Origin of the sequence: Sphingobacterium griseoflavum, assembly GCF_014653155.1 — a bacterium.
GTDB classification, from domain to species: domain Bacteria; phylum Bacteroidota; class Bacteroidia; order Sphingobacteriales; family Sphingobacteriaceae; genus Sphingobacterium; species Sphingobacterium griseoflavum.
Genome location: NZ_BNAF01000001.1, coordinates 57,672 through 115,342 on the forward strand (window position 1 = coordinate 57,672; position 57,671 = coordinate 115,342).

Consider the following 57,671-nt stretch of genomic DNA (forward strand, 5'->3'; position numbering starts at 1 on the left):
GTAACTTCCGATTTTCGACCGGTTAAGACGCATGGAAAGATTCTTAAATTCCATTTTGCTGGACGAGATGTAGGCTTCTGTAGATAATTCACGCAAGTGCAAGCCACTTTTCTCTTGAAATGTCAGCTTGGAGATCGTGGCTTCGACCTCCTTGTTGGAAAGCGCTGTCAACACAAACTCCCCTGATATCGCGTAGATATCGAGATCCGCAAAATTGACGCCTTTTGGATGTGACGTGTATCGATGATCGACCAATTTGAATTGATTGTTTTTTAACACAACCTGCTTGAGTCTGAATTGCAATCCGTTTTGCCCAAAAGAGGTTGAATCTTTTGGAGACGTAAAATAATCGATTAGAAAGCTGATGTTTGAGCTGTCGCCATAATATTCGTAGTTCGTATAGGCGTCCTCCAACGTTAATTTACGGATTTCTATCTCTTTTTGAAACAGCTTAGTTAAGGAAAAGGTAGCGGTAATGCTTTTGGCATCGAGCATTTTTTTTCCGCGAAGGTCATTGATACTGATGTCTTCGATCAGTAAGGATCTGAACGGCTTAAGGTGTACTTTACCGATACGGATTTCCGTATGCAGTTGTCTGCTTAGGTAGTTTGCCGCTTTTTTGGATACATAGGTCTGTACGGCGGGATACCGTAAAGCGAAGATAGCGCATATCGTTAGCACGGTAATGCTAACCAGCGTAATGAGCGTTATTTTTAGTATTTTTTTGATATTTTTGTGTTCTGTTTTTAATACTTTGTGCCATGGCTATCATACTCGGTATCGAATCTTCCTGCGACGAAACTTCAGCTTCTATTTGTATAGACGGTGAAATTAAGTCAAATATTATTGCTGGTCAAGCAATTCATGCAAATTACGGAGGCGTCGTTCCCGAGTTGGCCTCTCGTGCACACCAACAGCATATCATTCCGACGGTGGATCATGCCATACAGCAGGCAAAAATACATAAAAATGACATCGATGCGGTTGCTTTTACACGCGGTCCCGGGCTTTTAGGCTCGTTGCTGGTCGGAACATCTTTCGCAAAGGCGTTCGCCCTGGCGCGCCATATTCCGCTGATCGAGGTGAACCATATGCAGGCACATATCTTAGCACACTTTATTGATGAACCGAAACCAGCGTTCCCCTTTCTATGTCTTACCGTATCGGGTGGACATACACAGATCGTTTTAGTCAAAGATTTTTTTGATATGGAATTATTGGGGCAGACATTGGATGATGCGGCGGGGGAAGCTTTTGACAAAACCGCCAAAATTTTGAACCTTCCTTATCCTGGCGGTCCACTCATCGATAAATATGCTAAAGATGGAAATCCTGATGCCTTCAAATTGCCTGAACCGCAAATCGCCGATCTAGATTTCAGTTTCTCTGGATTGAAAACCGCGATTCTATATATGGTCCAAGCGCAGGAAAAGTTGAACCCTGATTTTCTTCAAGAAAATCTGCCTGATGTCTGTGCTTCGGTACAGAGCCGTATCGTCTCCATCTTACTTAATAAACTTAAAAAGGCTGCCAAGCAGACTGGTGTAACCAATGTGGCCATCGCAGGAGGGGTGTCCGCTAACTCCGGATTGCGCGAAAGCTTATTGGCCATGGGGTCACGTTATCAATGGAATGTGTTTATCCCAAAATTTGAATATTGTACGGATAATGCCGCGATGATTGCCATCGCGGGGTATCAAAAGTATCTAAAAAATGATTTCGTAGGACAAGATATCGCACCCTTGGCTCGGATGCATGTCTAGCACGCTCTGAGGGAACCCGTGCACATAACTGCTTCCGTAGGAACGTTGCTGCATGCATAGTATTTAAGATTCTTCACCAATACGGATAGATATTTATGGAATATGATGTGTGCTTACATCGTATAGTAAACGTATGTAAACCTTCAAATATCTCCGTTATGTGGAACAGCAAATTAGATATCTACGAAAAAGAATGGCTGGATGTTGTTTTTTCTTCGCGCAACCGCTCATATGGCGCCTACGATCTACGTAAACATGCCGCATTAGCGACCAATAGAGCACTGATCATTGTAACAGGAGCCGTCGCCCTTTTAATTGGGACGAAGATTGCTCATGATCAGATGCCGAAATCCATTCATTTAACCACACCCTATGAACAAACGCCTGTGATGTTGACTGGGGATATCAAGCTTCCTGATCCTCCAAGGGAAGAAGAAATCCTGATTCCCGCGGAAAAACCTGTTCAACAAATAGCCCAAGACCCGCCGAACATCGACCTTATCCGAGCGGTCGAGCCGATTGTGACTGCGGCAAATGCGGTTACCGAGGACATGGTTTCTCAAGACGAGCTTAAGGATAAGATGACCGCCCGTATCACGTTAAAAAAAGTAGAGGGAGGTGCTTACCTTGCCAAGGGCGAATTTGGGCCCACCAAACAGGAGGGAGGCATGACCGGTGTGGCTTCTAATGACATAGAGGGTGGGGTAGGCGGGAACGACATTTTCAAAGCCGTGGAGGTAATGCCAGAGCCACCAGGCGGGATGAAGGCTTTCGTGCAGTGGGTAGGAAAAAATTATAATTATCCGGAGGCTGCATTACAGCAGGGCGTTAAAGGCAGCATCGTCGTTTCTTTTGTGGTGGAACGCGATGGCAGTTTAACGGATATCAACGTGATCCGTGATCTTAGCTTTGGTACAGGTCAAGAAGCTGTAAGGGTACTGCAAAAAGCGAAAAAATGGGCGCCAGGTGTGCAAAATGGCCGTACCGTCCGCGTAAGTTATACCTTGCCCATAACGTTGAGTACGATCCAGTAGCTAACTCCTCGTCTTTCCGCATGGATGGGAGCCCGCTTCCATCCATGTATTATAGACTTTTTATCAGTTTTTGCAGCCATGGCTTGATGATGGCCGATACTTCGTAACGTTCCTCGCGCGCAAATCTTAGCATGATGTTTTCCAAATTTGCCAACATGTCAATGTATTCAGGAAAATAGCCTTCCATATTCCGGTAATCTGTCAAGATATCAAGTATGTAGCAATGTGCGTCATATTCCAAAAATTTTTGCTGGTGTTGTTGCGTCGCCTCCAACCAAGCTACCTCTGTGGAAAATCCAGAAAAAATGTGTTCGTCGCAAACCTGTTTGTACAGCTGTCTAGACCGTGCTAGCTGACAGCGAATATGTTCTTTTTGGTCGACAAGTTCGTCGAAAATCGTTGATAGCTTCTCCTGAATTTCGATTTCTCTAGGTATTATTGTCATGACGAATAATGTTAAAGATTCTACTTTGCACGAATAGGCGCGAGTTTGTATAACAACATCAACCAATAAATTGTTTTGCTTTTTTTAAAATAACATACTGATTTATTGATTGTTATCATATTTCAATAAATTGTACATGCCGAATTGTACCATACGCGAGTGAAAATTGGCAATTTTGTGTTATGATTGGAAAGGAAAAGGAAATCGTCGGGGTAAAGTTGGAGATTTGTGCCAACTCACCTTATTCCGCCGTACAGGCTCAATTGGGTGGAGCAAGTCGTGTCGAATTTTGTCAAAATTTAGAGAATGGAGGCATTACACCGTCGTATGGCCAGATAAAGCGGGCGCGCCAGCTCTTGCAAATTGGCATGCACGTTCTTATACGGCCGCGAGGGGGTGATTTTGTGTACACGGACGACGAGTTTGAAGAAATGAAGATGGATATTAGCTTTTGTAAAGAAGCGGGCTGTGATGGTGTTGTCATAGGCATACTCTGCAAGGATGGGCGTGTGGACCTTAAGCGGAACGCCAGCCTCGTAGAACTGGCGAAGCCGATGACGGTGGTATTTCATCGGGCATTTGACCGTACGAATAATCCAGCAGAGGCATTGGAAGATATTATTGGTTTAGGATTCAATCGTATCCTTACGTCTGGTTTAAGAAACACCGCAGTCGAGGGAGTACAATTGTTGAAAGAGTTGATCATGCAGGCCGATGGTCGGATAGAAATTATGCCTGGGGCAGGTGTTAATGCGGGTAATATTTTGGATATTCTCGCTCATACAAATGCAACGGCTATACATAGTTCGGCAAAAATATCGATCGATTCGCAAATGACATTCGAGTCAGACGCCTTGGCAGGCATGAATGAGCCTACGTTGCAGACATCGCGCGCGTTAGTAGCTGAACTTAAAGATCTTTTGGAAAGCCGCAAATAAAAAAAAGGAGAACGGTTAAGTTCTCCTTCCAATTTCTTTGTTTGCGTGGTATTATTTAGCTTCAGTAGCTAGTGCATTCAAGATTTCGTCATTTTTGGTGATCTGACTTTTTTTAGGCATTTGGCTTCTTGAACCTAATTCAATATTGCGACCTAATTTCAAAAACTGAACTTCCACACGTGAAACAGTTTTATTTCTTCTATCTTTTCTTTTTAAACGTGTAACTCCCATTGTTATATCTTTATATAGTCAATAAAACGAGGTCGGAAGCGGATTCGAACCGCTGTAGGAGGTTTTGCAGACCTCAGCCTAGCCACTCGGCCATCCGACCCTTTATCCCTGAAGGGAATGCAAAAATATAATTTACTTTTGATATTTACAACGCTTGCATCAAAAAGATTGGAGAATTATTTTTTAGGTCACCCCATCGTGAGATCAAACTGTTATCCGAATAAAAAAATATGCTTATTGATGTTAAAATAAATTGCTGTATGTTAGCTATTTAAATCGTGAATCGATCTTTTTTTTTATTTTGGTCTGAATGTTGTAATACTTGCGATAGTAAAACAAAAATATAAGAGTATGAAAAAGATTTTACTTTCTTTCGGAGCAGCGCTTTTATTAGCTGCAGGCGCACAAGCGCAAAGTGGTCTTGGTTACGGATTGAAAGCTGGCGTGAATTTTCCGTCTTACAGTTTTGGAAATTCGAATGACCTTTCGGATACGAAGTCGACGACCAACTTCCACGTTACAGGTTATTTGGATGCACCGGTGACACAGAATTTCTACATTCAACCCGGCGTGTCGCTACAAGGTAAAGGTGCTAAATTGGTTGAATCGTCGGCACTAGGCGGTTCTGAGGTTACACAAAATACGATGTGGTTAGAAGTGCCTGTAAACTTCGTCGGCAAATTTCAAGCTGGAAACGGCAACTTTTTCGTTGGTGCAGGTCCTTACATCGGTTTCGGTTTGAGCGGAAAAAACAAATACTCTACTGGAAGTGGATCCAATGTTGTAGAACGCGAGTTTAAATTTGGTAAAGAAAATACCTTAAAGGGTACTGATTTCGGTGTTAACTTCTTAGCAGGTTACAAATTAGCTGGCGGATTCTTGATCAACGCTGGTTACGGTCTAGGTCTTACCAATATCGCTGGTGACAACAATTGGACGAACGATATCAAAAATAGAGTTTGGACGGTTGGTATCGGTTTTGAAATGTAAAAACCAATAGCGTTCACAATCGTATAAAAAGAAAGGCTATCCATAATGGGTAGCCTTTCCTTTTTCAAAAATTAAAATCCTATCACACTTTGATTTCAACTTCAACGCCAGAAGGCAATTCAAGTTTCATCAACGCATCAACAGTCTTAGAGTTTGAAGAATAGATATCCAACAATCTCTTGTATGCGCACAATTGGAATTGCTCACGTGCCTTCTTGTTAACGTGTGGTGAACGTAAAACGGTATAGATTTTCTTTTCAGTAGGCAATGGAATAGGACCACTAACAACTGCACCTGTAGGTTTTACCGTTTTTACGATTTTTTCGGCTGATTTGTCAACCAAATTGTAATCGTAAGATTTCAATTTAATTCTGATTCTTTGGCTCATTTTATTTGTTTTTAAGATGACCTCCCGTTAGAGCTATTCACAACAGGAGGTCGGTTTATTTTAAAAAGGATTATTCTACAGATCCTTTAACTCTGCCTTTTGATTTTGCGATGACATCATCCGCAACGTTGCGTGGCGCTTCTTCATAGTGATCAAACTCCATGGTAGATGTTGCGCGTCCCGAAGTGATCGTACGTAACTGTGTTACGTAACCAAACATTTCAGAAAGTGGTACTAAGGCTTTGATTACCTGTGCTCCGTTACGGGAGTCAAGACCTTGCATCTGACCACGACGGCGGTTCAAGTCACCCATCACATCACCCATGTTCTCTTCTGGAGTCAGTACTTCCACTTTCATGATAGGCTCCATTAATACTGGCGTACACTTAGGCAAAGCCTCACGGTAAGCCATTTTGGCTGCCAATTCGAAAGACAGCGAGTCTGAATCGACTGCGTGGAATGATCCATCGATCAAACGAACTTTCATGCCAGAAAGTGGGTAGCCGGCCAATACACCGTTTTTCAAAGAGCTCTCGAAACCTTTTTGCACCGATGGGATGTATTCCTTAGGAATAGCACCACCCACGATTTCGTTTACAAATTGAAGGGCCGATTTTGACGTGTCGTAGTCTTCGTCGATAGGGGATACAACCACTTTGATATCGGCAAATTTACCACGACCACCCGATTGTTTTTTGTAAACCTCGCGGTGTTCGGAAGTGCCTTTGATAGACTCTTTATAAGCTACCTGAGGAGCACCTTGGTTTACCTCCACTTTGAACTCGCGTTTCAAACGATCAATCAAGATCTCTAAGTGAAGCTCACCCATACCAGAGATTACTGTTTGACCAGTCTCTTCGTCAGATTTAACAACGAATGTAGGATCTTCTTCCGCTAATTTACCAAGACCAATACCTAGTTTATCAACGTCAGCTTGTGTCTTAGGCTCGATCGCTAAGCCAATTACCGGCTCAGGGAAGACCATAGACTCCAACACGATAGGTGCTTTTTCGTCACATAGCGTATCACCGGTTTTGATATCTTTAAAACCTACTACCGCGCCAATATCACCAGCTTCGATAAAAGGAATAGGGTTTTGCTTGTTAGCATGCATCTGGAAGATACGAGAGATACGCTCTTTGTTTCCTGAACGGGTGTTCAAAACATAAGAACCAGCGTCCAATTTACCCGAGTAAGCACGGATGAAACACAAACGACCTACGAAAGGGTCAGTGGCAATCTTGAAACCTAGAGCTGCGAAAGGCTCGCTCACGCTAGGCTTGCGAAGCAATTCTTCGCCAGAATCAGGATGCGTACCTCTAACACCTTCAGAATCTAAAGGAGAAGGTAATAATTCCATCACAAGATCCAACATGGTTTGCACACCTTTGTTCTTGAAAGATGAACCACAAACCATAGGAACGATAGAGTTATCCAATACCGCCGCACGTAAAGCGTTTAAGATTTCGCGCTCTGTCAAGGAGTTAGGATCGTCGAAGAATTTTTCCATCAACGACTCGTCGTATCCAGCAACAGCTTCCAATAATTTTTCGCGGTATTCCGCTACTTCGTCAACCATATCGTCAGGGATAGGCACTTCGGTAAAGGTCATTCCTTTATCATGCTCGTTCCAAACGATACCACGGTTGTTGATCAAGTCTACAACACCGGTGAAAGAATCTTCGGCACCGATAGGCAGTTGCAATGCTACCGCTTCCGAACCCAACATATCTTTAACCTGTTTCACGACTTTTAGGAAGTCGGCACCTGAGCGGTCCATTTTGTTAACGAAACCAATACGAGGAACTTTGTAGTTATCTGCTAAACGCCAGTTGGTTTCTGATTGGGGCTCTACGCCGTCCACAGCGGAAAACAAGAACACCAATCCATCAAGCACACGCAAAGAGCGGTTTACCTCTACGGTAAAGTCAACGTGACCTGGGGTATCAATTACGTTTACTTGATATTTGTTTCCACGGTAGTTCCAGAATACGGTTGTTGCAGCAGAAGTGATCGTGATACCACGCTCTGCCTCTTGCTCCATCCAGTCCATCGTCGAAGCACCTTCGTGAACCTCGCCGATTTTATGGTTTACACCTGAGTAGTAAAGAATACGCTCAGTTGTCGTTGTTTTACCAGCATCAATGTGGGCAGCGATACCGATATTTCTAGTGAATTTTAAATCTCTTGCCATAATATATTTATGCAGTTTGCTTTGAAAGCTTGTTTTTGTGCAATTTTTCGAAAGAAATAAGTACACCGACTGTAATAAGGCTTATAGCGCTTATCGACAGTCGGTGTCATCCTATTTTATTCGTGTCTTCAAAATTAGAATCTGAAGTGTGAGAACGCTTTGTTAGCTTCCGCCATTTTGTGCGTATCTTCTTTCTTCTTCACAGCAGCACCTTCACCTTTAGAAGCTGAAATGATCTCTCCCGCTAATTTTTCATACATCGTTTTTTCACCACGTTTGCGTGCATAAGAAATTAACCATTTCATACCTAAAGCAATTTTACGCTCCGGACGAACCTCCATAGGAACTTGGAAGTTGGCACCACCAACACGACGCGATTTAACCTCTACAGCTGGCATAACGTTGTTCAACGCTTTTTTCCAAGCCTCAAGACCGCTCTCTTGTGTTTTCTGTTCTACTAATTCTACTGCATCGTAAAAAATAGAGTACGCTGTAGATTTTTTACCATCTAACATCATATTGTTTACGAAACGTGTTACCTGAGTATCGTTAAACTTCGGGTCAGGTAAAATGATTCTCTTTTTTGGTTTTGACTTTCTCATTTTCTTTTCCTCCGTTTAATTATTTCTTTTTACCTTTTGCAGGAGCGGCTGCTGCTTGTCCTGGTTTAGGGCGTTTTGTTCCGTATTTAGAACGACGTTGGTTACGGCCTGCAACACCTGATGTATCCAATGCACCACGGATAATGTGGTAACGTACACCTGGTAAGTCTTTCACACGACCACCACGGATTAACACGATAGAGTGCTCTTGCAAGTTGTGTCCTTCACCAGGGATGTAAGCATTAACCTCTTTTCCGTTTGTTAAACGTACACGAGCTACTTTACGCATTGCTGAGTTTGGTTTTTTAGGGGTAGTAGTGTATACACGCGTACACACGCCTCTTCGCTGTGGACAGCTGTCCAACGCTGGTGACTTACTCTTGTCAACCAGAGCTACTCTACCTTTTCTAACTAATTGTTGAATAGTAGGCATTTACCTGTTTTTGTTTTTATTTAATTTGTAAAAATTAATTTTAAAGTCCGCAAAGATAATGATAAAATACTAAAACGTAAAGTCTTGTGTGTTAATTTTTTTTGAGTAATCTTTTTGGCTTTTTTTTCATCGCCCGAAACAAAACTGCGGAAAGCATTTTCTCGATGCTTTCCGCAGGCAGTGGCCGGCGGTGTTATGAAAGTAGTGTGAAGTCAATCTGTCGTTTTTCGAGATCGACTTTTTTTACTTTAATCTGTACTTCGTCCCCCAGCTGGTATTTCTTCTTTTTGCGCTGGCCAATGATTGCATAATTCTTTTCATCCAGGGTGTAGAAGTCGTCGGTGATGTCGCGCAGGCGCACCATGCCCTCGCATTTGTTCTCTTCAATTTCCACGTACATGCCCCATTCGGTAACGCCAGACACGATGCCCTTGTATTCTACGCCGATTTGCTCCTGCAGAAATTCAGCCTGTTTGTATTTAATGGATGCGCGTTCTGCTTCCGCTGCTTTTTTCTCCATTTGAGAGGAATGTTCAGACATTTTCTCGTAATGCTCAGCATTGATCTTTTGCCCGCCATCGAGATAAAACTGCAAAAGCCGGTGCACCATCACATCGGGATAGCGCCGGATAGGGGAGGTGAAGTGTGTGTAATAATCGAACGCCAATCCGTAATGGCTGGTGCTTTTGGTGGTGTATATGGCCTTTGCCATGGAACGGACAGCCAAGGATGTAAGGAGGTTCTGCTCTTTGCTGCCTTCAATTTTGGTCATCAAGGCATTCAGCGATTTCGCGGTCTCCTTATCGCTTTTGATCGATAGCTTGTGTCCGAACCTCGAAGCGAACTGCGAGAAAGTAGTCAGTGTTTCCGGATTTGGCGTGTCATGAAAACGGTAGACAAATGTTAGCTTGTTTTTTCCACGCCCCTGTTTGCCGATGTATTCAGCTACTTTTCGATTTGCCAACAACATGAAATCCTCAATGAGTTTATGGGCATCCTTGCGAACTTTCGTATACACGCCGATTGGTTTGCCGCTTTCGTCCAAGTGGAATTTTACCTCTTCACTTTCGAAGCTGATTGCACCGTTTTTGAACTTCCGTTCACGCAGGATATAGGCGAGTTCGTTGAGCTTTAGAATTTCTGCAGCGAAGTCGCCATTTTTCGTTTCGATGACTTCCTGTGCCTCTTCATAGGTAAAGCGACGGTCTGAGTTGATCACTGTTCTGCCAAACCACTGCTCGATAACGGTGGCTTTTTCATCCATTTCGAAAACAGCAGAAAAGCACAGCTTTTCTTCATTTGGACGTAGGGAGCATACGCCATTGGAGAGCCGTTCGGGAAGCATCGGTATAACGCGGTCGACTAAATATACGGAGGTGCCGCGTTCGTAAGCTTCTTTGTCAAGCGGCGTGTCGGGAACAACATAGTGGGAAACATCCGCTATATGCACACCGATCTCGTAGTTTCCGTTTTCCAGCGTACGGAAGGAGATGGCATCATCAAAATCCTTGGCATCAAACGGGTCTATGGTGAAGGTCGGGATGTCACGGAAGTCCCTTCTTTTCTTGATCTCCTCCGGACTGATTTTTTCTGGTATATGATCCGCTTCCTCTTCCACTTCGGGAGGAAAGGTAAGGGGGAATCCGAAGTCTGCCAAGATGGCGTTCATTTCCGTGTTGTTTTCGCCTTTTTTTCCGAGGATGCTTTTAACCTTTCCGATAGGGTTCTTGGCATTTTTTTTCCATTCGACAATGGAGACGACGACCTTTTGCCCATTTACGGCTCCGTTTAGGTTGTCCAAAGGAATGAAGATGTCATGCAGCATCTTCCGGTCATCTGGCAAGAAGAAGGCATAAGAGCCCGAGATATCGATTGTTCCCGTGAAATCTGTCTTCGCACGCTGGATGATTTCCACAACTTCACCTTCCCGTTTTCTGCCTTTGCTCCGCTCAAAAACGTGTACCTTAACTATGTCGTTGTGCAACGCTTGGCGAAGCTTTCGTGGAGCAACATATATATCGCTTTCGCCCTCCTCTTGCGGTACGATGTAAGCAGAGCCATCGGCCGTCATGTCCACCTTTCCTGTGATGTAAACATTTAGCTGCCGCAACTTGAACTTGCCCCGCTCTACCTGCAGGAACTTGCCGGATTTAGATTCATCAGATAAGATGTCTGCGATGGCAACTTTTGAATCGGCGTCGTGAATGTTTAGCTTAGCGGCGACCTGTTTGTAGTTCAGTGGGCTGTTGTTGGATTTTTCAAATATGTCGAGTATCAACCGGGTTAAAACTTCTTTGTAGGGATTCTCTTTTCTTTGTTTCATACGTTTAAAATTTATTGCACTTCGATGCGCGCGCAATTGATTTGATGCAGGCGGGAAGAAGTGGGAGGGGGGTGGCCAGTTTGATCAACCACCTCTTGAAATGTATAACTAAGATACAAAAAAAATGTTCTATTAAAGGGGGAGATTGTTTGGGTCGCACAATTAAACCTATGTAATCATTTTTTTGTTTATTTTAGCTTATTTAAGGTTTTGATTCACATAGTAATATGTAAATATTTGCTAATTTTTAATATTTATTGTGGTTCTTCTGGCGGTGTTTGCGCACGTTGCTCGGGCAAAAGGATATATGATAAGGTGATGCTAAAATTTATAACCTATATATATTACTTATTTTATTTTTTTTAACAATTTGTTTGTTAAATAGTTATTTATTTTTTGCTAAAAGTATATCGTGCTTTATTTTGTAAAAATTAGCATCGAATCTTGTACAGAAAGGGCGCCACTGCTTGTGACCACATGTTACATGAATACGGTTGGAGAATGTCTCTTATTTTTGGTTTTGACAACGATCGCAAAGTCCGACGGCATTCAATGCAAGCGAATGTAACGTAAAATTTGCGGGCACAGGAATCTTCGGTAATGATATTTCTTCTAAGCAAAAAACGCTATTGCATATCGAGCAGATGAAATGAACATGCTGATCGTGGTGGTGGTTTGCCGTGCAGTCTGGACTGCATATCGCGTAAGTGGCGGTACCGTTCAAGTCGAAAACTTTATGCACAATACCTTTCTCTTCGAAACTGGAAAGTATTCGGTAAAGGGTCACCCGATCGATCTCCTTGCCAACAATTTTTTCCAAATCAGGCTGCGATATTGCTGCATCTTTTTGCGTTATTTCGTTCAAAACGCGCATTCGGTGCGGGGTTACCTTTAGCGAATTTTGCTTTAAGAGTTTTATAAAATCCCGTTCTTTTTCGTTTGTTACACTCGTCATGATACCTGTAAAAATACATAATTTTTGGATCAATTTTAAATCTGTCTGGATGTGTTCGGTGTAAAGTTTATGTGTTCACTGACATCGCATTGACCTGAGCCGTTTGGGGGAATGTGGAGCCGAGGTTTTGAGCTTCGTCAGCTTGAAAAATCATGGGGTGCTGTTGGTGGATTATCGTCAGAAAAATCGTAGAAGGCTGCGCGGTTTTTTGTGTGGTGCCAACTTTTACCAGCAGATAATGATTACCGTTGGGACAACATCGATGGGCATTCTGCCACAATCGTTGGGGAAGCAATTGTATGTTTTAGCCACTATCCAACGTTGAGGCTATTCGCAGAGAAAGGGTAGTACAGCACAAAAAAAACTCTTCAGAATTGCTTTCGTGAAGAGTTTCAGCATTTTTAAAAAAACGATTGCTAGCCTTGTTTTTCTGCCGCTTTGGCATGATCCGCCAAGAATTGTGCAAGACCACTGTCCGTTAATGGATGCTTCAGTAAAGAAACAATAGCTGATAAAGGACCCGTCATAACATCTGCGCCGATCTTAGCACAACCTAGGACATGGGCACTATGGCGAACGGATGCCGCCAATATTTGTGTGGTAAAACCGTAGTTATCGTAAATTAGACGAATCTCTTCGATCAACGATAAGCCGTCTACAGAGATATCGTCTAGTCGTCCAATAAATGGAGATACGTAAGTGGCACCTGCTTTCGCGGCCAACAAAGCCTGACCGGCGGAGAATACCAATGTACAGTTGGTTTTGATGCCTTTTTGGCTAAAATACTTGATTGCTTTTACCCCGTCTTTGATCATGGGCACTTTAACAACGATCTTGGGGTTAAGCGCAGCGAGTATTTCGCCTTCCTTGATCATGTTTTCATAGTCGGTGGAAATCACCTCGGCACTAACGTCACCATCAACAATCTCGCAGATTGCTTTATAGTGGTTAATCACATTCTCTTCGCCGCTGATGCCTTCTTTGGCCATCAGGCTTGGATTGGTGGTTACACCGTCAAGAACGCCTAAATCTTGCGCTTCCTTGATTTGTGCTAAATTCGCCGTATCAATAAAAAATTTCATGTTTAAGAGTTGATTTATAGTGATTTAAAAAGATTCAAAACATAACGTAGCCGTACGCGTTACAAAAATAGCTATATTATTTTTCAATCTATTACGTTTGATCAAAACATTTTTATCCCAAATGGATATATTTAGATCCCTGTCTTATCCCAACTTCCGACTGCATGTCATTGGTCAAGCTATATCATTATTAGGCACTTGGATGCAACGTGTTGCTATCAGCTGGTTGGTATATGAAATGACCAATTCTGTCTTTTGGCTTGGATTCGTACAGTTCATATCGCTGCTTCCTTCGCTTGTCCTTTCTCCGTTTATTGGGTCGTTTGTCGATAGACATAAGAAGTACAAATTGGTTTTCCTAACGCAAATTGGTTTGATGGTTCAGGCTGGTGTATTGGCTTTGGTCGTCGGTTTGCACTGGGAGACTGTGTTTATCCTCTCGATACTGGGGTTCTTGCAAGGCATTATCAATGCTTTTGATGTAATGGGAAGACAATCCTTAATGATATCACTCGTGGACAACCGAAGGGATTTGCCCAATGCCATAGCGCTGAATTCGTCCATATTCAATGCTGCACGGATGGTTGGCCCGGCAATAGGCGGTATTCTATTGACCAAATATGGTGAATTTGTATGCTTTGGTGTAAATTTCGTGAGCTTTGTCCCCGTCATCATCTGCCTTATGCTTATGCGCGTCACAGAGGATCGCTCGAAGCTGACGAAGGAAAGCAATTGGAACGGGCTTGTTGATGGTTTTTCGTATTTGAAGCGTTCACCCCACATCGCATCATTAATTATCGTTTTGACATGCTCTAGCTTATTGGTGATCCCATATACTTCCCTGCTTCCGGCAGTCGCAAAAGACTTGTTTAAGGGAGATGAATCGACATTTTCCTGGTTTGAGAGTGCGGCTGGCTTCGGCGCTATGTTGGGCGCTATCAGTATGGCTCGGCTTAAATCTGGACAGAATCTACGTTACCGCGTATTATTTGCCGCGTTTATGATGGGGATTTCTTTGTGTTTATTGGCATTTGCTCATTTTTTACCAACAGCACTGCTGTTTACCATGCTTGTTTCGTTGGCCATGATGATGCAGAATTCATCTATCAACACCTATATTCAGACACATGCAGTACCGCGTTACCGAGCAAGGACGATTAGTTACTATGTGATGGCCTTTCAGGGAATTGCTCCCATAGGTGCTCTATTTGTTGGCGCAACGGCAGAGTATTTCGGTCTCAAGCATACACTTTATATCATGGGAGGAGCGGGCATGCTTATTTCGCTGGGATACTATACCTATATTCGTCTGCACATCCATCGGCGGCTATTTAAGTTTCCGGCTTCTTAACGTTAATTGCTCTTTTTGATAATCGATTTTTGCACCATAGGGACGGAGGATGTCACCGCCAACAACGCCAACCACAGGTTCGAGATTCATTTGCTCGTAGGCGTAATTGATTGAGCTCAGATCCAAGACGGCTGTTTGAAAGCGCTCGCGTTGCCAACCGTTGATTTTAAAAAGCGGTATCTCAAGCGTAAAGCTTTGCATGGAATTCGTACCGAGGCCAGTCGATAGGATGTCCGTAATTTGGAAACGTTCTTCGGTAATGCCGGCGTTTAATAAGGTGTTTTTGTCCAGTACGGTTTTTGAAGCTCCCGTATCCAAAACCATTTTAAAAGGTTGGTCAAACAATACGACATCGACCAATAAATGGTATCCGTCGCCATGTAAGTCTATTATCGATAAGGGGATTTTTTGCATGGACTAAACATAAACAATTTTTTTGTTCTTTTAGTTTAGAAAGATAAATAGGGAGTAGGCTACATGCGCCTGTTCCCTATTTACGGCTATTGAACAATCCCTATATGATGTTGTTATCGCGCAATACTTGATTCATATTGCGCACGGCGTCCGCGCTTTTTGCAAAAGCCTGCTTTTCTCTTTCGGAAAGCTCTAAAGGCACGATGCGATCCCAGCCATGCCGGTTAATGACAACGGGGACCCCAATATTGATGTCTTCTTGATCAAATTCCCCTTCGAGATAGACCGAGGCGGTGAATACACGATTTTGATTGCGGACAATGCTTTCCACCATAGCGGCTGCCGCTGCGCCTGGGGCATACCATGCAGAAGTCCCGATTAATGCGGTCAACGTTGCACCCCCAACCATCGTCTTATGAACGATAGCTTCCTGTTCTTCTTCCGATAGAAAATGGGTGACAGGGATACTGTTCCAAGTAGCATGCTTAATCAGCGGGATCATCGTGGTATCACCATGGCCGCCCACAACGATGGCATTAAGGTCGTTTGCAGAGGCATTCAACTGGCTCGCCAGTTGGAACTTGAAGCGCGCCGAATCGAGGGCGCCTCCCATGCCGATAATACGGTTTTTAGCAATACCACTAGATTTTAAGGCTAGATAGGTCATGGTGTCCATTGGATTAGATACAACCAGGATAATTATATCTGGCGAATACTCCAGTAAATTCTGCACGACCGTTTTTACGATGCCCGCATTTGTTCCGATCAACTCTTCTCGCGTCATGCCAGGTTTTCGCGGAATGCCCGATGTAATGACCGCAACGGCAGATCCTGCGGTTTGGAGGTAATCGTTGGTTACGCCTTTAACTTTACTGTCAAAGCCCAATAGCGCCGCGGTTTGCATCATATCTTGCGCTTTACCTTCGGCAACGCCTTCTTTGATATCCAAAAGAATAATCTCTTCGGCTATGTTTCTCCTTACTAGATTGTCTGCCGTGGTTGCGCCCACGGCACCCGCTCCTATGACTGTAATTTTCATGTTTTCTGGATTTTATGGTAAGAACTGATATGTAGTTAAATATACTAAAATTTGCCATAAAACTAAGCCCGGTAGGAAGATGTTTCATATATTTACGACGGGCTTTTGCCGAGCATAAGATTTTGCTGTAAACGTAATAAAAAAACCTTCCTGCTGTCTGGCAAGGAAGGCGTATTGAGGTCTGATATTGCTCGTTTTCCTAGAACGGATAACCAATAGCTAAATTGAAAACAAGGTTACGGTTTCTCCATTCGCGATCACCGAAATCGATAGCATTAAATACCCAACCGTTGTTCGTCCGCACGTGCGGAACTCGGAAAGGTATAGCTAAGTCGGTCCGAATGACTAAAAAATCAATGTCTACACGTAAGCCTAAACCACCGCCTACTGCAAGTTGTTCATAGAAACGCTTGGTTATTTCTGCACCAGGTCTATTTTCATCTCGGCGTTGCAACCATACATTGCCCGCGTCGACAAATGCAGCCCATTTAAAAATACCGGATATAGGGGCACGATACTCCGCATTCAGTTCTAGTTTAAAATCACCCGTTTGATCCGCAAAAAACTCATCAATCCCTAAATCGGCTACGTTCGTAAGGCCAGGCCCTACCGAGCGAGCGCGGAATGCCCGCATGCCGTTTGGTCCGCCAGAAAAGAATTGTTTTAAATAGGGAAGTTGTATGGAGTTGCCATACGAGTGGCTGACACCAATCATGGCCCGCGATACGAACATGGTATTCCGCGAGAGTTTCCAGTAATGGCGAAAGTCTGCTTCACCCCGAATGAATTGGGCGTAACGGGTGCCAAACAGGTAATCTGGGTTATTTGCAGAAGCGTCGGCTCCCTGTATCAGTCCTAACACATTCCCCGAAGTATTCAGCGCACTGCGCACGAAATAGGTATGTGTGCGGTCTTCCATATTGTTCTGGAATGTATACACATAGTTGGGTCCAAAGGAGAATTGCGGCTCGATGATGTGGCCGAGCGTCGGAAAATTACGGATTTGCTCTTGATACGCTTCGGTCACATTTCTTGGCTGTGCATAAATAATCTCGGCCACGGTCAGGTCGTGTATTTTACGTTCATTCTCCTTCCAAGAATACCCGAAATTGAAGGTCATGGAATTCAAGGTATAAGCTGTGCGACGATCCAAAAACTCGTAACGTAAACTTGTAAATGTACGTGGAATGAACTTGCGAGACGGCGCCCATTTATACGGAGAAAGGAGTCGTGGCCAACTAATGGATGCTTCTGCGCCATAGCGTATAAAGTTGGAGTTTAGTGCTACTCCGCCCCCAGATTGCGTTTCAAATCCCGCAAAAGCGGTTAACGTCAGTGTCTCAAATCCTTTGAAAGCATTTTTAAGGCTCCAATTGACGTTGCCTTCGATCCCGTCATATACCGTAGCCGTTTTAGCGATCAATTCCGTTCGCAGGGTTCTTGGTTTCATCGGCGTCAGGTAATAATATACATCCATGGTATTTGCCGAGTCGGGACTATCAACGAAGTCATTCTTCACAAATTGAAACGTATTCATATTAACCAAATGGTTAATTGTCATGTTATGATCTTCACGGTTGTACATTTCACCTTTGTGAAAAAACAGGTGGTTGGCCAGCACCTTATTCCGAAACTTGTTGTTCGGGTCATAAATGTAGTACTCTCCCTGATAGGCTTCTGTGCCTGCAGGTATTTCGCGGGAGTAGCCTCGGGCAGACTGCGTGTAATCTGGGAAAACAACGATTTTTCCGATACGTTGTGGCTGTTTGGAACGTTCTGGCGTTTCGGGCTTGAGGGTTAGGTACATATCCACCTGATGTGTGCCAACCGTACTATCAACATCTAATAGCATGTGGTCTGCATTGAAATAATAATAACCCTTGTTTTTCATGAGGACATCAATACGTTCCCTTTCGTTAATGATGACGTCAAGGTTGTAATTATTACCTGGACGCAAAAGCGATTCACGTTTTGTATCAGCCATATCTCTCCCCCATTGTTTGGTCGAGTCAACCTCGTACGCGACATTTCTGATCTTATAGAGAGGGCCGGGGAGTGCATCAAATTGTACGGTAGCTTTTTTGCCATCGATAATCGTGTCAGACGTAACTTGGGCCTGAAAGAAACCGAAGTTTTCCAGTCGATTTCGCAGGAGGTTTTGATTGTATTCCTGATTGACCTCGCTTAGCAGTACAGGGGCTTTCCCTTGACGCTTAATCCACCGCTTGATAAACCCGACGGTAGTGTCGGGGCCGCCCCCCATATTCCACAACGCTACTTTAAGTTTTGATGTGGGTTCTGGGCGCACGAAGCTTTGTAGACGACTTTCAAATAGCTCCTTGCGGTCTTTGTCAAGCGTGTCATTTTCAATATTTACGGTGGCTTCTTCAAAAAGGTGCTCCCCATCAGCTATATGCTTGGTCGTATTGCAACTCGCTAACAACAGGAGTAGTGCGTTTGCCAATAGCAGGTGATTACTTTTCATTGGATTCCCTTTCTTCTTCCTCATTTCTTATTGCAGTATTGTCTTTTCTCTTTACGGTATCTTGCTTGCTGCGTGGGCGTTGATTAAAACTGGTTACGCCGTTTCCTTTAACGCTGTTTTGTCTTACTGGTTTGCTTCGGTCAGTCGTGTCCCGACGCCCACCTCTATTTTGGCGACGTTCTAGGCTATCTTGAATAACGTTTCGTACGCTATCTCGATAAACCGAATCAACTTCTAATCTGTCGACATCAAAACGTCTCCTAAAATTTGGACTATCACTATTGTAATATTTATCAATAGCGCGCGAGCTCATGAAAATTTCCCGGAATCTATCGTACGTCAAGTTGGCAACCAAGCCTATACCTGTCTCGATAAACTGGCCTTGTAAGGTAGGTTGATACTGATTGTTTCGGTACACACGACCGATGTATCTACCATCTGGTGACAAGCGGTATTCTAGGGATACGTCACCTGCGATATTGGAAGTTTTCTCGCCAGGTCGTGCGTTCCCCTCGACCTCAAAGTTCGATCCTACTGTTATCTTCAACCGATCATCGAACAATGCCCTCGATACACCGACGTTTAAGTCGGTACGATTCTGCGCACTTCCGGTCAGGTAGTCTTGTTCAGATTGTAAGTTAAAGTCAATGTCTACCCCACGAATTAAATCAGAGGTCAGGTTGTTCAATTGTCCGGTTAGGAAGTTACTGAGGGTGCTCCGTGCGGCTCCTTCTACACCACCGCCTCCAGATAAACTTTCAAAAGGATTGGCCGACATAAATCTGCCTAAAGCAATCAAAGAGAAGACTTGTTTATTTAGTTCGGCAGGATCATTACGCATATTTGCCAACGCGATATTTACGTTGTTGGTCACGTCTTGTGGTACCATAGAACTATTTTCATCCAACTGGATGTCGAAGCTAAGATTTGGTTTGAAGAGGGCTCCTGATAGTTTCAATAATACATTGAATGGGATACGCTGACGATATAGATTTTGTGCTTGTGGATTGACCTGAGATTGCACCAATTCCAACGTAGGGAATCGATTGGTGTACACGGCGGTAATACTCATATTGGCATCCAAGGGGTCGCCAGCCCAGGTAATTACGCTACCTTTTTGGAAGGTAAATCGTCTGGATAGCGGGCCTAAAGGTACGGTATACTCACCTTTTTCGATGGTGTAGGTACCAGACATGGTAATCTTCTCACTGGCGTCAATCGCCGCTGTCAATTCGGCTACACCTTGAATATGCAACTCATCTTTTGTGCCTGGATCCAAGACTACCGTAAAACGGGCTTCGGGATCTGTTTGCAGTTTTAAGCTAATATCCATGCCGGTAAGCGCCGACGGTGCAGTAGTTAACGAGTCTAATCGAGCAAAAATATTTCTGCTCGCCGTATCACTGCGATCTACAAATTTCACCACGCCATCCCGCTCCGCAACACCTGGGTTTTCATTTGGCACCACAAAGTAAAAGTCTGTCCGATCATTTGTGCGAATACTTCCGTCCACCCGCGGGCTATTCATGTCACCTGTCACGCGTAGATTTGTGGTGAGGTACATTTTTCCATAAAACATATCGTTATCTTCCATGGTAGAGTTCATCGCTTCAAAGTCATCCATAACCAAATTAAGGTTGAATGCAAAGTCGCGGTAATCGGTCGTCCGTACGGAACCATTTATGCGGGCCGTATTGTTTCTTGCATCACGAATTTCGAACTGCCTAAACTGTACACCTTGTTCGTTAAAGCGGATAGATTGATTATCCATCCTGAGATCTGCGTTCAGCATGGCAATGTTCATTTGCGCTTGCTGGAAGGTTATTGCTCCATTTATTTTTGGCGCATCCAGCGTGCCGCTGATGTTGATGTCGCCTACTAAATCGCCAGCAGCGTCCTCGATATAGCCTAAGCTAAAAGCTTGGATGGTGGTCATCTTCATCGGCTTTAAGGATAGCTTAGCGTCGATAGAAGAGGGACCTTCCGGCGGGCTGATAAAGTTACCCGTCAACTGCACGTCGTTGCCATTTTCGCTAATCTTTACATCTGCAGCGAAGGTGTTTTCCTGCACATTGTTGACATGGATCGCTATGTTACCTACGGTGTCTTTTCCAAAATGGAACTTCTCAATAGTCAAATCTGAAACAAATACTGGGCTGCTTTCCAAACGGGAAACAGTGGCTGCACCGTTAATCTTCCCACCTAGATTCAAGGATTCTGATTCGACAATTTCTGTCAATGTCTCTATCCTGAAATTGTTAAATGTAAGATCGATAGGGGCATTTGCTGTACTGTCCTTGGACTGTATGAGGAATTCCTGACCTTCGTGGGACAAGCGGAAGTTTTCGGCGCGAAGACCTCCTGTTCCGAAACTGATTTGATTGGCTGGATCGATCTGCCAATCCTCATAGTGTAGTTTGAGACCATCTTCTTTCAAACGCAGCATGAAGTTGTTGTCGGCGACTTGTACGCCAGCGCCAAGGTGATATTGCTCTCTGCCCGCCTTATCTTTTATCCAAAGGCCGAAGTCAATGTTGTTTTCGATCACACTTCCGCTCATTACTGTGTTGGTCAATTCTATTGTGCCCACTTTGATTCTATTGATGAGAGCGGCGTAATAGAGTGTGCTGTCAGCCGTGATGAGGTCTACACCTACGTTCTCAATCAGCGTCCCGCCATATAGAATTTTTGGCGCTATAAGCTTCGCCATAAGGCTTTTGGAGGCGCTGTTGAAGGTTCCGTCAAGGGTTACGTCACGCATCTCTTCCAACTCAGGCAAGAATTCTCGTATGAAGCGTGAGTTATTTAATGTAGCACTAAACTCGAAATTTTGTGGCTCGTAGGCCAGCGTTGTTTGTTGTTGCCCCGTAGGGTTATAATACATGCGTACAATGTCTTGAATTGAAGCCCCAAGTTCTGTCAACCTATATTTTCCGACCAAATGGGCTTTCAAAAACTCCGAACGCAGTAAAATGGTATTCCTGTTTGTATCTGCCATCGCCCTTAGGGCAATGGTGTCGAGGCTGTAACGTGCGTTTTCGTAGGCAATAGAAGAGTTCGATACGATGAGTGACCCGTTTAAAAAGTCGGGATCTGCCGTTTCAAAGTCGGCCACAACCTTTCCGTGGTACCTGAAATTTTGGTCCATCAATTTTAGGTTTTGCAGATTAATGCTATCGATCATCAGCGTCGCTTGAACTTTGGGGTAAGCGCCACGCATATCTGCTGCGAAATCCATATTCAACTGGATGTTGGGATCAGGGCTAACCAAATTACCAGCAATGTCACCGCCATTTGCCTGTGCATCCAACTTGATATTACGATAGGTATAGCCCATCGCGTCCAGCTGGTTAAGATTGCCGGTAACGGTCGCATTCATGTTTTTCGGATTCAGACCTGTTCCTGCAACTTTAGCCTCCGCAGAGATAATACCTAACACGGAATCTTGGTTCAAAACGCTTCCCAAGTCGAAGTTATCGATGGATACGTAGGCATCGTAAGTCGTGTCGCGTCCCATCGACATTTTGCCATTTACCGTGGCGTTACCTTTTTCCGTCACCAAACTTAAGTTGGTGTCGAATCCTTTCATACCTCCTTTAAATGTTCCCGACAAGCTGATGGCATTGGGCAACTGTATGCTATCAGGAAGCATTGATTTATCTACAAGACGTTCGATGTCGCGTCTTCCTGTGGTAAACTTTTTCAATCTTAGGTCGACGTTCAGATTCTCGACATCAGGAAGGCCCTTGATCACAGCGCTGGCTAAGAGTTGGGTGCGATCAAGCGTTTTGAACTCGATATTTGGAATAGTTAAGTTATCCATCTTACCACGAACCGTTCCATCGATATAGAACGAGCGGGCTAGCAAGGGCTTCATGACCTGCATCGTGTCTAAATCAGGAACAAAATACCGGATGTCGCGCATATCAATCGTCGTTTTCCGAATTTTGGCATCTACGTTGACTAAATTTGGATTGGTGGATATAGCATCCAGCGAAGGATAGGTTATCTTTACGTAGTCTCTGATCGTTGTGTAGGGCGTCTGCGCCAGCAAATTCTTTATTTCTGCACCCTTATCGCCGTAGATAAAGTCTGCCTGCAGTTTCTTTAACGTAAATCCTGAATGATCTTTCATGCTTAGATTCTGAAGGGAACCCGAGATGGAGTCGGCTGAATAATAAAGATCTTTTAGGTCACCCACGAAGTTTGTGATTTTGATGTTGCCATAATCAAATCCTTTCATGCGGGCTTGGTTGTCATCTTTGAACCATACGTTGGTTTTGTTGATAACTAACCGATCGGCCGATACCACCCAATTCATGCTGCTCGGTTCTGCTACTGTATCCGTTGCAGCCGCCTTGACCGGCTGTGTGCTGGTTTTACCAAGTAGGATGTGCGAATCAGACTCGTCAAGTGCAACATCCGCTAAGCGAACGATCTCTTTATTCAAGTCTAGCTCTTTGATACCTGCCTGCAACCTCTTGATATCGAATTTTGTATCCATTTTGGAGGAAGCATCTTCGTAGCGAACAAAGATATCGGAAAGATCTATATTTTTGATTTCTAGATCGGGCAACAGGGAACTCATCTGTGCGGAAGTGTCCGTAATTCCCAGATCGGCTAAATCCGGCGTTTCATTTTCTGACACGGGTTGCCACTGCTTAACCAGCGCTGTTAGCCCGTCGATTTTTATATCGGGCATGGAGAACGCCATATTATCGGTCAGCTCAAATCGCTTAACACGGGTATCAAAATGATTTAAGCGGATGTCGGCACGTGTGCCGATTACTTCATCATTGTAGACAAAATGAATTCTTTTAAATAATACATCCTCGATATTGAAAACCAGCGCCGAAGTAGTATCTGCGGTAGGTGCACTTTCTTTCTCTGAAGTAAACGCTTGCATAATGTAATCGAAATTGAAACTACTGTCGGGAAGCGTGCGACTGATTTTTGCAGTAATTCCTTCCAGTTCAAATTCTTCGATCTCAACGGTGTTCTTCAGCAACTTGAACATGTTGATGTCTACCAGCAGTTTTTCTCCTGCTATTAAGGTGTCTTTTGATTGATCTTCGAAATACACATTTTCCAGCACTAGTTTTTTCGGGAATGTTATGTTGACGTAGCCGATACGGACCGGAGTGCCAATTTTGGTTTCCAAATAGTTCGTCACTTTCCCCACGACATAGTTTTGAACCGCGGGCATACGGATGAGAAAAATGATCAGCAAAATAAGGGCGATGACACTGCCAATGATCCACAGTATGGTTTTTAGGGCTATCCTTCCGAATCGATTCAAAGCAATTTAATTATAAAATGATGATATGCGATTAATAAAATTCTACTTTACAAACGCTGTAAAAACATAAATGTTTACTTTCGCGTGAATTATTTCATACGAATGCACGCTGAGCAAGGATACTATTTGTTCGGTATGAGCAGGATTCGTGCCGTAAATTACGATTTCAGTCTTTTTCAACTTTCCATTTTGCCAAATCCTTCCTAAATCCAGTTTTAATATTGTAGTTTAGAAACATCATGAAGATACTTATAGTAGAAGATGAACCGGAACTCCTCAAGGTCATGTCCGTTTTTTTAGAGCGGGAGCAGTATGTCGTGGAAAGGGCGACGGATTATGCGTCCGGCCTATCCAAGATAGCGAATTACACCTACGATTGCATCTTGTTGGATGTGATGTTACCTGGCGGGAGTGGTATTTCGCTGCTGCGGGCGCTCCGTGATATGGGGAAACTCGACTCCGTCATTGTCGTTTCGGCGAAAGATGCGGTAGAAGATAAGGTACAGGGATTGGAATTGGGCGCGGATGACTATTTGGCGAAACCTTTCCATCTGTCGGAGCTGCTGGCACGGATCAAGACTGTTATCCGACGGAACAATCAGCATCGTGAACAGGCTTTGGAATTTAAGAATGTGAAGCTGTTTCCTGAAGATCGAAAGTTGCTTGTTAATGAGTTGGAAGTATGCTTAAATCGAAAGGAGTATGATCTTTTCTATTACTTTATGATCCGGCCCGGAAAATTGGTCCCCAAAACAGCGTTGGCCGAAGCTGTTTGGGGAGATAGTGCCGATCAGGCAGATAGCTTGGATTTTATCTATTCGCAGATCAAAAATCTGCGCAAGAAATTGAAAGACAGCCATGCGGAAATCGATTTTCAAGCTGTCTATGGTATTGGCTATAAATTGATGTGAGGATGCAGGTCTCTGTAAAAAATTATACCCTTAGGTTTCTCAGCCTGGCTTTTTTCGTGATCATATCGGCTTGGGCAGCTTTGTTTTATGCTTATATTTTAGATGAGGTCTATGATAATGTTGATGATGGATTGAAGAATCAAAAAATTTTAATTTTGCGGGAACTATATAAGTTTCCGGAGCTGTTGGAAACATCGGAATTTGGAATTAGCCAGTTCCGCGTGCTGCCGGTAAAGGATATGGAAGGGTTTTCTGAAGAGAATCACTTGTCCAGCGTTTTTTTCTATATGCCATATGATGATGAACAAGAACCTTACCGGGTGCTGCGCACTGGATTTTATGCGGCCAATAAGAAGCCGTATCGTTTGGAAATCCGGACGTCGACTGTTGAAGAAGATGATTTGATCTATGACTTGACGACAGCCTTAATTGTGCTGTATCTCGTACTGGTACTTGGCATGTATTTGATCAACGAAGTTGTGCTGCGGAAGGTTTGGCAGCCTTTCGCAACGATCCTGGCCAATCTAAACCACTACAGATTTGGACACAAAGGCAGTTTAAAGCCGATACACACCAATGTGGTGGAATTCAACAAGCTCGATGAGGAAATTCGACGTATGTGGAATAGAAATGAAGAAGTATTTGAAGAACAAAAGCGCTTCATTGAAAATGCAGCACACGAGCTCCAGACACCTTTAGCCATTACCATTAACAGACTGGAATTGTTGATGGAGGACGAGACGCTATCGGAAGAACAGTTAACGCAAATTGAAGCGTCCAAATCTTCCCTACGGCGATTGGTCAACTTGAACAAAGCACTCCTGATGCTGTCGCGCATCGAAAACAAACAGTATGCCCACGTGGAACTTGTCAATTTTAATCAACTCACCCATCAGCTGATCGACGATCTAGCGGATTTATCAGCCTTCAAGCAGATTGAGTTGCGGCGGCTGGAGCAGGGCGTGTTTGAAGCAGAGGTCAATCCTGACCTCGCGCTTGTATTGGTGTCTAATCTTCTACGAAATGCTGTTCGCCATAATAAAAAAGGGGGGAAGATATCAGTTTCTTTCCAACCGCAACAACTTGTGATCTCCAACACGGGACAGCAACAACCTTTGGATGCCGAACGGCTATTTCAACGATTCTTTAAAGGCGCACAAGACGGGCTGTCCAATGGCTTGGGCCTAGCGATTGTCAAGTCCATTATTGAATCCTATCCAAGTCTTCAACTGGAGTATATCTATTCTGCAGGACAGCATATTTTTATGATCAAATACAGCGAAGGTTACCCGTTATCAAGTAGATCTGTATAACAGCGACAACATGACCTTCCATGGAGTGGTTTCCCGCTTTTTGCTTGCGGTCAATATTCTTTTGATCAACAGCGGCAGTCTATAGACGACCCGTTTCCTGTAAATTTGTATTTCTTTGTGTAGAGATATTTTGTATATTTGAATACCAGTTATTATATAGATGAAATATATCATTGTTAGCCTTTTAGTCCTAAGTGCATGCGCACTACGTGCACAGGATTTCTCTTTTGGGAAGGTCAAAGAATCGGACTTCCAAATACAGAGTTCTCTCTTAGATAGCAGCGCGAATGGTATCGTACTCAATGAGTATGGGTATGCCAATATCGAACTTAGTCCGATAGGAGATAAGGGGTTCGAGATTGAATATTATTATCACATCCTGATTAAGATCCTGAAAAAAGAGGGCTATGATGAAGCCAATTTTACCGTTCCGCTATACCTCAACAATTCGACCAAAGAAACGTTGGTTGAAGCGAAGGGATTTACCTATAATATGGAGGCAGGTGAGCTGCAGAAAGTGGCGCTGGAGAAGGAAAATGTGCTGACGGAAAAAACCAGTAAAACACAGCAATTGGTGAAGATCGCTTTTCCGCAGGTCAAAGAGGGATCGATCGTGGAGCTGCGCTATAAGACAAAATCACCGTTTCTATTTAGTCTGAATGCGTGGACGTTTCAAACTACTATTCCGAAAATACGAAGTGAATTTGTGACACGTATCCCGGAGATATGTACCTATCGTATCAACCTGAAAGGGGGGATACCATTGACCAATAGGAAGGCGGAAAATTACAATACACAGCTTTCGACCAGCGTAGGGGAACTGAGGGGCGAGAAAATCTCGTATTTGATGACCGATATCCCTGCTTTCGTAGCCGAAGATTATATGACCGCCTCGAAGAATTTTCGATCAATATTGACTTTTGAGCTGGCCCGTTACGCCATCCCTTTTGGTCCAAACGAAACATTTTCTTTGACTTGGAACGATGTCCAACGCTCATTGATAGCCGACGAAAACTTCGGAGGACAGTTGAAGCGGAAGGGAGCGCTAAAAGAGTATATTGACCCGCTTCTTGTCCAACAGGCAAGCAATTTAGATAAGGCAAAACTTATTTATGATTACATCCGCAAGCAGGTAAAATGGAATGAGCGTCATGGCCTCTTTGCGTCCGTAGGAATCAAAAAGGCACTGGAAACGAGAAGTGGAAATAGCGCAGATATCAATTTAGCTTTGGTAAGTGCCCTAAATTATGCTGGTATTCCAACAGAACCTATCATCTTGTCTACCCGCGACAACGGTTACCCTGGGATATACAGTGCAGGGATGGCAGAATTCAATCACGTGATTGCTCGAGCAGATATCGACGGACAATCTTTTTATTTGGATGCCAGTTCACGTTACGAGCCCTTCGGCAATCTACCTTTTCAATGTATCAATCATCAGGGACGAAATATCCCATTGGACGGCCCATCGGATTGGGTACCATTGCAGGCTAGTTTGGTTTCCAGCTTTACGGTCTATTTTGATGGTAAATTGGACACCGAAGGAACGCTAAAAGGTAAGCTAATTATGAATAGGGGAGGATACGCCGCAAGTTCAAAGCGTTCGGCAATGGATGCGACGAGTTCTTTGGAAGAGTATTTTGAAGATTATCAGGAAAGGTTTACCCACATCAACATCACCGAACCCGAAGTGGAAAATAGGGAAAACTGCGAGATGCTGTTGAAAGAATCAATGGATGTTGAAATTGCGAATTTTGCAACGCTCGATAACAGCGAGCTGCATTTTAATCCCATCGTCTACGGAAGGATCGAGAAAAATCCTTTCAACCTGGCTACGAGATCTTATCCAGTAGATATCGGTGCCAAGACGCAGGAGAATATGACCTTTATCATTGAAGTGCCAGATGGATTTACCCTTACCGAGGAGTCGCTCGCTGCAAAAATGAATATGGCGCTCCCTAATCGGGATGCCCGCTTTGTCTATTCACTGTCGCAGAAAGGTCAAATAATTACGGTACAATTGCTTACGCAAATCAATAAACCCCTGTTCCTACCCGAGGAATATTTCGATTTGAAAGAATTCTTCAGTCGTATTATACAAGGACAGAAAAGCAGGTGCGTATTAAAACAAAAGGGGTAGGTGTCGAGTGTACCCATCAAATGTTGTATTATTGCAGGATCTCGAGGGTAAACCGTCCTTTATCTGTTTGACTAACCATGCGCAGAAATTCGTGGAACTCGTTGTATAGCTTTGGCTCATAGGTTCCCTGTTTGATAGTTAGAATCCGATTGGTTATCAGCTTATCATCCTCGATGTGTGCCGAGAACGAATAGTTTCCCATTTCACAACTGAATTCTTTTTTCAAGGGCGTCATCAATTTGTTGACATTTTCGGGAAGAGTTATCTCCACACGATCTTCATCCGTGAAGCCCCTGTTTATGTAAATTGGTTGTTGTCGATTTTCATTGCGCTGGATACTTCCGAAGCTGTTGAAAAGCGAGGATGGTATCTGTATCCGGTTGTTGGTCTTAGTGGCGATGTTGCCAATTGAAATCGATAAGTTTTCCGTGATGCTAGGATCAGAATCTTGATCGATCTTCACATAATCAATGTTGTCGAAACTGATATTGTTGATATCATAGTGGCGTGCCAATAGCTTGGGCTTCTCTGCATTATTAGCTCGGAATACATCCATATGGTTGTCGTATTGGGTGCCGAAGAACTGTGTTTGCATGGTTCCTTGCAAATTGGATAGATCCAGTAGCTGCAGTTTTGCGGTGCGTAGCTGTCTATTATCTTTTTCGCTGTAGGTTGGTGTGCGCAGTACCTTTCCGCCGTCAGGCGTGCAGGCCAACACAAGACGGTCGTCGGTAAAGTTGCCCAAAAATCCAAAAGGCATCTCTTGGCTGGTGCATTCGAGCCAAGTGGTATCATTCTCAAAGGGGATGCATAGAATAATATGGTTTCCATCCTGTACGTTAGCGAAATTAGGCTTTAAGCTCTCTTTTTTGTTTCCAGCCTCTACGATACAATAATAGGAGGGTATGTCTGCAAAGGTGAGCAAATTTTGCATATAGTTAACCAACGCTTTGCAATCTCCGTAGCCATATTTTTGCACATCACGGGCAGAAAAAGGTTCTAGGCCACCTATGCCGATCTGAATACTGACATAGCGTGTTTTCTCTTGCAGATACTGATAAAGTCGCTTGGCTTTCTCCCGATCATGTTTACAGTCTTTGATCAGGTCTAAGACCTTACTCTTTGCCGTTTCATCCAAGTTTTGTTTACCCGTCAATAGGTTGTCATAATACCAATTACCGAAGTCCTCCCAGCTATCAAATGCCCCGGTTTTTCCGTAGTACGATATTTTCTTCGGAACAATGTTGACATGAACAGCCTGCTCGCGAAAGCTTCGGGTATAGTTCTCTTCCTTGATAGCGGGTATATTGCTTACTTCCCAGGTGTAGGTAGTCAGCTTTTCGTTCTTTTCGACCTTCGGATCGGTGCTGATATGCTGGGCATGCGACCGAATTTCGACTGTAGGAGCAGCGGCAAAAGTGTACTCGCTATGCTCTATGGCAAGCTGTGGGCTATAATTTGGGTTCCAGCTCGGTATGACTAGGTTTTGCTTATATTGGATTTCGTAAGCGATCTCTATCGTGTAAGGATATTGGATAGCGTCGTATTGATAAAGTTTCAATCGGCTGTCGGAGAACATGGAAAAGCCGTCTGCAGCGCTGATATCGATAAAGTTTTTTGCGGTGATTTTATGAATGGGCATGCCATACTCGTCGTAGACGGTGCCTTTTATCGATTTTATTGCCACGCTTTTATTGTAGTGTATGGGCACGGCAGCGTAGTAATCGCCACTCTTATTGTGTACGGTAATTGCTTTTTTAACCCGCAGCAATACATCGTTTTCTGCACGCATTTCTACGTGCATGGATTCGTTGCGTATGGTCGCTGCTGCACGCACCTTTAGCTCTTTTGGTATGGATTCAACAGCATATCGCAGCTGCGCCTTACTTTGTAGCGCGATTATCGCGAAGAAGCTTAAAATAATGTATTTCATAACAATTGGTTTGTTGTGCCTAAAGATAATGATTTCTCCGGCTATTTTTGTTTTGCTCTAGAATTATTTGCTCGCTAATTACTACATCTTCGCTTGGTCACTATTCGCTGCTGCTCTTTTGTGATGTCTCCATTTATCCCTATATTTAAGAAAATCAATGACAAAAATGGAACGACGAAACTTTTTAAAATCTGTGGCTGTAGCAGGAACGTCTGCAACGGTACTTAGCGCTTGTGCAACGGGAGCCAATGACGCTGCTGGACAGGAGCTGACGGCAGGATGCATCGTGCATTCGGTATATTTTTGGCTTAAAGAGGGGCTGGCTAAAGAGGAAGAGCAGGATTTCCTGAACTTTTTTGAAGCGCTAAAGAAAGTCCCCGGCATCCATAGCTTTCATGTCGGCAAACCGGCCGCCACGACGGCGCGCGAAGTTGTGGACAACTCTTTTCAGTACAGTCTTATCGTCACGTTCAAAAACCTACAGGATATCAACACCTACGAGAAACACCCTGATCACCTTGCTGCCTCCGAAAAGTACAGCAAATATTGGACGAAAGTTGCTGTTCGCGACATGGAATTGATCTAAAAGATGGAAAGCTGTAGGATTATCGGTACATGCCGCGTTCCAGTCGGCGGATACGAGCTCGATTTTTTCCATCGACACGATCGGCTACGGCCCAAATGGCTGCTGGAAGCCAGCCAATAAGCGTGATTTGTAGGAACAGGCAAAGAAATCCGACGAGAATCTTTCCGCGAAGGAAGAACGAGAGCCAAGGGAATAGAACGGCAATAAGAGTCATGTTTTTATGTTTAGTTATTTAGATAATGCGTTATTTAACTTGGATGATTTTACCGGGCGTGCTATTTGGTTCCTCTTTGACATTTTTCTGAAATGAGAAGCTGATTCCGAAGGCTAATGCCAATATGACGGCCACGACCGCTGCAAACGGAACGACCACAGCGATAACAATAGCAATCAAAAGTGGTAGGCTCATACGCTCTTTTCCGCTCTTTGTTTGGATGCTTAGTTTCGTTTCTTGAATGGAGTCAAATGCTTTTTGGAACGCGTTGCTGATGTTTTCGCTGTTCAAATTGAAGGTTGTTTTCGTTTTCATGATATTAATATTTTACGTTTTTAATTTGTTTATCTCGTTTTGTATACACCAAAGGTAGCGCTAATGTGTAGTTTGGGCTATGGCAACTAGGCGAGCTTAACCGACTTCTCGGTAAATGCCGGTTGATTTTCGGTGAATACGTTTCGGTTTGTGCCGCGGTTCGAAGGAATGTTAGGGAGATGCACCTTCAAGGCGTACACGATAGGTCTACCTGTGTCTATCCTACATACTAAAACCGTCAGGAAATGCCAATGGCGCTCATTTATGGAGCGCCATTGGTATAGCTAGCTTGTGAGGAGTGGTTATCCCAAACTCGTTAAGCTTTCCTGCAAAATCACAAGTTTAGTCTCCGCATCTGCTTTCTTATTCCGTTCATTTTGTATAACCTCTGGTTTTGCATTTTGTACAAAACGCTCGTTCGAAAGTTTTTTCTCTACAGATATCAAAAATCCTTCGAGATAGGTGATTTCTTTCGTAATACGTTCCTTTTCCGCATCGACATCGATGTTGTTTTCGAGTGCCACATAGCATTCGTCTTTGCCGGCCAAAAAACTTACCGCACCTTGAACCTTTTCCTTCACAAACGTAATCTCCGCGATATTTGCCAGTTTAACAATGCTATCTTGGTACTTGCGAAAATCGATAGCCGTGGCGTTAATCGCCAGAGGCAAGGCTACCTTTGGTGAAATACCTTTTGCATTTCGGATACTACGCACTTCAGATATAATCTGTTTCACGACGTCAAATTCTTTGATAAGGCCTTCGTCAACAACTTCGATGGTAGGGTATGCAGCAACAATAACACAGTCGTTGGCTGCACGAGATCCGAAAAGTTCGTCGTGCCATAACTCCTCCGTTAGGAACGGCATAAACGGATGCGCTAGGGCAAGTACTTTCTCAAAAAAACTGATAACGACAGCCAAGGTTTCTTTTTCTATAGGTGCTTGATAGGCTGGTTTCACCAATTCCAAATACCAAGCACAGAAATCATCCCAAATTAACTTATAGGTAGACATTAAGGCGTCAGACAAGCGATAGTCTGCAAAATGTGCTTCAATCTCAATCAGAGATTGGTTAAAGCGACTTTCGAACCATTTTGCGGCCATTTGCTGCGCATTGCTGGCCGGCGCATCGATGGTTTCCCATCCTTTTACCAAGCGGAAAGCATTCCAGATCTTGTTAGCAAAGTTGCGACCCTGCTCGCAGTAGGAAACATCAAACATCAAATCGTTCCCGGCCGGTGACGATAATAACATCCCTACCCGTACACCATCTGTTCCGTATTGTTCCATCAGTGCAATGGGATCAGGCGAGTTGCCCAAACTTTTAGACATCTTACGGCCTAGTTTATCACGAACTATGCCCGTCAGGTAGACATTTCTGAAAGGAGGTTTTTGGGTATAGTCATGCCCCATAATAATCATACGGGCTACCCAAAAGAATAAGATCTCTGGTGCAGTAACCAAATCGTTTGTTGGATAATAATATTGAAACTCCGGATTTTCAGGATGGCGCACCCCGTCGAACACGGACATAGGCCACAAGCCTGATGAAAACCAAGTGTCCAATACGTCATCTTCCTGGCGGATATTGCTGCTCGACTTTCCTTGCTCTTCAAACAAAGAAATAGCCTCTCTTTCAGTTTTGGCTACCACCCATTCGTTCCGTTCATTGTACCAAGCAGGAATGCGCTGCCCCCACCATAATTGCCGTGAAATGCACCAGTCTTTCACATTTTCCATCCAGTGCTTGTAAGAAGCAAAGAACTTTTCCGGAATGAGCTTGATGGTTCCGTCTTCCACATATTGAAGTGCAGGCTTTGCTAGTTTATCCATTTTGCAAAACCATTGCATGGATAGCTTCGGCTCGATGGCGGCATCTGTCCGCTCCGAGAAGCCTACCTGTGATTTATAGTCTTCGATTTTTTCGATTTGCTCGACCTCTTCCAACATTTTGGCGATCTTTTTCCGTGCGATAAAACGGTCTTCTCCAATCAGGATGACCGCTTTATCATTTAGCGTGCCATCGTCGTTCAAGATATCAATCACTTCCAGGTTATGCTTCTGTCCCAGTTCGTAATCGTTCAGATCATGCGCAGGCGTTACCTTCAAGCAGCCCGTACCAAATTCCATTTCGACATAATCGTCTTCAATAACGGGAATCTCGCGATTGATGATAGGGACCAGCACGGTTTTACCTTTTAGATGATGGTATCGCTCGTCGTTCGGGTTGATGCATATTGCGCTGTCAGCCATGATCGTTTCTGGCCGGGTTGTCGCAATAACGATATACGCATCGCTGTCTTTAACTTTATAACGAATGTAGTAAAGCTTCTGGTTCACTTCCTTCCGAATGACCTCCTCATCCGACAGTGCGGTTTTTCCCTGCGGATCCCAATTCACCATGCGGACACCGCGATAGATATATCCTTCATTATAAAATTTAATGAATGTATCAACTACGGACTCCGAAAGGTGTGGATCCATGGTGAACTTCGTGCGGTCCCAGTCGCACGATGCGCCCAATTTTTCGAGCTGCTTTAGGATAATGCCCCCATACTTCTCTTTCCACTCCCATGCATGCTTCAGGAAATCTTCACGGCTGAGGGATTTCTTGTTGATACCTTGCTCTTTAAGCATCGCAACCACTTTAGCTTCCGTAGCGATCGACGCATGGTCAGTACCGGGAACCCAACAGGCATTTTTACCCTGCATGCGCGCCCTACGGATCAATACATCCTGTATGGTATTGTTAAGCATGTGGCCCATGTGCAATACACCGGTGACATTTGGAGGTGGCATAACTACGGTGTACGGCTCTCGATCATCTGGCGTAGACCGGAAAAAACCTTTCTCCATCCAGTAAGAATACCATTTGTCTTCCGCTTCTTTTGGATTATATGTTTTGGATATGCTCATCGTATTTTTTTAGAATCAGAAAGCAAAAATAGGCAATTACAAAGATTTTAAGGAAAATTGCACGGAATAAAATGTTGCACGGATGACAAGAAATACAAAATTTTAAGCGTTAATAAATGTATCTTTGCGGTTAATTTAAAGTAAACATCATATTAATTTATTTTGGTATGAATCAGCAACCCGCGTGGCGTGTTATTGTACGGTTCTTTTGCGCAATGTTCTTTTATTGGATCCTGCTATCCGTTATTGATCGATTGGTTTTTGCATGGAGTGTTTGGAGCCGGATCGAAGAAAAGGAAGACGTATGCTTGGCTTTTCTGTATGGATTACCGTTAGACTTATCGTTGGCTTGCTACCTGATGGTGCTTCCCACAGTAGCCTTCTTCATGCAACAACTTTTTATAAAAAGAGCGGTTTCCACTTGGTGGCTCCGGCTATATGTATCTGTCCCTAGCATTTTTTTTGCGCTCATCAGCGCCAGCAATATTCCGCTTTATGAAGCTTGGGGCGAGAAAATAAGTAAAAGGGCAATTGTCTTGGGGATGGATACGATGGGTGGGGTAACGAGTTCTATAGATTGGGACACGGTTTGGGAGGGCATACTGGTGCTCTCATTATTTTTTTTATGTGCCTATTTTTACGGTCGCTTTATTTTGGCAAGGTATGCAAAATATGCACATCTACCTACACGGACACGGAGGTTTTATTTTATAGGAATCACGGTGTTGCTATTTACGTTAATTCGTGGCGGCTATGGAAAGGCAACGTTGAATCAAAGCTCGGTCTATTTTTCCGACGATAACACAGCCAATCACGTTGCGGTGAATACATATTGGTCTTTTCTTAAGGACTTAACAAAAAGCACGAAGCGGTCACCGTACCATTTTATGCCGGAAGACGAGGCGGACGAGCTTGTCAAAGACGCGTTGCGCGCTAATGGGGAAGTCCTTACCCCGGTTTTGACAACGAAACGCCCCAATGTGATCTTGGTGATTTTGGAGGGCATGGTTGCGCAGGTTTTTGAAGATCTGGGTGGTGAGCGAGGTGTTACCCCGCAGATGAAGTTGTTGATGGATGAGGGCGTGTCTTTCCGCAGAGCCTATGCCGCCGCCGATCGATCCGATAAGGGTATGGTGGCGGTGATGAGTGGCTTCCCCGCACAGGGACCGGAGAGTATCATAAAATATATTCCCAAGCATGAGAAGCTACCGGCTGTCGGCCAAATTTTTGACTCCCTCGGCTATGCGACGTCTTTCTACCATGGCGGACAAAGCGAATTTTATAATTTTAAGTCCTATATGTTTACCCATGGAATCGATCGCGTGGTGGATAATGACGATTTTCCGGTAGGAACGCAGCGTAACTCTTGGGGCGTGTACGACCATGTCATCGGCCGGCAAATGTTGCTTGACCTGAAGGAGGATCGTAAGCCTTTTTTTTCCGTTTTCTATACGTTGGTCAACCACGAGCCTTTTCATTTGGAACCGCGTTATCAATTTGGGAACGATAGCAAGGCAAATGCGTATCGAAGCACGTGTTTCTATACGGATTCCATGCTTTTTAATTTTATTGAGCAGGCAAAAAAGCAAGATTGGTATAGCAATACTATTGTTTTGGTCACGTCGGATCACGGACACATCTATCCTTCAGGAAAGTATGGTTTGGAAAAGCCGGAACGTTACCATGTGCCACTATTTATGTTCGGCGGAGCCTTGAAAACGCAGTACCGGGGTATGAAGGTCGATGCCGTGGTGAGCCAGCTGGATGTGGCAGCAACTTTAGCAGGGTTTGTCGATGCTAGCCCTCAACGATTTCCCTATTCACAAAGCCTGTTTGACACGAGTAGACGGCATGTCGCATTTTATAATTCTAATAGCACTTTTGGTCTAGTGAACGATGAATTTTCGGTGTGCTATGATATGCAGAAACGAAGCATCGGTTTTAGTGATGTGCCGCCGGATAAGTACGCCAAGCGTGATAGTTTGCTGCACGTAGCTAAGGGGTATTATCAAAAAGTCTTTCGAGATTTTCTGGCCTATTAGGGTTTTCCGGTGGCATAGGGACGTTTGCACGGTCGTTTTGACAAAGGCATATTAAATCAAGGTTCACCTAAGCCATCTTACACTATTCATGTGTTCATATCCCCTTTTTCCACAGCGTTGATCCAAATAGATACCGGAGGGTGAATGCCTGTTGGTTACTGGTTTGATCGGGTGCGAAGTGGAAGGATGCGGTGAATTTGCCCTCCAAATTTCCTTTCCGAAACGGAACCCAGCCTAAATCCAGACGGTTGTAGCGATCCCGACGATAGAAGGGATCTCCGTTCGGCAGATTTTGCGGATCTCCGATGTAACATGTGTTCTCTAAAAAAAATCTTTTGTAGCCGATGAAAATAGCAGAAATAAATCCGCGAGCCACCCGAAGATCGTATTCCGTTCGAACCCGATCAAAACCAATTACTCCACCTGCTTCAATCGTCAGCGAATCCAGCAATGTTTTATGGCTCCAATCAAGGCCTACACGCAACATGGCTAGGCCATTATCCTGTATATGCTGATCGATACTGTCATTGCTTGTGAGCGCATTGTGGTACAACATGGCGTCGTCCTTCATATAGAAATTCCCCAACATATATTTCCCAGATAAGCCGACCAAGAAGCGCTCTCGTTGGTTTAAACTTTGTTTACTCAGCCAATCGAGGTAGAGTGCCTGCCGAAATGTTTTCTTTTGGAAGGCGAAATACATCCCCTCGATATTAGGACGATCATACAAAAACGTATCGGCTAGTGCGATACGCGGCACCTCTTTCAATCGCTCGTACCTAGGCATATGGCCTAAAGCGAAATCAATATGCCTGTTTTTGAAGTTGTAATAGACAATAGGAAGTAGCCGGTCTTTGTTTTCCGGATGTTTTCCGAAGTCTTGGTTATAATGCACACCGCCTAGGATACGATTGTTGCTGTCGATAGCAAATGAAAATTTTGGTGATAGGATAGTACCGAAAATGGTTTTGTCTTCCGTATATATCGATTTGTATTCCCTGTTATCTGCATAGCCGAAAAAATCGATGTCAAATGCTACACGTTGCTGGCCTTGCGCGGTCAACGCAAGAAAACAGAAATAACAAAGAAAAAGATAATGTACCGGTACGATTTGTAGTTTCATGTGAGATGATGACGCTGACTTGAAAATAAAAAGGTCGTCTTAGAAAGTTTAGACGACCTTTTGGGGTTATTTTTTGCTTGCTTATACTTCTAGCAATAATCTTGCGGGATCTTCCAATAGTTGTTTCACACGAACGAGGAAACTTACGGACTCGCGGCCATCGATGACGCGGTGGTCATACGATAAAGCGATGTACATCATTGGACGGATAACTACTTGACCATTTTCTGCAACCGGACGTTGCACAATGTTATGCATGCCCAGGATCGCAGATTGAGGCGCATTGATGATAGGGGTGGACATCATCGAACCGAATACACCACCGTTTGTAATCGTGAATGTTCCGCCAGTCATCTCCTCAATGGTTAACTTATTATCGCGTGCTTTTGTGGCCAGCGTGATAATCTCTTTTTCAATTTGGTACAAGCTCATGGATTCAGCATTGCGAATCACCGGAACGACCAATCCTTTCGGTGCCGATACAGCGATGGATATATCTGCAAAGTCAGAGAATACAATCTCATTTTCTTCGATACGCGCGTTGACAGCAGGCCATTCTTTCAAAGCAGTAGTGACAGCTTTCGTGAAGAACGACATAAAGCCCAAGCCCACACCATGCTTTTCCTTGAAAGTATCCTTATATTTCGCACGCAGATCCATGATGGGTTGCATGTTCACCTCATTAAATGTAGTCAACATTGCGGTATCATTTTTCACGCTCACCAAGCGTTTTGCAATCGTTTTGCGCAAGGAGGTCATCTTTTCCCGACGCTCGTTTCGCGAGCCCGCTACCGGTGCCTCCGTTTTGGCTGCAGGCTGCGCTGGCTTGTTTTCTGTTTTCGGCGTGGCAGGCTTCGCTTGCGCTTTTTCAGCATCTTCCTTCGTGATGCGTCCTTCTTTGCCAGTTCCTTTTATCGTCGCGGCATCGATACCTTTTTCTCTTAGTATTTTTGCTGCTGCGGGTGAAGCTGTACCTGCAGCGTAAGAATCGGGATTTTCTGCATCTTCGGCTGTAGATTTTGTCGCTGCGGGCGTATCCGTGTTTTCAGCAGGAGCTTCTTCCTTTTTGTCGGCACTGTCTGCAGGGGCGTCGCCATCTTCGATCGCGCATACTACTGCGCCAATCTCTAAAGTATCACCTTCTTGGGCAATGATCCGCAAGATACCTGCTTTTTCTGCGGGTAGCTCGAATGTTGCCTTGTCGGATTCCAATTCGGCAATGTTTTCGTCCATCTCGACGTAATCGCCATCTTGTTTTAGCCATTGTGCTAAGGTAACCTCTGTAATCGATTCCCCTACGGCAGGTACTTTAATTTCTAAGCTCATATTTTTATTTTCTGTTATATGGACAACATCGAAAGCTGTCGATATGTTTTATAGTTCAAATGCTTTGTTAATAATCTCTGCTTGCTGCGATACGTGTTGCTTCATGTATCCCGTAGCTGGTGAACCGCTTTCGGGACGTGCAATATATTGAAGATTTAAGCTGCTGCCACGGAACTTGCGGCAGTAGTATGGCCAAGCGCCCATATTCTCGTTTTCCTCCTGCACCCACACGAACTCCGCTTTGTTATATTTCTTTTGCAAAGCCTCAATTTGTGCATGAGCAATCGGATATAGTTGTTCCAAGCGTACAATAGCTACGTCCTTGCGTTTATCTCCCTGCTGCTTCTCCAGTAGATCATAATAAATCTTTCCGGAGCATAGCAACACACGTTTCACCGATTTTGCCGTTACCGATTCGTCATCGATAATCTCTTGAAAACCTTTTTCGGTGAATTCCGTAAGTGGCGATACAACTTTTGGATGCCGTAAAAGACTTTTTGGTGCTGCAACGATCAACGGTTTGCGAAACTCGCGGTGCAGCTGTCGCCGCAACAAATGGAAGTAATTGGCCGGTGTGGTGCAGTTCGCTACAATCATATTGTTATTGGCGCAAAGCTCCAAATAGCGCTCTATACGACAAGAAGAGTGTTCTGGCCCCTGTCCCTCCATACCATGCGGAAGCAGCATGACCAATCCATTGGAACGCTTCCATTTTGTTTCCCCGGAAGAGATGTATTGGTCGAAAACAATCTGTGCCCCGTTTGCGAAATCTCCGAACTGCGCTTCCCAAATCGTTAATGAATTTGGATTTACAGATGCATAGCCATATTCAAAGGCTAATACAGCATATTCAGAAAGCAGGGAGTTGTAGATGTTGAATTTTTCACCACCCTTTAATCGCGCCAATGGTGCATAAGTTTCGTCCGAATCTTCTAGAGTGACGACCGCATGACGATGGGAAAAGGTTCCGCGTTGTACGTCTTGGCCGGAAATACGCACACGATATTCCTCGTTAAGCAATGTTGCATAAGCCATTAATTCGCCCATTGCCCAGTCATACTTGTCGGTATCGATCATTTTTAGGCGATCCTCAAACACTTTGGTGATTTTCCGGAAAAACTTCTTGTCTTTCGGCAAGCTGTTCATTTCTTTAGCCAATTGCAGGAAGAGCTCTTTGGAGACTTTCGTTTCCGCCGTCTCGGTAATATCTGCAGCTCGTGCCGGACGCAATCCTTTCCAAGCTCCCGCAAACATAGGACGCTCTTCACTGATTTGCTCTACCTTTTTCGCCTCATCTAAACGTTCTTGCAAAACGCTACGAAAGTCTTTTTCCAATAGCTTTGCAAAATCAATATCAATGCTGCCTTGATCGACCAGTTTTTTTACATAGATAGCCAACGTGTTGGGATGTTTCTCGATGAGCTTATACAACGAGGGCTGTGTAAACTTAGGCTCATCGGCCTCGTTATGCCCATAGCGTCTATAACCTAACAGATCAATAAAAACATCTGTTTTATATTTTTGCCTATATTCAAGGGCAAGGTTGACGGCGTATACCAATGCTTCCACATCGTCCCCATTCACGTGAAAAACAGGGGAAAGGGTTACCTTGGCAATATCGGTACAGTAGGTGGATGAACGAGCATCTTTGTAATTGGTCGTAAAACCCACTTGGTTGTTGATTACAATATGGATAGTGCCACCCGTTTTATAACCGTCCAACTTGGACATTTGTATCGTTTCGTAAACAATGCCTTGCGCGGCTACGGCCGCGTCGCCGTGTATCAGTATCGGTGCAATTTTTGAAGAATCGCCGCTATATTTTAAATCAATTTTAGAACGAACCATACCTTCCGCAACACCATCTACCGTTTCCAAATGCGACGGATTTGGTGCAAGGCTTAAATGGATGTTTTTGCCGTCTTGGCTGGTGATATCTGAAGAAAAACCCAAGTGATATTTTACGTCACCACCAAATTGGATCTCTGGATCGGCCTCGTACATTTTTCCTTCAAACTCCGAAAAAATAGTTTTGTAAGATTTGCCCATCACATTGGTCAATACATTCAGACGCCCGCGGTGTGCCATGCCGATAACAAATTCTTCAATTCCTAATGAAGAACCTTTTTGGATGACGGAGTCAAGTGCCGGAATAAGTGATTCGGCACCCTCCAATGAAAATCTTTTCTGTCCTAGGAATTTGGTGCCCAAGAAACTTTCGAAGATAACAGCCTCATTTAACTTTTTAAGGATCCGCTTTTTACCATCTAATGAGAATTGTGGCATATTGCGGTCAGCCTCCATTTTATCTTGGAGGAACTTAATTTTCTCCGGGTGCCGGATGTACCGGAACTCGGCGCCGATCGACCGGCAATATGTATCTTCGATCAGTTGACGGATATCTTTCAATTTCGCTGGACCTAACCCGACTTCAACGCCTGCATTGAATGTCGTTTCGAGATCAGCCTCGGAAAGACCGAATGTCTCCAACTCTTTCCCCGGGAAATATTTACGGCGTTCCCGAACAGGATTTGTTTCTGTAAAAAGATGTCCACGATCACGGTAGCCGTTGATCATGTTCAGGACATTGATCTCTTTGATTGCTTGTTCTGGTGTTTCCGAAGAGGCAGTACCACCTTCTGCTGTCTGCCCAAACTCAAATCCTTCGAAAAATTTTTGCCAACTGACATCTACAGCGTTAGGGTCTTCCTTGTATGCTTGATATAACGAGTCAATATAACCTGAATCCGCGTTACTCAAATATGTTAATCTATCCATGAGGAAATCTTACGTATAAAAATTTTGGTCAAAGTTAGCAATTATTAAATACTTGACACGCCTAAAATGAACAAAAAAAGCCTGAGAAGGTAGAAATTTCGATATTTTGGTATTTTATGACATTTTTTGGAATGTGCTCTTATTCAGTGTCGTCAATATGCGCAGACGCGTCTATTTCGCCACGGCAAGAGAGCGATATTGCTTTTTCGCCAGCTCCTGCCAACTGATCTGCAAATTGTCCTTACTGCTAGTTCCCAAGCCAGCCAACTGAAGCCAATGCCCGTAGGTCGTTGCAGGTGCATAATCCAAGAGGTATTCTTCAAAAAAACATGCACCTACGAGGTGGTTTATTCTTAGCTCCTGCAACAGGTAAGCCGCCAATACTTCGCGGTGTTCATAGGGCAAATTTCCTGCATGGACGACTTGATGCAACAGACCGTCTATCATCGAATCGTCTGACCCACGCTGTAACAGTAGCTGTAATTTCTTGGCTGACTCGTCCGCTCGGAGGTGAGATTGATGGTTTTTAAAAAAAATGTTGGGGTATTTTTTTAACATGAAACGAAAATAATCCCGCCATAAAAGACGTAGAATCAATTTTTCGTATTTCTTTTTATTCGCACCTGTACGGGCAGCCTGTATCCTGTGGTAGTAAAATGCCGGCGACACTGCTCCGTGTGCAATGTAGGGAGCTATCAAATTGTAGTCATTGGGCTCGTCATACGCCGGCGCCAACGTCATCTCCATCGCCAGTAAAGCATCATCTTCGCCTCCCCGAAAAGAAGGGCTTGTCGCGGAGGCCTGAGCGACTTCGGTCGCCGAAAATCCTAGTGCCACCAAATCAGGCATAGGGGTGTCTTCCAGATGCGGGTGCGTAGTTACTCTGGTGATGGCGGGTAGTACTGGTCGCACAAAACTTTCCTTTTCAACTTTTTTCTTAAACGCGCTGAACGAGTCTGGGATATCTTTGATGGGGATAGGGAGATCCTCCTTGTGGTAGAGAGTGTGGCCAATAAAGTGCTTGAGATTGATCTTCGCCTTCCAAAGCGTCGCTTCAACCTGTTCGGAGATCACGGTCTCCCGATGCGCCACCTCGCGATGATGGTACACTTCTGTCACATCATATTTCGCGCAGAGCGTACCAATAATATCTTCAGGTTTTCCTATAAAAACGAGTAAATCTGCGCCGAGCTTCTGCAAGTTTTCTTTCAGTTTCGTTACGCATTCGAGTAGGAAATTAGCACGTAATATCCCTGTGTTTTTAAAACCATTGTCATTGATTTCAAAATACCGAGGGTCAAAAAAATAAACAGGAATGACAATATCGCCCTTTTCCACAGCCTCAAACAAGATCTCATTGTCATGAATGCGCAGGTCATTTCGGAACCATATTAAAATTACCTTTTTCGTCATACGATAGAATACTTCGCTCAAGATGTTGGCCTGTTGCAAATATAAGGTAAACAATCTGCTTTGCTTAGCCTGGATAGGCATATCTATGCTCTTTTGACAAAGCGTAGACAAAAAACAGCTGCCTATGTTGTTTGCCGATTGGGGTTTGTAACAATTGTTATTTTTGGCGAACATAAACCGTATTATGCTGTTTGTTATTGAAATTGATAACTGATTTTTTGTGAAGAGAGCTTATGGATATATTAGTTAGTGGGTTAAATAACTATGTGGGACGAAGAAGTATAAGCTTAATGGCCGATGATACGTTCAATGTATTTGCCATCACACGGAACCTTAAGCTATTTGAAAAGCGAGTTTTCGAACCGGTGCGCGCGCAGCTGTTTGAGGTCGACCTTATTAAAGGAGATATCGAGGTGGCGCTGCCCATCCCCGATGTCAATGCCGCCTTTTATTTTACTCAAGTACCCACCCTAAACGATATCGTCAATTTGAATCTGGAAATGCTCTGTCTGCGTAATTTTATCCATATCTTGAAAAGGAAGAACTGTAGCCGCTTGATATATGTCGCTCGTTTGATGGATAAGATATGCATACAGGCAATCTTAGATCTCTTGGAAGAGTTACGGATGGATTATACCATCGTCTTGAAAAATAGCGTGATCGGCCGCGATTCTCTTATTGACCGTGTTTTCAAAAATATAGCCAATCGAAAATTTATACTTTATTCCAAGCGATATGCAAACCGCTGTTTTCAGCCTATTGGTGCGCACGATTTTATTCGTTGGCTGAAAGGTATATTGGATGTGCCAGCTTTCCGGCATAGAATATTGGAAGTGGGCGGGGATGAAGTCTTGTCCTTTATGCAGGTGTTCAACATATACAAGGAACTGAAGCTGATTGCTGGGGGGCAGCAAATTGTCAATCTGCCGCGTTGCTTAGTGAAATTTGTCTACCAAAGGAGGTTGGACATCAGTTCCAATGATTACGCGGAGCTCAGCCGTATCATTCAAGCAGATAATTATGCGGATAACAGCTGGAGAGCATCTATGCCCTTTCAGTTTTCGAAGGTTAGTGATATCTTGCAGCTGGATAAATAGCGCGATATGCGCTAGATAAGGACGTTCAGGTCTGTCGGCTTTCCAGATACGCTGACGGAAAGATTACGTGCCGGCGGTTGGGCTGTGCTCTCCAGCCCAAAACAAAAGGAAATGGCTGCTATGAAAGTGTGATCGAGGATCCAGAAGGAAATCGGATAGAACTGACGGTTTAACGATTTTGTATAGCTATGATTTCTAGCGACGGTTTGTTGCTGTGAGTTTTTGTAAAGTCGAATTTTACGAATATTGTTGTAAAAATTTCATGAGTTGATGTTGTAATTAATTTTTACGCAAACGTTTGTGTTGTTGTTTGGCTTGCTATTGTTTGTGAAATCTTCAATATTTGTTCGACGGGATGCAAGCACTATCTTGCTAGACTAGCCATGAAGATGATTTCCAATATCGATGAACTTGATCTGCTTTCGGATCTGAAAAACGGCGATGAGTCAGCGTTCGCTAAGCTTTATTGGTATTACAGTCCATTGCTTTATGCCAATACAGTTCGTCTTGTCAAATTGCCTGAAATAGCGGAGGAGGTAGTGCAGGATTTGTTTCAAAAGGTATGGGAACGCCGTCAACTCATAGACCGTAACAAGTCTTTTCATGCCTATCTACATACTATTGCAAAAAACCTTGTGTACGATGCATTTCGAAAACAGAAAAATCAACAAAAAATACTTTGTTATTTGGCTGATCAGCAAGGTGCTCACCACTATAATCATGTGGACGAGTTGCTTGATTCAAAGGAACTTCAAAAACAAATAGATGCGGTAATAGAGAGATTGTCACCTCGACGCAAAATGATTTATAAGCTCTGTAAAGTGGAAGGGAAAAGCTATGAGGAAGTAGGCGATATGCTCGGCGTATCGGTGTCGACCGTAAGTGATCACATTGTTAAGGCGACAAAGTTTATTAAGCAAGTCTATGCTAGGGATAATTTCATGATTATTGTTCTGATGGATATGTTTTTTTAATCGAAGGATATTGATGTCGCAAAGGTAATCCACAATTTTTTTATAAAAATAATTTCCGGAGCAGAGGAACTCCCATTCCCATGCGTATATAAGATGTATTTCCAGTTTAAACGCTAACGTCAATAGCATGAGGTTCAAATCAGTTACAGAGATTTTATTTCTGAAGTATCTGCATCAGCAAACGGATGCTGAGGAAAATAAGCGGATATTTAAATTGCTTGCGAATAAACGGTTTCGCAGTAGGTTCAGAAAGCTAATTGCGCAGCAATTGCAACAAAATCACAGCCAAGAAGGCAGGGATTTGGAGGTTTTGCAGCGTATTTACAAATCTTTAGACCTGACAGAACATGCACGCCTTTCTCGTATGCAGTATCTATGGCTACGCTCCTCGAAAAAATGGTCGCTTGCTGCTGTTGCATTACTCGCATTGGCCTTGTCGTTTTCCTTCTTTATTTGGAAAGCAAAAGACAATGCAGATAGCTTTCAGGCAGTTGATATTGGTCCCGCCAGCAAAAAAGCGAGATTGGAAATTGCAGATGGGCAGATTGTTATGCTGGATAAGAATCAAGAGGGTGTGATAAATGTCCAGGAAGGGGTGCGTCTATGCCATGATACGGCAGGGCAACTTTACTACCTGCACGATCAAAAGGATAGGGCACCTGCGGTACCGCAACGGATAACAATTCCGAAAGGAGGCAATTATCAGTTGACGCTTGCGGACGGTACGAAGGTTTGGTTGAATGCAGGGTCTTCCATGGAGTTTCCCAGCTATTTTGATGGCAATGAACGCGTGGTCAAATTGTCTGGCGAAGCATATTTTGAAGTCACGAAGTTTGCTGGTGGCCGTCGGCCCTTTATCGTCGAAACGACAGGTCAGCGAGTAATTGTCTTGGGAACGCGTTTCAATGTCAAGGCGTATGCTGATGAGAAAGAATCTGTAACGACGCTGCTGTCCGGATCTGTACAGATTGCTACAGCGGGGGAAACCGTTGCCTTGAAGCCGGGACAGCAAGCGCAGGTTAGTCAAGAGGGTGTGCGTGTAAGCGAAGTTGATCCTTTGATCGCAACAGATTGGGCTAATGGTGATTTTGTTTTTATGGAGGAAAGTCTACCATCTATTCTACGTAAATTGGAGCGATGGTACGATATCAAGGTCGTTTATCGATCGGCACCCAGTGCACAGACATATATCGCGCAGATCGGTCGCGAGCAACATCTTGAAGATGTGTTGAATGCCCTGCAGCGGGCGCACCATTTCAAATATCAGCTGGCGGGCAATGTGTTATATATCCATTGATATTGCTCCCCAGGACAGTGAATAATTAGCTAACTACTAAAAATAAACGATGTGATGAAACAATTTCCACCAATTTAGATGTACAGCTGCAGTAGATCCGTAAAATAAAAATCGGAAATGCCGGCCAGCATTTCCGAATACATGTTTGGCTTACGGTCTATCTAAACAATTGTCGCGTTTATCAAGTCCATTTTTTTAACCAAAACTCAACAAAGATATGTATAATAATCGGTTTCGGAAGAGCTGTGTTTTCTGGATAGCAAATATCTTCACCCTTGGTTGCCACGTTGGCAGCAAATTCCACATCATTTTCAGGGCCAACATTTTTCGCCAAGTGCACACGACGGTCGTTTTTCTGTTATTGGCCGTTTCGGCTTTTGCCCAGCGTGTAAGCCTATCCCATCAAAATGCCTCGTTGCCCACGATTTTTCAGGATATTCGGCGACAGACGAATATGGACTTCGTATTTGAAACGAGCCAAGTAAGCAAATGGCCTGCCACAACAATCCAAGTAAAAGACAGGCCGTTAAGCGAAGTTTTAGCCATGCTTTTAACCGACAAAAATCTACAGTACCAAATAGACAACCGCATCATCACCATCAGGTCGCGATCGAAAGCTACCCCTGTCGCGCAACGGCGCATCGCTAGCCAGCAGGATGTGGAAGTAGTGGGGTCCGTAAGCGCTGGAGAACAAAATCTTTATGGTGTCACCGTGTCCGTAAAGGGGCGCACGTCAGGATCAACGACCACCGATGCAAATGGTCGATACATTATTGTAGTACCACTTCACGCTACGCTGCTGTTTTCGCATGTGGGTTATAAAACAGTAGAAAAGACGCTTGGTGACGATCATCGTATGGATGTCATTATGGAAAAAGAGAACAATATTGAAGAAGTGGTTGTGGTAGGCTTCGGTACGCAAAAAAAAGTAAGTGTCGTTGGAGCACTGGAATCGGTGAAGCCCGAAGAACTTAGAATTCCATCTGCAAACCTATCCAATGCTCTTGCGGGGCGTCTTGCGGGGGTGATTGCCGTGCAAAGAAGTGGAGAGCCCGGCGCCGATGGAGCCAGCTTTTATGTTCGTGGTATATCCACATTTAGCGGCGCAACAAACCCGTTGATCCTTCTAGATGGTGTGTCCATCACGCAAGACGACTTCAATGCTATTGCGCCCGAAACAATAGAAAGTGTCTCGCTACTGCAGGATGCTACGGCTACGGCAATTTTCGGTACACGAGGCGCCAATGGTGTACTCATTGTAACCACGAAATCTGGAAAAAACCTAGATAAACCTCGTGTTTACGTGCGGTCGCAATCGCAGCTGTCAAGGCCTACAACTATCCCCAATTTTGTGGATGGAGCCACGTATATGGAGCTTTTTAACGAAACGGTGGCTGGGCGAGGGACGGGCGAGCCATTATATACGCAAGAACGCATTGATGGTACCAGAAATCGATTGGATCCCTATGTTTTTCCGGATGTCAACTGGCTAGAGGAGATGTTTAAGCCCCATACCATAAACAACGAGTTAAATTTTAATATTCAGGGAGGTGGATCAAAAGTCGGATATTTTTTAAGTGCCACAGGCAATAATAGCAATGGTATCTTGCGGAATTTCAATGTCAATTCTTTTGACAACAATATTAATGTCAACCGGTATAGCTTTCAAAACAATATCAACGCCGATGTAACTCCCACTACAAAAGTCGCGCTGAAGTTAAATGCGCAATTACGGGATTATGCGGGCCCCGCAAGAACGGCTTCAAGTCTGTACGGCGACGTTATGAACGTAAATCCTGTCGATTTCCCTATTATGTTTCCTATGACCTCGGCGGATCGTCGCGATGTGCAGTATGGCGGAAGAGCAGGCGGTACCTTTAATAACGGCTTTCGCAATCCTTTTGGAGATATGGTCAATGGCTACTTGGACGGCTTCGAAAGCACCGTTTTGATTACCATAGATGGGGCGCAAAAACTAGATTTTGTAACAAAGGGATTGGAGTTTAAAGCCTTGGCATCCTTCAAAAATTATAGTCAGACCTTTGTCAGGCGAAATAGCGGCTATAACCAATTTATGGTGAATGATTTTCGCGTTAACCCCGCAGGTCAATACGAATATGAACTGCAGATGGTAGGACAGCCGCAAAATCTGGCATTGGGAACAGCTACTGAAAGCAACGGCAATCGGGAAACCTACTGGCAGCCATCTATAGATTACAATAGAAAATTTGGTGCGCATGATGTTTCGGCCATGATCCTTTATAACCAAACCGATTACAACAATAACGCGCCCACGAACAACAATTTGATTGAGTCTTTGCCGCATAGACGGCAAGGAATAACGGCCAGAACAACTTATGGTTATCAAGATAGATATCTTGTCGAATTTAACTTTGCGTACAACGGATCTGAGAATTTTGCGGCTGGATATCGATGGGGGTTTTTTCCTTCTGTCGGACTTGGGTATGTGTTGAGCAATGAAAAGTTCTTTCAGCAGTTATTGCCCAGTGTGAGTTTGTTGAAATTTCGAGGTACGTGGGGACAGGTGGGAAATGATCTAATTGGTGGTGCTCGATTTCCATATCTATCAGACCTCAATCTTACTGGAACAAGCTTCACGACCGGCATAGATCAGAATACCAATTACAGTGGACCAACTTACCTCCAGTTTGCAAACCCGTTGATGACTTGGGAGCACGCCGACAAGAAAAATTTAGGACTGGACCTAAGTTTCTTAAACAAAACACATTTTGTAATCAATTTTTTCCAAGAAGATCGCACAAATATTTTTGCCGACATATCGACCACGATTCCAGGAGTTTTCGGAACTTCAGGCACACGTGTTTTCAGTAATGTTGGGGAAGTGCGGAACCGAGGTTTCGATATGTCGTTGGAGCACGGTGCCAAACTCGGACAGAATTGGAATCTATCCATGCGCGGCACCTTTACTTTCGCTCGCAATACGATCGTCAAAAATAATGAGCCGGCGTTTACGCGCTATCAAAATCTTTCCGCTATTGGTCATCCAATCGGTACACCATTGGGTTATGTTGCTGAAAGGCTATTTATTGATCAAGCTGAAATAGATAACCACGCGACCCAGCAATTGGGGGGATTTGTGGCGGCGGGAGATATCAAATATACGAATGTAACTGCAGATATAGACGGTCTAGCCATTATAAATGGTGATGATCGTGTTCGGATGGGATACCCCGCGGTGCCTGAAATCACTTATGGGTTAAGCACGACATTGCGCTATAAGAAATTAGATCTATCTTTCCTATTGCAAGGCGTGGGTCGAACATCATTTATGCTGGGAGGTTTTCACCCCTTCGGAACGCAGGGGATACGAAATGTTTTGCAGTTTATCGCGGATGAGCGATGGACTCCTGAAAATCCGAATGTTTTTGCATCGTATCCACGGCTTAGTAAACTGGATAATCCCAATAATACGCAAGCCTCAACATACTGGCTGCGCGACGCTTCCTTTCTCAAGCTTCGAAGTGCCGAAATTGGTTATTCCTACAAATTTGTCCGAGCGTTCGCCAGTGGATTCAACTTATTGACGTTTTCTAAATTTAAGCTATGGGATCCCGAACAGGGGGGTGGAAATGGATTGGGGTACCCTACCCAGCAAGTTTTTAACCTTGGATTACAAATGCGTTTCAATTAACAACATAACAGCAATTATGAAAAAGAACCTATATTTATCTGGACTTATAGCAATCGCCGCAATGCTCATTGCTGCAATTTCTGCCTGCACCAATTTTCTGGATATCGTTCCTGATGAGCGCCCAATTGAGGCGGATGCCTTTCGAGACCCCAACGCGGCAAGGGGAATGTTATATTCGTGCTATGCACATATCCCTAATTCACGGGTAGGGGCGTCAAGTCTTGATCTACGCACAGCTGACGAGATTACCACGTCTTTCGAGCACGCTGTTTTTGCCCGATTTCCTAGAGGCAATTATTCTGCATCGGACCCCGTTATTTCGTATTGGAATGATCTTTATAGAGGGATTCGACAATGCTACATATTACTGCGAAATATTGATAATGTGCCGGGGATATCCGCAGAAGATGCGGCGACGTACAAGGCTGAGGCCGATTTTTTAATTGGCTTTTTCCACTTTCTTCTGATTCGTATGTATGGGCCAATAGTGATTGCTGACCGCGAGTTCGACATCAATATGCCTACCTCAAATTATCCAGTAAGATCTCCGTACGATGTCTGTGTTGATTTTGTTGTCGCAAAAATGGATGAAGCAGCGGAAAGATTGCCGACTGTGCAGGCCGCTGATAGTTATGGGCGAGCCACTTCGGTGATTGCACTTGCGATCAAGGCACGTATGCTTTTGTATGCGGCATCGCCGTTGTTTAATGGGGGAGGGGCCGCTCGTGGGAGTTTGTATGAAGGGTTTAAGGATCTGGATGGTACGGAATTGATTGCTACTACCTTTGTCGCAAATAAATGGAATCGTGCGGCACAGGCTGCTCTAGAAGCGATAGAGGCTGCGGAAGCTGCAGGCTTCCGTCTGTACCAAAATAGTGGTTACCCCACGGCGCTTCCGTCTGATCCGATCGAGAAGGATTTGAGGCTCGTGTATATTGATAAGGTCAACTCTCGGGAGGTGATATGGGGGGAAACCCGCCGAGAAGGTGTTTATGATCATCAGAATAATACGACGCCCTTTTTGACTGGGGCGCAAGGGGCGGCGTTCAATGGGCTCTCACCTACGTTGATGATGGTCGAATCCTTTTATACAAAAAGCGGCTTGCCGATTGATAAAGACCCTGCATTTAACTATGCGGACCGTTACAAGATGGTTGCTGGACCAAATGGCAATACGCTCTCCCTAAACCTTGAGCGAGAACCTCGATTCAATGCTTGGATTGCCTACCATAACAGCTATTATGAAGTAACGCGTGGCACCGCGAATCAGGTGCTGGTGAGGTTTAGGAGAAATGATAATTGCGGTATACAAGGCCGCTCCAACAACTATTCGCCCACCGGTTATCTAAACAAAAAGGGAGTAGCTCCTGAACTAAATCAAAGCCGTCTCCAAGTGTCGGTGCACTATCCCTGGCCTGTTATTCGGTTGGCCGAGCTGTATCTAAATTATGCGGAGGCCCTAATAGAAAGTGGTCAAAATCTGTCCACTGCAAAGTCCTATATCGACCGTGTGCGAGTTCGCGCCGGAATTCCCACTATCGATCAATCGTGGGCACCTATTGGAGGAGCCAATACACAGGTGCTATTGCGTGCCATCGTGCGCCAGGAGCGGACAATTGAACTTTACCTAGAAAATCACCGGTTTTGGGATGTGAGAAGGTGGATGATTGCCGAAGATTTTCTGAACAAGCAGGCTGAAGGAATGAATATTCAAGGTGTAAACGATCAAGAGTTTTTTAAGGTTACTACAGTTCCGTTTCCGAGAGATTTTACCCAAAGAAATTACTTGATGCCTATTCCGCAGGCGGAAATCAATCGTAACGAGCGTTTGGTTCAAAACCCAGGATATTGATTTGGAGATACTTAAACCCGGTATCTTGCAAGAGCTCTCTTGCATTCGGAATACATCTTAAATTGGGTGAGCTAACGTCGAAGAGCCATTCCAATGTTGAGGAGATGTAGGCAATAGCATATTATTTCCTTGCTAATCTGCTCTTTTTGTTCGTGCAAAAAGAGCAGATTTTGCTTTATTCAAAACGTTTGCCTGCTGACGACAAGATTGCAGATAGCTTGATTTGCTAATCTTTCGAGGCAGTGGTTATGGCGTTTTATGCAGTTTAGCATGTGAATATCACGGCGTGGGATGCATAGTTTTTATCCCTTCTTTTGTCTTGATTTATTTTAACACAAACGATTGTTTTGATTTTTATTTGCTGTTATTGCACATTATTATTTGTTTTTATATTGTTATTTATTATTTTCGAAATAAAAATAACCAATAAACATAATATGATTTCAAAGAGAAAAATTTTACAGCTTTGTTCCTTAATCGCCCTTACCACATGGTCGCTGTCGGGACACGCGCAAACCGAAACCACGCCAAAATGGGCCAAAGAAACGGTGGAAGAGAAAGCAAAACGCTTGGAGTGGTGGACCCACGATCGGTTCGGCATGTTTATCCACTGGGGTTTGTATGCGGTTGCTGGACGGCACGAATGGGTTCAAAGTCGTGAGCGGATAAGTAAACAAGATTACCAAAAATACTTTGATAACTTTGATCCAGATATGTATGATCCCGTGCAATGGGCACAACAAGCGAAGGCCGCCGGTATGAAGTATGTGGTCATTACGACTAAACACCATGAAGGTTTTTGCTTATGGGACACGCAATACTCCGATTATAAGGTGACCAATACGGCTTATGGAAAAGATTTATTAAAGCCTTTCGTCGATGCTTTTCGCGCGGCTGGCATTCGCATCGGCTTCTATTACTCGCTCATTGACTGGCATCACCCAGACTATATCTACGATCACACCCATCCGCCAACACCTGTTAAGCCGGAGGAAAGGGATCAAGCCAATGCCGGACGAGACATGAAGAAGTACCAGCAATATATGCAGAATCAAATCACTGAGCTGTTGACCAACTATGGGCAGATCGATGAGTTGTTTTTTGATTTCTCCTATCAAGGCAAAGGACACGACGATTGGGATGCCGAAAGTCTGTTGAAACTTGTCCGGAAATTGCAGCCGCAGATTATCGTGAATGATCGCCTAGACCTTGACCATACCAGTTGGGGTTGGGATTACAAGACACCCGAGCAGGTCATGCCCAAAGAGTGGGTTAAGGTAGATGGGCGAAAGGTTCCTTGGGAAACGTGCCAAACATTTTCCGGATCATGGGGATACTACCGAGATGAGTACTCGTGGAAAAGTACGAGACAATTGGTGGCTATGTTGATAGAAGTTGTGAGTAAAGGTGGTAATCTGCTTTTGAATGTCGGGCCAACGAGTAGGGGAAATTTTGATACGCGGGCTACGGAAAGGTTGGTGGGTATGGGTGAGTGGATGCGGTATAATAGTCGGTCGATATACGGATGTACCGAGGCGCCAGCAACGCTAGCGCGGCCTGATAATTGTATGCTTACCTATAATGAAAAAACCAACAGACTATATATCCACGTATTGCAATGGCCTGTCAGGTCTTTGCATTTGCAAGGGTATAAGGATAAGATAAAGTATGCACAGCTGCTAAATGACGGATCAGAGATCAAATACCGAACAACTTCCACTGGCGGGAGCCATACGGCGGAAACAACGGCTGAGGGCGACGTTGTTTTGGAATTGCCCGTACAACATCCCCATACCGAAATCCCGGTCATAGAAATTATGCTCAAGTAATCACATGATTTTTGCCTCATGGGCTCCTGATCTTCAGCTGCGTTGATCTTCCCGATTCAACAACCTCGCTTAGCACGCTTTGATGATGCGCATAAATTTTCTAAAACCAACTATTCTGCTATTTTTGTGTACGCAAAAATAGCAGATATGGGGTACAAAAGTTTGGCAGAATGTGTAGTGGATTTGGAAAGACATGGACATTTGGTTCGTATCAAAGATGAGGTGGATCCTTATTTGGAGATGGCTGCCATACACATGCGCGTGTTCGATGTGGAAGGGCCTGCATTACTGTTTGAGAACATCAAGGGATCGAAGTTTCCAGCCGTTTCGAATTTGTTTGGTACACTCGATCGGTCAAAATTTATGTTTCGTGATACGCTGGATCACGTCAAGAAATTGGTCGATGTGAAGATGAATCCTATGTCGGTATTGAAAAAGCCCTTGGACTATGTTGGCTCATCCATGGTGGCCTTGGGAGCATTGCCATGGCGTAAACGAGCGGGATCGCCAATCCTTTACGGACAAACGCAGATCTCGGAGCTGCCGCAGATCGTTAATTGGCCGATGGATGGTGGGGCCTTCGTGACCATGCCGCAGGTGTATTCGGAAGATATCGAGCGGCCGGGCATCATGCAGGCTAATTTGGGCATGTATCGTATACAGCTGTCAGGTAATGACTACACGCCAAATGCCGAAATCGGCCTGCATTACCAGCTGCATAGAGGGATCGGTGTTCACCAAACGAAGGCTAATGCATTGGGAAGGCCGCTCAAAGTGAGTGTCTTTGTCGGTGGGCCGCCTTCGCATCCACTTTCTGCTGTAATGCCACTTCCCGAAGGTTTATCGGAAATGATATTTGCGGGCGCTTTGGGTAACCGGAGGTTTCGTTATTTTTATGATGACGAAGGATTCTGTGTATCGTCGGATGCCGATTTTGTTATTACCGGTACGGTTTATCCGCACGAGAACAAACTGGAAGGCCCATTCGGGGATCATATCGGCTACTACAGTTTGACCCATCCCTTCCCGTTGATGAAGGTGCATCGGGTGTATCATCGCAAAAACCCTATCTGGTCATTCACCGTGGTAGGGCGGCCACCGCAGGAAGATACGAGTTTTGGCGCACTAATCCATGAAATTACCGGTAACGCTATACCGCAGCAGATTGCTGGCCTGCATGCTGTACATGCTGTCGATCCTGCTGGGGTGCACCCCCTGTTGTTTGCTATTGGGAGTGAGCGTTATACACCCTATCAGCAAGTGGATCGTCCACAAGAGCTTTTGACTATTGCCAACCAGATTTTGGGAACGAACCAGTTGAGCTTGGCGAAATATCTTTTTATATCGGCATACGCTGATAATCCCACCTTGGACATTCATCATATCGAGGAGTTTATGACGCACATGCTCGAACGGATTGATTTTTCCAGAGATGTGCATTTTCAAACCAATACCACAATCGATACATTGGACTACTCGGGCGATGGGCTGAACGCCGGATCGAAAGTAACCTTTGCTGCTGTAGGACGCAAGAAGCGCGATCTGTTAACGGAGCTGCCAGCGGGACTGGATCTGCCCAGACCTTTTAATCAGGCTAAGTTGGCGCTGCCCGGTATTTTGGTATTGGATGGCAGGGCTTTCACTGATTATGGAGAAGAAAGCAAAATCATCGATGCTTGGGGCAAGGCCGGTGAAGGGATTGCATGGGAAGGCATACAGATGGTAGTTCTGGTTGATGATGCTGATTTCGTCACCCAAAGTGTAAACAATTTCGTATGGGTTACCTTTACACGTAGTAATCCTGCTTACGATATATACGGCGTGGATAGTTTTACGGCCCATAAACACTGGGGATGTCGCGGACCTTTGATCATCGATGCGCGTACGAAGCCCCATCATGCGCCAGCTTTGATAAAAGATGAGTCTGTGGAACGTCGGATTGACCGTCTAGCCGTAAAAGGGAAACCTTTGCACGGTATACTGTAGCATGCCATTTCGTTGACGGAAAGCCAAGTTGACCAATTACTTGGCTTTTTGTTTTCCATACCCGTCTGTATACCAGTTACAGTTTTAAAAGCTGTCTTTTTCAACGTAGTCAATCGTTTGCTCTGTGTGTTAATAAAAAGCTATTTTGTGTGTGGAATTGTTAATTTTATATTTGAATTGTTGTTTTATTTTTAATAAAAAACATAAAATATTATGAATTTAATTTTTTAATACTTTTCTTTGTATAGAGATTGTAATTAACGTAGAGAACAGTATTAAAAAATTATTTTATGTGTGGAATTGTTGGAGCTTTTGATTTAAAGCCATCCTCTTCGGAGATGCTTCGGCCGCAGGTTTTGGAGATGTCTAAACGCATTAGGCACCGTGGACCAGACTGGTCGGGTATTTTTACCAGTGAAAAAGCGATTCTGGCGCATGAGCGCCTAGCGATTGTAGATCCAAAGTCGGGCAGTCAACCATTATTCAGCCCTGATGGACATGTTGTTTTAGCAGTAAACGGCGAGATTTATAATCACCAACAATTAAGAAATACATTGCCGGATTATGATTTTGCCACCCAATCAGATTCAGAGGTTATATTGGCCTTGTACTTAGAAAAAGGAGCTGCCTTTATCGAAGATTTGAACGGTATTTTTGGGTTTGCCCTGTATGATGGTCGGGACGGATCATTTCTAGTCGCTCGAGACCACATGGGAATCATTCCTTTGTATTACGGCAAAGATAAGGATGGGCAAATTTTTGTAGCGTCTGAGTTGAAGTCTTTGGAAGGTTTTTGCGTGGAGATGGCCCAATTTCCTCCGGGACACTATTTGTATAGCAAGGAAGGTGCGGAGCCAAAAAAATGGTACTTACGCGATTGGGAAGCTTTTGATACAGTAAAAGATAATGAAACGGATATCGCGAAGTTACGGACAGCATTGGAAGAGGCTGTGCAGCGTCAGTTGATGTCGGACGTGCCTTATGGTGTTTTGTTATCTGGCGGTTTAGATTCTTCGGTAATTGCTGCGGTGACCAAAAAATTCGCTTCCACACGTATTGAAACAGGAGGAAAAGAAGCTGCTTGGTATCCGCAGTTGCATTCCTTTGCGGTTGGGTTGAAAGGTGCGCCAGACTTGATTGCGGCACAAAAGGCGGCAGACCATATCGGAACCATACATCACGAGATAAACTTCACGATCCAAGAAGGGTTAGATGCTATTCGCGACGTAATCTATCATTTGGAAACGTATGACGTAACGACCATTCGGGCGTCCACACCTATGTATCTTTTGGCACGTGTCATTAAATCTATGGGGATTAAAATGGTGCTTTCCGGTGAGGGGTCAGATGAGCTTTTTGGTGGTTATCTATATTTCCACAAGGCGCCAAATGCACAGGAGTTTCACGAGGAGACGGTGAGGAAATTAAAGAAATTATATCTTTACGACTGTTTGCGGGCCAACAAGTCGTTAGCCGCCTGGGGAGTTGAGGGCCGTGTGCCATTTTTGGATAAAGAGTTTATGGATGTCGCGATGTCGATAAACCCTGCCGATAAGATGATCAAGGATGGCCGTATGGAAAAGTGGGTGGTACGCAAGGCATTCGAGGATTATTTGCCGGAAAGCATCGCTTGGAGACAAAAAGAGCAGTTCTCTGATGGTGTGGGTTACAGCTGGATTGATACGTTGAAAGAACAGGCAGAATCGAAGGTTTCAGACGTGGAGTTTGAAACGGCAGCCACACGTTTTCCGGTGAATACACCGAAAAATAAGGAAGAGTTCCTGTATCGTACGATTTTTGAATCGCATTTCCCGTCAGAAGCCGCGGCTGAAACGGTACCGTCTGTTAAGTCTGTGGCCTGTAGTACGCCAGAAGCTTTGGCATGGGATGCCTCGTTTCAAAACCTGAACGATCCATCAGGTCGGGCGGTGGCTAGCGTGCACAACGAAAGCTATGTGAAAGCTACAGAAACGGCCTAAAGCTAT

At 44.2% G+C, this 57,671-nt stretch carries 40 protein-coding genes and 1 tRNA gene (1 of these 41 only partly in view); 18 read left to right on the plus strand and 23 right to left on the minus strand.

The window, feature by feature from the left end; genetic code table 11:
• Positions 1 to 681 carry the 5' end (the start) of a translocation/assembly module TamB domain-containing protein gene (locus IE165_RS00250; protein ID WP_189624595.1) on the minus strand. 3,681 nt of this gene lie to the left of the window's left edge, so the window shows 681 of its 4,362 coding nt (coding positions 1-681); the start codon lies at positions 679 to 681; the stop codon falls past the left edge of the window.
• A gap of 80 nt (positions 682 to 761) precedes the next feature.
• Between IE165_RS00250 and tsaD the strand changes: the two genes are divergently transcribed.
• Both tsaD and IE165_RS00260 read left to right on the plus strand, forming a co-directional pair.
• Positions 762 to 1,763: a tRNA (adenosine(37)-N6)-threonylcarbamoyltransferase complex transferase subunit TsaD gene (tsaD, locus tag IE165_RS00255; RefSeq protein WP_189624596.1), complete on the plus strand. Its 1,002-nt coding sequence runs from the start codon at positions 762 to 764 to the stop codon at positions 1,761 to 1,763.
• 158 nt (positions 1,764 to 1,921) lie between these two features.
• A complete protein-coding gene (locus tag IE165_RS00260) occupies positions 1,922 to 2,797 on the plus strand; it encodes an energy transducer TonB (protein WP_189624597.1) in 876 nt (291 codons plus the stop codon).
• Between the two features lie 49 nt (positions 2,798 to 2,846).
• Here the strand turns inward: IE165_RS00260 and IE165_RS00265 are convergent, their stop codons facing one another.
• The gene (locus tag IE165_RS00265; protein ID WP_189624598.1) at positions 2,847 to 3,242 is read right to left on the minus strand and encodes a hypothetical protein; all 396 of its coding nucleotides are present in this window, start codon (positions 3,240 to 3,242) and stop codon (positions 2,847 to 2,849) included.
• A gap of 182 nt (positions 3,243 to 3,424) precedes the next feature.
• Here IE165_RS00265 and IE165_RS00270 point away from each other — a divergent pair, with 182 nt between their 5' ends.
• On the plus strand, positions 3,425 to 4,180 hold the full coding sequence (locus IE165_RS00270) for a copper homeostasis protein CutC (RefSeq protein WP_189624599.1): 756 nt from the start codon (positions 3,425 to 3,427) through the stop codon (positions 4,178 to 4,180).
• A gap of 51 nt (positions 4,181 to 4,231) precedes the next feature.
• Here the strand turns inward: IE165_RS00270 and IE165_RS00275 are convergent, their stop codons facing one another.
• Positions 4,232 to 4,411: a spore protein gene (locus IE165_RS00275; RefSeq protein WP_189624600.1), complete on the minus strand. Its 180-nt coding sequence runs from the start codon at positions 4,409 to 4,411 to the stop codon at positions 4,232 to 4,234.
• A gap of 29 nt (positions 4,412 to 4,440) precedes the next feature.
• Positions 4,441 to 4,511: transfer RNA gene (locus IE165_RS00280), tRNA-Cys, on the minus strand.
• A gap of 251 nt (positions 4,512 to 4,762) precedes the next feature.
• Between IE165_RS00280 and IE165_RS00285 the strand changes: the two genes are divergently transcribed.
• Positions 4,763 to 5,401, plus strand: a complete 639-nt coding sequence (locus IE165_RS00285) for a porin family protein (protein ID WP_189624601.1) — start codon at positions 4,763 to 4,765, stop codon at positions 5,399 to 5,401.
• A gap of 82 nt (positions 5,402 to 5,483) precedes the next feature.
• On the opposite strand, the gene rpsJ is transcribed toward IE165_RS00285, so the two are convergent.
• The 7 genes from rpsJ to fsa form a co-directional block, all read right to left on the minus strand.
• Entirely contained in the window at positions 5,484 to 5,789 is a 306-nt protein-coding gene (rpsJ, locus tag IE165_RS00290) for a 30S ribosomal protein S10 (RefSeq protein ID WP_002993539.1), read from the minus strand.
• A 70-nt stretch (positions 5,790 to 5,859) separates the two neighbouring features.
• Positions 5,860 to 7,983 carry an elongation factor G gene (fusA, locus tag IE165_RS00295; RefSeq protein ID WP_189624602.1) on the minus strand — a complete coding sequence of 708 codons (2,124 nt, stop codon included), beginning with the start codon at positions 7,981 to 7,983 and terminating at the stop codon, positions 5,860 to 5,862.
• A 134-nt stretch (positions 7,984 to 8,117) separates the two neighbouring features.
• Positions 8,118 to 8,585 carry a 30S ribosomal protein S7 gene (gene rpsG, locus IE165_RS00300; RefSeq protein ID WP_037500026.1) on the minus strand — a complete coding sequence of 156 codons (468 nt, stop codon included), beginning with the start codon at positions 8,583 to 8,585 and terminating at the stop codon, positions 8,118 to 8,120.
• Positions 8,586 to 8,604: 19 nt separating this feature from the next.
• Positions 8,605 to 9,018 carry a 30S ribosomal protein S12 gene (gene rpsL, locus IE165_RS00305; RefSeq protein ID WP_002993550.1) on the minus strand — a complete coding sequence of 138 codons (414 nt, stop codon included), beginning with the start codon at positions 9,016 to 9,018 and terminating at the stop codon, positions 8,605 to 8,607.
• 193 nt (positions 9,019 to 9,211) lie between these two features.
• On the minus strand, positions 9,212 to 11,341 hold the full coding sequence (gene rnr / locus IE165_RS00310) for a ribonuclease R (protein WP_189624603.1): 2,130 nt from the start codon (positions 11,339 to 11,341) through the stop codon (positions 9,212 to 9,214).
• A gap of 508 nt (positions 11,342 to 11,849) precedes the next feature.
• Positions 11,850 to 12,296: a Fur family transcriptional regulator gene (locus tag IE165_RS00315; protein WP_189624604.1), complete on the minus strand. Its 447-nt coding sequence runs from the start codon at positions 12,294 to 12,296 to the stop codon at positions 11,850 to 11,852.
• Between the two features lie 416 nt (positions 12,297 to 12,712).
• Positions 12,713 to 13,378, minus strand: a complete 666-nt coding sequence (fsa, locus tag IE165_RS00320; protein WP_189624605.1) for a fructose-6-phosphate aldolase — start codon at positions 13,376 to 13,378, stop codon at positions 12,713 to 12,715.
• Between the two features lie 121 nt (positions 13,379 to 13,499).
• Between fsa and IE165_RS00325 the strand changes: the two genes are divergently transcribed.
• On the plus strand, positions 13,500 to 14,729 hold the full coding sequence (locus IE165_RS00325) for an MFS transporter (protein ID WP_189624606.1): 1,230 nt from the start codon (positions 13,500 to 13,502) through the stop codon (positions 14,727 to 14,729).
• Here IE165_RS00325 and IE165_RS00330 read toward each other — a convergent pair.
• The 4 genes from IE165_RS00330 to IE165_RS00345 form a co-directional block, all read right to left on the minus strand.
• On the minus strand, positions 14,706 to 15,143 hold the full coding sequence (locus tag IE165_RS00330; RefSeq protein ID WP_189624607.1) for a retropepsin-like aspartic protease: 438 nt from the start codon (positions 15,141 to 15,143) through the stop codon (positions 14,706 to 14,708). The genes IE165_RS00325 and IE165_RS00330 overlap by 24 nt on opposite strands.
• A 100-nt stretch (positions 15,144 to 15,243) precedes the next feature.
• Positions 15,244 to 16,182, minus strand: coding sequence for a malate dehydrogenase (locus IE165_RS00335; protein ID WP_189624608.1), 939 nt, complete (start codon positions 16,180 to 16,182; stop codon positions 15,244 to 15,246).
• Between the two features lie 199 nt (positions 16,183 to 16,381).
• A complete protein-coding gene (tamL, locus tag IE165_RS00340) occupies positions 16,382 to 18,691 on the minus strand; it encodes a translocation and assembly module lipoprotein TamL (protein WP_189624609.1) in 2,310 nt (769 codons plus the stop codon).
• Positions 18,657 to 23,966: a translocation/assembly module TamB domain-containing protein gene (locus IE165_RS00345; RefSeq protein WP_189624610.1), complete on the minus strand. Its 5,310-nt coding sequence runs from the start codon at positions 23,964 to 23,966 to the stop codon at positions 18,657 to 18,659. Before IE165_RS00345 ends, tamL begins: the two co-directional genes overlap by 35 nt.
• Positions 23,967 to 24,205: 239 nt before the next feature.
• Here IE165_RS00345 and IE165_RS00350 point away from each other — a divergent pair, with 239 nt between their 5' ends.
• From IE165_RS00350 to IE165_RS00360, 3 genes are all read left to right on the plus strand, one after another.
• On the plus strand, positions 24,206 to 24,877 hold the full coding sequence (locus tag IE165_RS00350; protein WP_189624611.1) for a response regulator transcription factor: 672 nt from the start codon (positions 24,206 to 24,208) through the stop codon (positions 24,875 to 24,877).
• A 2-nt stretch (positions 24,878 to 24,879) separates the two neighbouring features.
• On the plus strand, positions 24,880 to 26,190 hold the full coding sequence (locus IE165_RS00355; protein WP_189624612.1) for a sensor histidine kinase: 1,311 nt from the start codon (positions 24,880 to 24,882) through the stop codon (positions 26,188 to 26,190).
• A gap of 160 nt (positions 26,191 to 26,350) precedes the next feature.
• The gene (locus IE165_RS00360; protein WP_189624613.1) at positions 26,351 to 28,330 is read left to right on the plus strand and encodes a DUF3858 domain-containing protein; all 1,980 of its coding nucleotides are present in this window, start codon (positions 26,351 to 26,353) and stop codon (positions 28,328 to 28,330) included.
• Positions 28,331 to 28,358: 28 nt separating this feature from the next.
• Here IE165_RS00360 and IE165_RS00365 read toward each other — a convergent pair whose 3' ends face one another.
• On the minus strand, positions 28,359 to 30,263 hold the full coding sequence (locus tag IE165_RS00365) for a DUF3857 domain-containing protein (RefSeq protein WP_189624614.1): 1,905 nt from the start codon (positions 30,261 to 30,263) through the stop codon (positions 28,359 to 28,361).
• A 157-nt stretch (positions 30,264 to 30,420) separates the two neighbouring features.
• On the opposite strand from IE165_RS00365, the gene IE165_RS00370 reads away from it, so the two are divergent.
• Entirely contained in the window at positions 30,421 to 30,849 is a 429-nt protein-coding gene (locus tag IE165_RS00370; RefSeq protein ID WP_229826217.1) for a Dabb family protein, read from the plus strand.
• 19 nt (positions 30,850 to 30,868) lie between these two features.
• On the opposite strand, the gene IE165_RS00375 is transcribed toward IE165_RS00370, so the two are convergent.
• The 3 genes from IE165_RS00375 to IE165_RS00385 form a co-directional block, all read right to left on the minus strand.
• The gene (locus IE165_RS00375) at positions 30,869 to 31,063 is read right to left on the minus strand and encodes a YqaE/Pmp3 family membrane protein (RefSeq protein ID WP_189624615.1); all 195 of its coding nucleotides are present in this window, start codon (positions 31,061 to 31,063) and stop codon (positions 30,869 to 30,871) included.
• Between the two features lie 30 nt (positions 31,064 to 31,093).
• Positions 31,094 to 31,378, minus strand: a complete 285-nt coding sequence (locus IE165_RS00380; RefSeq protein ID WP_189624616.1) for a DUF4342 domain-containing protein — start codon at positions 31,376 to 31,378, stop codon at positions 31,094 to 31,096.
• Between the two features lie 302 nt (positions 31,379 to 31,680).
• A complete protein-coding gene (locus IE165_RS00385) occupies positions 31,681 to 34,296 on the minus strand; it encodes a valine--tRNA ligase (RefSeq protein WP_189624617.1) in 2,616 nt (871 codons plus the stop codon).
• Between the two features lie 167 nt (positions 34,297 to 34,463).
• On the opposite strand from IE165_RS00385, the gene IE165_RS00390 reads away from it, so the two are divergent.
• Entirely contained in the window at positions 34,464 to 36,338 is a 1,875-nt protein-coding gene (locus IE165_RS00390) for an LTA synthase family protein (RefSeq protein WP_189624618.1), read from the plus strand.
• Positions 36,339 to 36,432: 94 nt separating this feature from the next.
• On the opposite strand, the gene IE165_RS00395 is transcribed toward IE165_RS00390, so the two are convergent.
• From IE165_RS00395 to IE165_RS00410, 4 genes are all read right to left on the minus strand, one after another.
• Positions 36,433 to 37,461, minus strand: a complete 1,029-nt coding sequence (locus IE165_RS00395) for a lipid A deacylase (protein ID WP_229826218.1) — start codon at positions 37,459 to 37,461, stop codon at positions 36,433 to 36,435.
• A gap of 81 nt (positions 37,462 to 37,542) precedes the next feature.
• Positions 37,543 to 38,787 carry a 2-oxoglutarate dehydrogenase complex dihydrolipoyllysine-residue succinyltransferase gene (gene odhB, locus IE165_RS00400; RefSeq protein ID WP_189624619.1) on the minus strand — a complete coding sequence of 415 codons (1,245 nt, stop codon included), beginning with the start codon at positions 38,785 to 38,787 and terminating at the stop codon, positions 37,543 to 37,545.
• A 48-nt stretch (positions 38,788 to 38,835) separates the two neighbouring features.
• Positions 38,836 to 41,565: a 2-oxoglutarate dehydrogenase E1 component gene (locus tag IE165_RS00405; RefSeq protein ID WP_189624620.1), complete on the minus strand. Its 2,730-nt coding sequence runs from the start codon at positions 41,563 to 41,565 to the stop codon at positions 38,836 to 38,838.
• A gap of 171 nt (positions 41,566 to 41,736) precedes the next feature.
• On the minus strand, positions 41,737 to 43,059 hold the full coding sequence (locus tag IE165_RS00410; RefSeq protein WP_189624621.1) for a deoxyribodipyrimidine photo-lyase: 1,323 nt from the start codon (positions 43,057 to 43,059) through the stop codon (positions 41,737 to 41,739).
• Between the two features lie 152 nt (positions 43,060 to 43,211).
• Here IE165_RS00410 and IE165_RS00415 point away from each other — a divergent pair, with 152 nt between their 5' ends.
• The 8 genes from IE165_RS00415 (at position 43,212) to asnB (ending at position 57,665) form a co-directional block, all read left to right on the plus strand.
• Positions 43,212 to 44,075, plus strand: a complete 864-nt coding sequence (locus IE165_RS00415; protein WP_189624622.1) for a Rossmann-fold NAD(P)-binding domain-containing protein — start codon at positions 43,212 to 43,214, stop codon at positions 44,073 to 44,075.
• 383 nt (positions 44,076 to 44,458) lie between these two features.
• Positions 44,459 to 45,049, plus strand: a complete 591-nt coding sequence (locus tag IE165_RS00420; RefSeq protein WP_189624623.1) for an RNA polymerase sigma-70 factor — start codon at positions 44,459 to 44,461, stop codon at positions 45,047 to 45,049.
• 127 nt (positions 45,050 to 45,176) lie between these two features.
• Complete coding sequence (locus IE165_RS00425) at positions 45,177 to 46,346, plus strand: FecR family protein (RefSeq protein WP_189624624.1); 1,170 nt, start codon at positions 45,177 to 45,179, stop codon at positions 46,344 to 46,346.
• Positions 46,347 to 46,563: 217 nt separating this feature from the next.
• Positions 46,564 to 50,019, plus strand: a complete 3,456-nt coding sequence (locus IE165_RS00430) for a TonB-dependent receptor (protein WP_189624625.1) — start codon at positions 46,564 to 46,566, stop codon at positions 50,017 to 50,019.
• A gap of 16 nt (positions 50,020 to 50,035) precedes the next feature.
• Positions 50,036 to 51,871 carry a RagB/SusD family nutrient uptake outer membrane protein gene (locus tag IE165_RS00435; RefSeq protein WP_229826219.1) on the plus strand — a complete coding sequence of 612 codons (1,836 nt, stop codon included), beginning with the start codon at positions 50,036 to 50,038 and terminating at the stop codon, positions 51,869 to 51,871.
• Positions 51,872 to 52,308: 437 nt separating this feature from the next.
• A complete protein-coding gene (locus tag IE165_RS00440; protein WP_189624626.1) occupies positions 52,309 to 53,700 on the plus strand; it encodes an alpha-L-fucosidase in 1,392 nt (463 codons plus the stop codon).
• 147 nt (positions 53,701 to 53,847) lie between these two features.
• Positions 53,848 to 55,686, plus strand: a complete 1,839-nt coding sequence (locus tag IE165_RS00445; protein ID WP_189624627.1) for a UbiD family decarboxylase — start codon at positions 53,848 to 53,850, stop codon at positions 55,684 to 55,686.
• Between the two features lie 290 nt (positions 55,687 to 55,976).
• Positions 55,977 to 57,665 (plus strand): asparagine synthase B, encoded by a 1,689-nt coding sequence (gene asnB, locus IE165_RS00450; protein ID WP_189624628.1) that lies wholly within the window; start codon positions 55,977 to 55,979, stop codon positions 57,663 to 57,665.
• Positions 57,666 to 57,671: the final 6 nt, after the last annotated feature.

Coding starts and splice junctions, on each gene's coding strand:
- tsaD (WP_189624596.1), top strand. CDS start 762: ATGGCTATCATACTCGGTATCGAATCTTCCTGCGACGAAACTTCAGCT.
- IE165_RS00260 (WP_189624597.1), top strand. CDS start 1,922: ATGTGGAACAGCAAATTAGATATCTACGAAAAAGAATGGCTGGATGTT.
- IE165_RS00265 (WP_189624598.1), bottom strand. CDS start 3,242: ATGACAATAATACCTAGAGAAATCGAAATTCAGGAGAAGCTATCAACG.
- IE165_RS00270 (WP_189624599.1), top strand. CDS start 3,425: ATGATTGGAAAGGAAAAGGAAATCGTCGGGGTAAAGTTGGAGATTTGT.
- IE165_RS00275 (WP_189624600.1), bottom strand. CDS start 4,411: ATGGGAGTTACACGTTTAAAAAGAAAAGATAGAAGAAATAAAACTGTT.
- IE165_RS00285 (WP_189624601.1), top strand. CDS start 4,763: ATGAAAAAGATTTTACTTTCTTTCGGAGCAGCGCTTTTATTAGCTGCA.
- rpsJ (WP_002993539.1), bottom strand. CDS start 5,789: ATGAGCCAAAGAATCAGAATTAAATTGAAATCTTACGATTACAATTTG.
- fusA (WP_189624602.1), bottom strand. CDS start 7,983: ATGGCAAGAGATTTAAAATTCACTAGAAATATCGGTATCGCTGCCCAC.
- rpsG (WP_037500026.1), bottom strand. CDS start 8,585: ATGAGAAAGTCAAAACCAAAAAAGAGAATCATTTTACCTGACCCGAAG.
- rpsL (WP_002993550.1), bottom strand. CDS start 9,018: ATGCCTACTATTCAACAATTAGTTAGAAAAGGTAGAGTAGCTCTGGTT.
- rnr (WP_189624603.1), bottom strand. CDS start 11,341: ATGAAACAAAGAAAAGAGAATCCCTACAAAGAAGTTTTAACCCGGTTG.
- IE165_RS00315 (WP_189624604.1), bottom strand. CDS start 12,296: ATGACGAGTGTAACAAACGAAAAAGAACGGGATTTTATAAAACTCTTA.
- fsa (WP_189624605.1), bottom strand. CDS start 13,378: ATGAAATTTTTTATTGATACGGCGAATTTAGCACAAATCAAGGAAGCG.
- IE165_RS00325 (WP_189624606.1), top strand. CDS start 13,500: ATGGATATATTTAGATCCCTGTCTTATCCCAACTTCCGACTGCATGTC.
- IE165_RS00330 (WP_189624607.1), bottom strand. CDS start 15,143: ATGCAAAAAATCCCCTTATCGATAATAGACTTACATGGCGACGGATAC.
- IE165_RS00335 (WP_189624608.1), bottom strand. CDS start 16,182: ATGAAAATTACAGTCATAGGAGCGGGTGCCGTGGGCGCAACCACGGCA.
- tamL (WP_189624609.1), bottom strand. CDS start 18,691: ATGAGGAAGAAGAAAGGGAATCCAATGAAAAGTAATCACCTGCTATTG.
- IE165_RS00350 (WP_189624611.1), top strand. CDS start 24,206: ATGAAGATACTTATAGTAGAAGATGAACCGGAACTCCTCAAGGTCATG.
- IE165_RS00355 (WP_189624612.1), top strand. CDS start 24,880: ATGCAGGTCTCTGTAAAAAATTATACCCTTAGGTTTCTCAGCCTGGCT.
- IE165_RS00360 (WP_189624613.1), top strand. CDS start 26,351: ATGAAATATATCATTGTTAGCCTTTTAGTCCTAAGTGCATGCGCACTA.
- IE165_RS00365 (WP_189624614.1), bottom strand. CDS start 30,263: ATGAAATACATTATTTTAAGCTTCTTCGCGATAATCGCGCTACAAAGT.
- IE165_RS00370 (WP_229826217.1), top strand. CDS start 30,421: ATGACAAAAATGGAACGACGAAACTTTTTAAAATCTGTGGCTGTAGCA.
- IE165_RS00375 (WP_189624615.1), bottom strand. CDS start 31,063: ATGACTCTTATTGCCGTTCTATTCCCTTGGCTCTCGTTCTTCCTTCGC.
- IE165_RS00380 (WP_189624616.1), bottom strand. CDS start 31,378: ATGAAAACGAAAACAACCTTCAATTTGAACAGCGAAAACATCAGCAAC.
- IE165_RS00385 (WP_189624617.1), bottom strand. CDS start 34,296: ATGAGCATATCCAAAACATATAATCCAAAAGAAGCGGAAGACAAATGG.
- IE165_RS00390 (WP_189624618.1), top strand. CDS start 34,464: ATGAATCAGCAACCCGCGTGGCGTGTTATTGTACGGTTCTTTTGCGCA.
- IE165_RS00395 (WP_229826218.1), bottom strand. CDS start 37,461: ATGAAACTACAAATCGTACCGGTACATTATCTTTTTCTTTGTTATTTC.
- odhB (WP_189624619.1), bottom strand. CDS start 38,787: ATGAGCTTAGAAATTAAAGTACCTGCCGTAGGGGAATCGATTACAGAG.
- IE165_RS00405 (WP_189624620.1), bottom strand. CDS start 41,565: ATGGATAGATTAACATATTTGAGTAACGCGGATTCAGGTTATATTGAC.
- IE165_RS00410 (WP_189624621.1), bottom strand. CDS start 43,059: ATGCCTATCCAGGCTAAGCAAAGCAGATTGTTTACCTTATATTTGCAA.
- IE165_RS00415 (WP_189624622.1), top strand. CDS start 43,212: ATGGATATATTAGTTAGTGGGTTAAATAACTATGTGGGACGAAGAAGT.
- IE165_RS00420 (WP_189624623.1), top strand. CDS start 44,459: ATGAAGATGATTTCCAATATCGATGAACTTGATCTGCTTTCGGATCTG.
- IE165_RS00425 (WP_189624624.1), top strand. CDS start 45,177: ATGAGGTTCAAATCAGTTACAGAGATTTTATTTCTGAAGTATCTGCAT.
- IE165_RS00430 (WP_189624625.1), top strand. CDS start 46,564: ATGTATAATAATCGGTTTCGGAAGAGCTGTGTTTTCTGGATAGCAAAT.
- IE165_RS00435 (WP_229826219.1), top strand. CDS start 50,036: ATGAAAAAGAACCTATATTTATCTGGACTTATAGCAATCGCCGCAATG.
- IE165_RS00440 (WP_189624626.1), top strand. CDS start 52,309: ATGATTTCAAAGAGAAAAATTTTACAGCTTTGTTCCTTAATCGCCCTT.
- IE165_RS00445 (WP_189624627.1), top strand. CDS start 53,848: ATGGGGTACAAAAGTTTGGCAGAATGTGTAGTGGATTTGGAAAGACAT.
- asnB (WP_189624628.1), top strand. CDS start 55,977: ATGTGTGGAATTGTTGGAGCTTTTGATTTAAAGCCATCCTCTTCGGAG.